Raw genomic sequence first — 57,194 nt, 5'->3', positions numbered from 1 at the left:
CGTCTACTTCAACTTTCACGACAGCGAGAGGGACGAGAACTCGCTCGGCAAGCCAGCACTGGGCAACACGCAGATCATCGGACAGTCGGGCGGTGGCAAGACCGTGCTCGCACTGTTCCTGCTCATGAACCTGAGCAAGTACGGCACGGAGTCGGTTGTCTTCGACAAGGATCGCGGCGCGGAGATTCTTGTGCGCGCGATCGGCGGCCAGTACCTCGCCCTTGAGCGCGGCAAGCAGACTGGCTTCGCACCTTTCAAGATGGAGCCTACCCCTGAGACACTTCTGTTTTGGGGTGACCTGGTCATGTTCTGCACCGCCATCGGTGAACGCGAGCACACGGCCAAGGAAGAGGCGGACATCCGCCAAGCGGTGATGGCAGTAGGCCAATTGCCGCGTGTGCATCGAAGCTTCGCCGCAGTCTTGCAAAACCTGCAGGACACGGACGAGAACAGCCTCGCAGCGCGCTTGCGGAAATGGTGTCGTACAGCGGAGGGCACGCCCGGGCCGTTGGGCTGGGCATTGGACAGCGACGATGACCTGCTCCAGTTCAAGGACGGCGGCTGCTTCGGCTTCGACTACACAGAGCTGCTTGAAGACGATCGCACATGTCCAGCGGTCATGATGTACCTCATGTACCGCGTCGAGCAGCGCATCGACGGCCGTCGTTTCGCGTTCTTCATGGACGAGTACTGGAAGGCGCTGTCGGTCCGTTATTTCGAGGACTTCGCGGAAAACAAGCAGAAGACCATCCGGAAGCAGAACGGCTTCGGCGTCTTCTTGACGCAGAGCCCATCGGACACGCTGGCCAGCGCGATCGCACGCACGTTGATCGAGCAAACGGCAACGTTCATCTTCCTGCCGAACTCAACGGCAGACCGTGACGACTACGTCAACGGCTTTAAGTTGACGGACGCGGAATTCGAAGTCATCACAAAGCTGACAAAGGGCTCGCGCCTTTTCGCCATCAAACAAGGCGATCGTTTCTCGCTCGCGTCACTGGATCTCAACGGCTTCAGCGACGCCCTCCAAGTCCTCTCCGGCACGACAGCCAACGTCGCACGTCTGGAGACGCTTCGCTCGCGTTTGGGCGATGACCCAGGCGCCTGGCTCCAACCATTTCTCAAGGGGGAATCATGAAGTCGGTCCGTAGAAATTCTGCTCGACTTGCGCTCGCGCTCTCGCTCGTAACGGTCGCGTGGGGCGCGTCTGCGCAAATCCCGACGACGGACGTGCTTGTGCTCACGCAACAGATTCAACAGGTGCAGGCCTGGGCGGCGCAGTACAAGCAAATGATCGATCAGATTCAGACGCAAAAGCAGCAGCTGGAGTCGATGACCGGCAGCAGGGGGATGGCCCACCTCGCACCGAACATGCTGCGCCAAGAGCTCCCGAACGATTTCGTGTCGACGTACGACAAGCTGCGCTCGATGGGCGCCGGAGGCGCATCGAGCGCCGCAAAGGCCATCTACGAGTCAGTCAAGACGTTCGACTGCGTTGAAAAATTTCCTTACGACGTGGCCCAACGCCGGAGCTGCGAAGCGTCAGCCATGGCGGTGCCACAGAACATCGCGCTTTTGAATTCGTCCGTCGATTCGGCTAAACAACGGCAAGCTCAGCTCAAGGGTCTTCAGTCCTCGATTGACTCATCCGATGCGAAGGCGGCGGCAGATTTGAACAATCGCCTGACGCTGGAACTTGCGTATTTGCAGAACGAGAAGATGCTGATGGACATGGCTGTCCAGCAGCAGCAACAGCAGCTCGCGCTCACGCAGCAGCGTGCCAAGGAAGAAGGAACCAAGCGGCTGATGACTGGCGTCGGCGGCGGCTCCAATCCTTTCGGGTTGAACTGATGGCCGACTTCCGCGTCATCGCTCCGCTGGCGTCGAAGATCCTCGACGCGACCAACGCATGGTCAGGCATCGCCGGGAAATTGAGCAGCCTGGTGATGGCTCCCATCCTCACCGCCGTCACCATCCTCATCATGTGGCACGGCTTCAACATCGTGCGCGGTGCCGGCGGCAACAACCACATCCTGGATGTCTTCTCTAAGTTCTTGCGGGCTTTCCTGGTTGTTGGCTTAGCGCTATCAGGTGGCGCATATGCCAGCAACATCTTGGGGTTCTTCCACGACCTTCGCGACGGACTCACGACGATGTTCGTGGCCGGCAGCGCCTCGAGCTACGACGCACTCGATAACGCTGTCAAACAGGCGCTTAGCTCTTGGGACCCGACCTGGGCCTGGGCGAGTGAGCACACGCACCTTTGGAGTGGCGACATATCGGGGTTAGTGGCTGTGGCCTGCTGGTTCTTCATGGCGGGAGCAATGCTGATCCTGGCAATCATTTGCGCGATCAACTTGATCGTCATCGATTTCGCCTTGGCCTTGATCTTCGCCCTCGGTCCGATCTTCATCGCATGTTTCGCATTTCAATCGACTGCGCGCTTCACAGACGCCTGGCTCGGGAGCGTGCTGAAGTACACGTTCACAGCCGTGGTCATTGCAGCCGTAGTAGGCATCGCGACAAACATCCTGCAGACCTACGCAAAGGCGCTCGCATCGAGCGCGGGTGCGTTGGACTTCGTCACCGCCGCCTTCGGCGCTGTGGGTGCGTCATTGATTCTTATTGTGCTCACAGGGCGAATACCGCAGATCGCCGGGGACATCGTCGGGGGCATTGGCATCTCTGCTTTTGGCCCCGCGATTGCGTCGGCCCCACTGGCCGCCATGGCCTCTGCCACCCGCTCCGGCGCGAGCGGCGCCGCCAATGCAGTGGCGTACGGTGCTGGTCGCGCCGCACAAACCGGCGTCGGTCAGGCCATTGGACAAGTCGGTTCATCGATAGCTCAGTCGTCGCTCGGAGCCAAGGTCGCAGGCGCATACAAATCCGCCGCGGCTTCGACACGGGGATTCACAGATGCGGTCCGCGGCCGCGGCACAGACGCAGATGGTCGCGTCACAACCGGGCAAGGGATGGGCAACGCATACGGAATTGGACGAAGCGCCGCGGCGCCGGCCAGCACGGCCGACACGGCTGGCATTGGAACGGTCACAGGCTCTCGGCCTGTTGGGCGTCAGCACACACCTGCTTCCAGCTCAACGCCATAAACGAATCTCAGGGAGTTGAAATGTTGAAAACAGCACCGCTGTACGCGGCAGCTTTGGCCTTGTGCGCCTGCACTTCTGCGCCAACTGTGAAATTTCCGACTGGCAGTACGGCGCGCGTCGCCATCAACACCACCGCCAAGTCCTTGCCACCTGGCTACCCATCTTCATCGCAGGCAACGCCGCTCTCGCTGTCTGCAGTCGAGCAGATAGTCGCAAGCCAGAGCAAGAAACAGATCGTCCCGACAGAGCCGCCGCCCGAGCCTATCCAGCTGAAGGTGTACCTTGTCAATGCTTCAGAGCAAACAGTTCTTTCCGTCCTGCGTCGCTGGTCCCGGCTGTCTCGGATCGACTTCACATGGGACAGCGAGGCCGACTACCCGTTGACGGCGCGCATGCGCGCAATAGACGCGCGCGATCTGGAATCAGCGCTTGAGCAAATGCGCCAAGCGCTCGTCGGTGTGCGTCAGCCACTCCTGCTCACAGTCGGAGCGGGCGGCCTGGTCGTACAGGACGGCGAAATCCTCGCACCAGCCCCGGAACCGAATGTTCCCGTCGTCGCCAATGCTGCGACCCAAGCGCAAGCTGTCGATGCTCTGGCGGCGGCAAAGCCCCCCCGAACTGCAATTACCAGCTGGACTGTGGACGAATCGAAAACGTTGCGCGAGGTAATCAGCACATGGGCGGACCTGGCCAACGTCAAGCTGAACTGGGAAAGCACAAGCGATTACCAGGTCGCCGACACGATGCACAGGCAAACGTTCGATGGCTCACTGCGCGAAGCACTCGCCCAGCTCGCAGGCCAATTCAGCGACATCAAAACCCCGCTCGGCATCAAATTTCTAGAGAACGGGGGCATACGTGTCTACGACATGGCGCCATCGCCATGAGCGAACCAATCAAATACAGGGAGTCAAAAGTGACAGCTCAATCAACGAAAGCGTGCGCGGCAGCGGCATTCGTATTTATATGCGGGATTGCAGTCGCACAAGAGATCAGGATAGACGATCAGCCCGACCTGGTCATCGGAAAGTCACTGCCGAAAACAGAACATCTTCGCCGAGCAGCCACCGCAACCGTCGCAGCGGACGAAACGCCTATAGCTTTGCCAGCCACCATCGGAAGCGAATGGGCAGTTGAAATTCGCGACGTGACTCTGGCAAACACGTTTCAACGTTGGGCTACAGCTGCCGGATGGCGTGTGCGTTGGGATGCCGCAAAAAACGTAATGGTCGAGGCACCAGACGTTTTCAAGGGACGTTTTGAAGACGCAGTGACATCGCAACTCGCGTCCCCAGGAATAGCTTACAGCAACTACCCACTGGAAGTCTGCTTTTACCCAAACACGCCGCCACTTGCCCGTATCACTCGCAAGGGCGATCAAACGAAAGAATGCCAATGAACAAAGAATGGACGACCTTGGCGCTGCTCCTTTGCAGTCTTTCCTTGCTATCCGCATGCGCTCCAGCGAAACGGATCAGCGAGAAGAACAACGAAGTACTCGAACAGGCCTCAGCGACAAGCAAAGGCATTCGTCAAACACCAATGGGGATAGAGCCGACCACACCAGGGGCACCGTATCAAATCGATCTTCAGGCGGCCAATGCCGCAAAACAAGCAGTAGCACGCCACGCGTCCAGGCCTTGGATTGGAGCAAAGATGACAGCAGTCCAAAGCGACGAAATGCTGCCGCCAATTTTCACAGAATCGTTCAAGCTGAATTTCGACGACCGACAAACGAATGGACGAGTCCCAATCGCAGTCATTGCAGAAAGACTTACGCGTCTGACAAACGTCCCAGTTCGGATTAAACAGGACGTATACGGATCGAATAGCACGAATGGCCAATCGTCACAGATCGCCAGTACTCCAGCATTCACAGGGGCGCCGATTCCTGGCGTCATCGTTCCACCGCAGGTACTTCAAACCGGCGGGCCAACCACCGCATTCAACACCAAGGCCGCACTTAGTGACTTAAAACTGCCCATTCCAGATGGTGGCACCGACGATAGCTCTTCTCAGAAGCCCCAATTCCGACAAGCGATTACCGATGTTAGCTCCCTAGAAATGCGCTGGGACGGCTCGCTTTCATCGTTCCTTGACCATGTAACAGGCCGGCTAAATCTGAGCTGGTCATACCGTGACGGCGTGGTGGTCATCGAACGCTTCATCAGCGAAAGTTTCGAACTGTCAGCATTCGTCGGGACACAAGACTACAAGATGAGCTTGAACGGAAGCAACTCGGGGCAGGGCGGCGGGTCCGGTAATACTGGCTCTGCATCCTCGGCGCTAGATGTTACGGAAAGCGGCAAGATTTCAGCATTAGAGTCATTGAGAAAATCCATTGAAACAATGGTAAGCGCCTCGGGTGGAAGCGTCGTACTGAGCGAAGGTTCAGGCCGATTTACCGTAACTGCGACCAAGGATGTGATGGGCCGCGTGCGCGAGGTATTGAGGCACGAAGAGGCTGCAATGACGCGGCAGGCACATATTCAAATTGACGTTTACAGCGTTACCACAAACGACAGCGATGAACGCGGCATTGACTGGAATGTCGTCTATCAAAGCCTTTCTAAGTCGTGGGGCGCCGTCATCAGTTCGCCCGCAGCACTGACGGGTAGCTTAGGCGGGTCTGTCGGATATTCAATCCTCAAAGCAGACGACGCGAACGCATCCAGCCGGGGAACGCAAGCACGGTTTGGCAGCTCATCGGCCATGCTGAATTTGCTGAACGAAATATCCAACACGGCCCAATACCGTCCAATCTCCATGATTGCAATGAATCGCCAATGGGCGAGAAAGACCCATTTGAAGACGGATGGATATTTGTCAGAGACCACACCGGCAACCGCCTCTTCTGTGGGATCTGGAGCGCCAGGACTAAAGACAAGCTCAATTGTAACCGGCGACAAGTTTCTGGTTCAGCCCGCAATTCTAGACAATGGAGTGATCCTTCTGAAGTTTGGTGTATCGCTGACGGAATTGTTAAGCCTATTCGACGTCACAACCGGCTCAGGCGCAACACTGCAAAAGGTCCAAACGCCCGTCACCTCGGGCACTGACGATCAAACGACAGTCCGACTGATGCCTGGTGAAGCAATGGTGGTGACCGGCCTATCTCGGCGGCTTGCATCAGGCGACACCCGCAAGTTGACGGAAAACCTGCCATTGTTTGCAGGAGGTAGTCAACGTGCGGGATACAAAAGGGAGGATTTCCTAATCGTTGTTCGCGCAGTGCAAATGAACTGAGTTGAAATAATGAAGTTCAGAATCATCAGCGCCAAAGACGGGACAAATTTCGTTGGAAATTTAAACTGGCAAATCCTGCAGCTGGAAGGTGCGGCATCGAAACAAATGCGAGTACTCGCAAGCGAGCGAAGCGCCACGCATTGCGTTCTGGTGCAGGGGAGCGAAGGCCATAGATACACAGCAGAAGGTAACGTTAAAACCGCGAAACTTCGAAGCATTGGGTTTCTGGCAAATCCCGAATCGCAAAAAGTCGGGAAGAAAACACACTCTTTGGCGGCGGCATTCGCACTATGGGCGTCCGACCATAGTGCGGCACTATTGCACCTCAAAACGGGGGAGGATTCATATTCGGTGATTGGTGTCGTGAACGGTATCCCCGTTCTAGACAAGCTCGAAAAATCACCATCCGAAGCAATTGAAACAGCAAAGCGATTTCTCAACGGAAACAAGGACGTTTCTGTATTTAGCGACGATGCGGTCAGCTTCAAAGATCGCATTGAAGTCGACGATTTATTCGAGTCAATAGCAAGCAACGCCAACAAGAGAACGCTGCTTAAAAAGCCGCCTGCAAATTATCTTGCATGGGCATTGACTACTGGAGTCGCAACAGCAGCAGCATTTGGCTATTACTCGTATAGCGACCACATCAAAGCTCAGAAGCTCAAAGAGGAAATTCTACGCAAATCAGCGGCGGACCCAAAGCGCCTTTATTTTGATTTGCTCAATTCGGCCAGAGCAACGGCCGGGGTCAGTCGTCAGTCGGTGGTCAGCGCTTATTCGGAAGCGCTGAAACTTAATGTCAGAGTGGGCGGCTGGATCATCAAACGAATTGAGTGCGATATTTCTCAAGGCTGCAGAGCAAGCTATCAAAGAGAAACCGGCACATTCGACAGCCTGAAAACATCAAACCTTGAACTAACCCTGATTCAGACACCTGATTTTCGTCTTAACGACGCGGCGATGAGATGGGCGCAGAAATTGGACTTCGAGCCACTGAATCAAGATAACCAGATGATGTTTGGTGAGTTTGCGCAAGGGTTTTCAGCGTCACAAATGCAGGACTGGATTGATGCGAAACTATCAATTCAAGTGTCACCCCCCGTGCTTTGGCCACAAATCCCAGGCGTCGCGACAAATGCTCGCATCCCGCAATCAATCGGCCAAGGAAAGTTTGAAGTCGACTCAATTCAACTTCCGCAAGCACTGGAAGTAATTACAAAAGCCCCCAAGAACATTATTTGGATCGGCTTCCAGATGGATATCGGCGAGCTAAAGCAAGACGCAATGGCACAAGCGAAGATTAAATTAACTGGAAACTACTATGTTCAAAACCAGTAACACAATTAGAGTGCTTCTTTTGGTGGTCTGCGCCGTTTCTGGCTCTTCGCTCATGGCACAAACAATCGGACAGATTGCAGCCCTGCAACGAGCAAAGCAATTAGCCGAACTGGAAAAAGGCGAGAAAGAGGCTGTCGAAGCTACGAAATCGGCCGACGCGCTGATGGCTCCCATAGTCTCGCTTCCGCCGACAAAGCCTAAACCAACGGCAGCACCCGGCATATTTTTGCACGCCATTTACTCCAAGGAAGGAATGTGGATAGCTGAGGTCAGCCAAGGTCAAATGCTGTCGATAGTTTTTCCTGGCATGTTGATTAACGGCTACCGCGCCTCGGCGATCAATCAACAGGGCGTGGAGGTATCCAAGTTGTGCGCCACACGCAACGGTTCGCCGCAGGCAGATCGTGAATGCGGCAAGCGGGTAATTCATTTGGGTGAGGCATTCTGATGTTCAAGCAGCTCCTTGCACCCTCGTCGGTAAGCCTCAATAGGGCTGAGGACATGCACAGCTCATCGCCCAGGGCGCCCATGCGGGCACCGAAACGGGCACCGATTGCCCGCGATCCAGAATCGACCCATGAAGAGCTGGACATTCCAGTCGTGCGAACGCATTTCATGACATATGGCGATGTGACCGCCTTTGAGTGCATTTTCCATAAGGACGCAAAGAATAATTCGGTAATTCCAAAGGAACTTCTATCGTCGGCAGTTATTTTGCAGATTTCTGCGAAAGAACTGATGCTGATTCATTCGAGTATTGACAGGGCATTGCACCAATCAATCTATGGAAATTTAGTCAGCCAGGGATATCACGTACAAATAGCTACTGCAGAGCCTGCAGTTATTGCGGCGATCTATGACGTTGCCAGTGATTCCACTATCAATGATTCCAATCGCTCCAGCAACAAGTACAGAGAGTCGGCCGTCGAATGGATTACGTATGCGGTTGAGAATCGCGCCACTGACATACATATCGAGACACGCGGAAACAATGGGGTCGTCAGAATCCGTGTAGACGGCCAGATGGAATACCTACGTATTGCCGGAGGCGGCATATATCCAGCCAGTCATATTGTTGGTGCAATGAGCACACTCTTCAACAACGATATTCAGACAAAAACAGCGTCCGATTCACACTTTGATCCCGAAAAATTCCTGTACGGCATCATTCCATTCAACGAGATTCCAAACAAGCGAATCAATCTAAGATATCAGTCATTCAAAGGTCATAAAGGGCCAAAGGTCGTTCTCCGCATTTTATTCGATGAAGCAGACGCGCCGACCTTGTCATTTGAACAATTAGGATACGCATCTAGCCAAATTGATATTTGGCATCGCGCGATGCAGAACGCATATGGTGCAATCCTGATTGCTGGCGTTACCAATTCAGGAAAGTCTACAACACAACAGTCATTTATTGAGCTGCATCCGAAATTGGAGCAAATGGCGATCTACACGGCAGAAGAACCCATTGAGAGAGAAATTCGCGGCGCGCATCAAATACACGTGCAGCGCGATCACACGACATTGGATGAGGGCCAGTCAAAGTACCGCGAAATCAATAGCGCCATTGTTCGCGGCGACTTGGATATGGCAATGATCCAAGAAATTAGAGATTACACCACCTCTACGACGTTTCAGCAGATCGTGCAAACCGGCCACATCGGTCTTTCAACCGTGCACGCAAACAGCATCGCCGGCATTATTCCGCGTTTGACGAATCCTGAAATTGGAATGAATCGGCATACATTGACCGATCCCAATATGCTGACGCTGCTTGTTTATCAAGCTTTAGTCCCCGTCACTTGCCCACGCTGCTCAATCTCTACTGTTGAAGCCATCAAGACTATTCCTGACGCTGCAAGACTTTGCGCCAATTTCGAGGCGATAGGGGCAAGCACAGAGAGAATGAAATGGCGTTTCTACGGCCACGACAATAAATGCGAGGCGTGCAACAGGCGCGGAACAGTCGGGCAAACAGTTGTGGCAGAAATGTTCATGCCGACCGTCGATTGGCTGATGGCCATTCGTGAAGGCGATGATCACAAAGCACTTGATATTTTCGCCAGCAACTCTGACCTAGATGTAAATAGCCCTGCAATGGACGGCAAAACTGTTTTCGAGCACGCCATTTACAAATCAATCATCGGCACTATTGATCCATTTCAATGCTCGCAATTTGAGATTTGGGAACGATATCTGAACAAGAAATCAACGATTTCCAAACTGATTGAACAACCGGCAAATTCGCAATGAACGAACTTTGGTTTCTCTGGTGGCGCATCGTGTGGTCGTTTGAACGGTCCGATTTCTATCGTGATTTGGCTGATGCGATGAAACGGCGAGTTTCGATTCGAGACTTTTTGGAGCGGTCAGTTTCCAACGCAACGTTGTTAAAGAAAAAGGAAACTGCTGCTATCGCTTCCAAATTGCTTGTGAAGTTGTCTGACGGCGAAGGAATGACCATTTCTGGACTTTTCAACGGGGTTGCTCCGAAATCTGATCAAGTGCTATTTCGCGCGGTCGATGGAGCTGGATCAAAAACCGCTGCAGCGCTAGAAATGTGCGCTGATTCTGTTGAGTTCCGTCACAAGTCATTGATGGGCATTGCCGAAAAGTTCGCCGTACCTCTGTTTGCCGTGCCAATCGTCGGCGCTCTCAGCGTGATTACTTCTCAGATCATTGCAGGGATTGCAAAGGATACACCTGCGTCGATCTGGATTGGTTTCAATGGTTTTGTTAGAGACCTTGCTGAATTCATTAATGATTCCGGGATACTTTTAGCACTTGGATTCACCTTGCTCACTGCGTTAACTATTTATCTTCTCCCAAATATGCAGGGAAGAGCACGTATTGCATTAGACAAGAGATTGCCCTTTAGCCTATACCGCGATTACAACGCAGCGATGGTCGTCAGCTCGCTTGCAATCCTTATCCATTCTGGTCGAACGATGAAAGAGGCGCTCGAAGACCTGAGAGGTGCCGCAAGCCCATGGTTACGGTGGCAAATCAACAAAATCATATTGTCAATCGAGGTCGATCCAAGCAATTACATGGCTGCATTCTCACTTGGTTTGATGCCCCTCACTGTGCGAACGCGACTCGCAAGCTTGCTTGACTCGAATAGCTCTTTCGTTGACGCTCTTCAATTACTGGGTGGAAAAGAATCCGCATCCCTTCAAAAGCGAATAGTTCTGTCTGCTACAGCGCTGCGCACCATTTTTCTTGGTTTTCTGCTTTCCATAGCTCTAGTTCTCTCTCTTGGGGTCATGACGATTGGCAGTGCACTGTCAAACGCGACTGACCCGTCCAAATTGTTAGCGAAAGGGAGCAATTAGCAAACTGTAGCGCGACTTTTCTTTTTTACGCTTTAAATAATCAGATCTTAAATTCAAACACATTATGAAAAACCAATACATCAGCAATCGCAAGAAAAACTCGGGAAACGCAATTCTGGGCGTCCTCCTGTCTTTGGTTATCACTGCAATTTTGATTGCAGTCGCCTACAACATGTACACCGACAGCCAGCGCAAAGCGCGGGTTGAGGCGGCGACGGGCGAAATCAGCACCATCATTGCGGGAACGCAGAAGCTTTACGGCAATGCAAATCAATATGCCTCTGTAACAACTGATATTGCAGTTCGCTCAGGAATCATTCCGGCGCGTCTGCGGGTCGCAGGTACAAATACCGCACAAAACCGGTACAACGGCAATATTACTTTCCAGCCGCAAACGATCACCTCCACCAGTGATTCCATGCTTGTTTCGTATACCAATGTTCTTCGTGAGGACTGCCAGGATATCGTTTTGTCTGCCGTCCCGTATTCTCGCCGGATCGCAGTTGACTCGACGACTGTCAAGGCGAATGACGCGAACATTGATATATCTGCATTGGCGGGTGCTTGCGATGCGGCCGACCATGTTGCACTCAACATTGTTTTTGGTCGTGGTCAGTAATTGACCTTAGTTCGATCTTGACCATGAAAACAAAGCAATTTCGTTTGCCTCGCCATTCTCAATCGGGCTTCTCGCTGTTAGCTGTGATGCTCGCTCTCGTCGTTGCGGCGTTGATTGGTCAAGCTCAGATCGAAGCCCAGGCATTGCAGAGGAAAGTCACCGAAGGCCGTTTACAAGGTGATGCGCTGCGCATTATCAAGGACGCGGCCAATAACTACGTGATGGAGGCCTACGCGGCGCTGCAGCAAGGACAGCCAGTGACAGTGCGCGGTGTGACGCTTGCCGCAGGCTCAAATCAGGGCCAAGCAATGGCCCCTACGGTCGCAAATCTCATTGACATGGGGTATTTGACCGCAGGGACCAGCACCGTCTCTCGCATCAACTCGGGAAGTTACCGGGTTATTGCCCAGCGTACCCCGCTGGGCTGCGTTGCCTCGGCGTGTGATATCTCCGGCTTGGTCTACATAGACCGGCCAGTTTTGCAGCCTGGGACGAACGAAATTGCAGGCGTTCAGATCGGCTCTTTTATTGAATCGGTGGGTGGGGATGTAGTTGTTTCGCTACCTGCATCACCCGCGAATGTGATTGGCCTGGATGGGGCAACCCGCCCGAATCCCGTCGGGGGCAATCCGGCTGGTGTCGTCGGCGCCCGTGTCGGATTTGGGTCAAGCGGATTCGGCCGATTCCTTGTCATGAATGACCCGCGAAACCCTAATTTCCAAGGTGATGTAAGCGTTAGAAATAATCTCAATATCGGCGGCGACACATCCATTGCTGGCAATGTCGACGTAAACAATTGCGTGAAGCTGCTTAAAGATGGAAACGCCTTCTTCAATTGCTATCAGCCTGACGACAAGCCTTCTGGCTGGACGGGTGGGGTTCGTGCGTTGGACGGCATGTTCAGCGGGACCATCTTAGCCGCGCGCGATCCAAAGGCGTGGAGCTGGAATTCCACAAATCCATGGATCGCGATGAATGCGGCGGGCTCTGAGGCGTTCTTTGCGACCAATGGTCGAGTGGACGCAAATCGCTTTTTGCCAACTGGTCTCTATGCGCCTGGCACTTCGTGCCCAAGTAGCGGCTCAATTGCTAGATCATCTGATACAGCTTCGGGTGGCGTGCTGGTTGTTTGCAGTCTTGATGCGAAGTGGGTGCAGCTCAGCACGATTTCATATACAGGTGGGAGCTGCCCACTGGCCGGACAAGGCGCATTGGACACGTCAGGACGACAACTGTATTGCTTCAATGGTGTATGGAGCAATATGACCGATTTCATTATTACCGCCAACCCTGGAGGCTCGTGTACAACAAACGGCGCGCTTGGCTATGCCTCTCTGACTCCGGGAAATACCACGTCCGCTTTCGTTTGCAAAGCAAATCCAAGCGGCGGCGGGATGCGCTGGTTTGGTATCCAAGATATCACAACCAACCTTGTTTTCGTAACTGCATATGAGGTAGCACACAACACAGTAGTTTACAAACCTACCTGTTCCGTTGGGCCAAATCAAACGGCAACGCCCATTGCCCAATTAATTCCCAAAGTTGAATCCAGCTCCGATGGAGGTTTTGCGCGCTTCGTTGTTGACAACGGCAATAGCTGGACCGTCCAGTTAACTAACGGATCAGGTGCGGCCTTATCTGCTTCACCCTCAGCAAGCGCAATCATGCAGGTTTATTGCTACTACCCTTGATTTATTTTTTACTTACTCACACTATGAATCCACTTACTCCCTTCGTCCGTTCTACCGCCGTTGCCATTGCTGTATCTGCGTTTGTAGCAACGGCTGCATACGCTCAACTTATTCCGGCGAGTTCCGCAGATTCTGGCCGGCGTGCTGTGATTGCAATTGATCAAGCCAGCATTAACAACAATATTCAAAATGCGACAAACATTGGCAATAATGCGAATGCATACGCTGATTACGCATCCCATCAAGCAAACAATGCCCAAAATAGTGCGAACACGGCGCAAAATGGCGTTAACAACCTGAATAATACCGTCTATGGCAGTGGCGGGATGAAAGGCACTTGGGCTACTACGCCAGGTGTTGACGTCGAAACAAATCAAGGCGGCGTGAAAGGCAAAACTTCTGCCATTTCCAGTAACGCCTCCAATCCAGGTGAGACCGGGGCTCTTGGCGGTTGCCTATGGGGCATGGGTGATAATAATTTGAAAATTGGCTCAAGCTCGGCCACCGTCAAATGCCCATCTGGCAGTGGCTGGGCATCTACCGCCACATGGCAACCGGGACAGGACAAATCGCCGAGCGGCACAGGCGGCGGCGGCGGGAGTGGCGGCGGAAGTAGTTGAATTAAATAAACCGCCCTAGGGCGGTTTATTTACATGGGCGTCAGCATCCAATCATGTTCAGGCCATGGATTAACCCAAACGTTTGATTTAAACCCTCGTCTTTCCACATAGCCACCCGTCCCATCTTTTTTGATTATCATTCTCGTATCGTAGCAAGTGCTATACGTCTTCTCAGGATAAAGAATCAATTCTTTCGGGTCTTCCTCAATCTTCACATTCAACAGACCAGTAAGACACGAATCGATCACTTGCCCGGTAAGCCTCAATGTACCGCTATCGCTTCCGGCCCTTTGAACAACCTTAAGCGTATTGATATTGCTTGAGCCACCGCCCGCGTCCAGCGCCCCTGCGGTCGTAGTTTGGCTGAACTTCCAATAACGTGTCGTTTCTCCTGGCGTTGCACACCCGGTCAATACGAATGTAGCCAGTGCGCCCGCAATGATAAATCCCGTGTTTTTGTAGAGTTTCGTGAAATTTTTCATGATAATTTCCTTGACTTGCCGCGTTGAATGCCAGTCTCAAACAATTGAAACCTACTTCAAATTCTAGGCTAATCAGCCTTCTATTTGTGAATTAGTTGTGAATTCGCTCCAAGTGCGTTTCGCAGCACCTGAAAAAGAATTCTCCTTTTGGCGTCATAAACACATACCAGTCGGCCGACTGTCTCGGTTTTCGTATTAAGGTGTGGTTCATCATGCTTTGTGACTCCTTGAAGACGATTTCCGGTTTTTGCGATATCGCATATGAAGGCGGGTTCGGGTCGAGAGTCTGAGCGCGCCCGGATGCCGCAGCGGAGCGCAGCCGCAGGCGCGCACCGAACGGGAGAGGACGCGGCTGTAAGCCTTGCTCAAGCGATCGACCCGGTTCCGCCTATGCGTTGCGCCAGGCACAAAACCCGGATCGGCATTGGAGGTGCAGCGATTCATGGAAACACCTCGACGACCGGGCCGTAGCGCCTGGTTGTTTTGACAATGATTGCAAAGATGGATGCGTGAACCGTTTGCACGGTGAGCGCCATGCATAGAGCACTTTCGCGAAGCGAACACTTGATCCGCTTCGAATTGCCATCCCGCCCAGGTCTTGGGCGGGGTGCTGAACGCACGATGGTGCTCACGCGCGCAGCCTCTGAACCGGGATGACCGGGCGCCCGTAGATCGCGCGCAGTTCGGCGCGTAGCGGCTCACGTTCTTCCCTGGTTGCCAGCCGCAGGCTACGGCCCAACGTCCTTGGCGCCTCGGTGTGCTGGCCGCCGTGCTGATAGGCGCGAACATGGCCAGCGTTGCGCGAGAGCGTTATGAATACCCCCTTGCAGGCGCAGCCGGTCCCCTGATAGCGCGTAGCAAATTCACCGGAAATGGCGCGACCGAAGGGCGCAGCGCCAAAGGCGCGAAGGCGTCAGCCGACTGAAGGAGGGAACGATGGATGCCCAAAGGGGCGAGCCGCTTTGCGGCTCGATGCGCAGCACGACAGCGCGGCCGGCGAGAGCCGGCGACGCCCTGAACCCAAGGCTTTTGGAACGGGCTCGGCCTGGTCTATGAAACCGCGAGCTGCAGAGCTACCGCGCCACGATGACGGCAGGCGTGCGAGGTGGCCACGCATTTGAAAAAAAGGCCGCTGCGAGCCACGAAACGGGGCCTAGAGCCACTGGAAGGGGGAAGGTGTTGGGGAAGGGCACTTGAAACCGCTGCGGCTGGCTTGCATCGCCATTGCGAGCAATGGTGATGGGCGGCGCCGACGCCGCTCAAGCGCTCGTGCGCGCGCACCCGGACGAGGGTGCGTTTCGGATCACGCCAGATCCTGACGGCATCGCCGGCACTGAGCCGCAGGCGGCGGGTCTGGCCTGACTACGGCCACTTCGCGCAGCGAACTCGTGACAGCTTGCGCCGGCCGAAAGGCCGGCGCGTTTCGGCCCCCGCAAAAGACAGCGCGACGGCCAGCGGGGATTTAGAGGACAGTTCGTGCTCCTGCAGCCAGCGCCGCAACGATGGAGTTTCGAGAAGGTCAGGCGGTTCTGACCTCGTTGAGCAGATCGGGGTGACGATCCAGCAGCTTGAACAACTTGACCAGGGCTAGCGGCGGCTTGGTCTTGCCGTTCTCGTATCGCGAGAAAGCATTGATGCCACCGCCGAAGATTTCGGCGGCTTCGCGCTGGTCAAGATCGAGCTTCTTGCGCACGTCCGTGATGAAGCCAGGATCAACGATGGCCGCGTTCACCTGCTTGGAGAAGGCGCGCATCTCGCGCATGACGCGGTTCGATTCCGCCGCGTCCAAAACCGACTCGGCGCAGGCCGGGCAGAAATCGCCCGTCACCGCTGCAATGACGGTGGTTTCACCTTTGTAGGTATAGGGCAGGTCGCGGGTGTCATGGATCAGTTCAGCCGCGCCGCAAACAGGGCATTTCATAGTCATAGTTCCTTGAAAGACACGATCAGCACGTCATCAATGACCGTCAGCTTCAGGTACACGTCGCCCGCCTGCGTGTTTGGGCGGTACACGTCCTGCCATACCGTGTGATCGGCATGGGTGGTCATGCTCTTGTAGAAATCCGCTGGCGTCAGTGCCATCACCACGTCCAGCATGTCGGAGAAGGCAAAACCCAACTCATTTGCGCCAGTACGCGCCGCGTGCGTGGTGCGCACCTTGCCAGCCTGTACCAAGGCTTTGACGACTGACAGCTTGCAGTGCGGGGCTCGTTTCTCCATAGCTGAATTTTAACCTAGTTGGTTGATTTTGGCAAGTTGGTTAGTGCGAATTTTTCGGCGATTCCGGTTTACGCTCGGTCTGCCGTCAGGAAGACCACGGCCGCGCCTGTGCCGGCAAACTCATTCGCGTAGACCGCTGACCATGTGAGAGACCAACCGGGCAGCACGTCGCGCCCCCGCATTGATCCTGGCAGGATAGCGACGATCCGGCCCGCTGGCTTGACGATCCCTGCAGCGGCCTCCAGATGGAGCAGGGCGCGACCGTTCCGAGAACGGCGGATTCATCAGGATTTTGTCGAACATGCGCAGCGCGCCGCCGTCGACATTCATCCATTCGTCAGGTCGGCGCCGTGCGGCCGAAACCACTGAGGTTGTCGCGTTCCATTTCGGCTCTCTACCTCACTGCTTTCGGCTTGGAGCCGATCCGCAGCTTCCGGGCACAACGCCCCGTCAGCGTCGATGAAGTTCAGAGATTCGGATTCGAACATGTTGGGTCCTTCGATGAGAGTTTGAAGCGGAGCGGATGAATTCAAAAAGGGGACTTCCTCTTGGCGTTGAAACGAAGGCCAGTGCATTCAGCGCTGGCTGGTGCGCAGGCTATGGGTGGCCTGGAAGGGCGACGGCAACGCGGGCGAGTCCGTCAGGACCAAGCGCGGATGCGCGCGCCTGGAATGGACATCCCGGTTCCGCCGTAGCGAAAAGCCCCATATCTTTCTCCCTGACTTCGGGGATTTGAAAACTTGGCTTCTAAGGTAATTGATTCAGGTAGAAGTCAGAATTATCTTGCAAATAACCTCCGCCACATTTGTTACACAATTCAATCAGAGAATGCAACCGTTTGTGACTGCCGAGGGGATTAGTTTTCCCAAAAGATAATCCTCCAACTCTTGCATTAATCGCTAATCTCGTTTTAGAATCAGCCATCTTTTCAATGGATCTATTTCACATGTCCGATCTTTCTGATATCAACGCTCAGCTTCAGAAGCATGAAGAAGCTCTGGCAGCACTGCGCAAGCAAGCCGAAGACATACGCAACCAGGAGAAACAAGGCGTGATCGCGGAAGTGATGGCCAAAATTGCGGAGTACGGGTTAGCCGCGTCGGATCTGGGTCTGGCCACTGGAAGCGGTGTCAAGCGTGGCCCCAAGGCGGCGACTTCGAAGTCGAAAGAGAAGGCGCCTGTGCGCTATCGCAGCCCGTCGGGCGAGACGTGGTCTGGAGGCCGCGGTCGCAAGCCAGGTTGGGTCACCAAGGCACTTGCCGATGGCAAGTCCCTAGATCAATTTGCCGTTCAGTAAACTGTGACGGCGCACTCGTCAGAAAGCCCGCTCACGCGGGCTTTTCTGTTTCTGAGCGCTGAGCGGCATAAGAGGAAAATCAATATCCGAACGCACTAAGCACAACACGCATGAACCTATTCGGCACGGGAGAACGCGCCCGGCAGGACAGGAATCTGATGGCTGAACGCTCTGTTGATAGATATAAACGACGTCCCGCCCAAGCGTGGATCAACAAAAGGCGAGCCTAGCGCAAAGCGCATCGGGGAAATCGGAAAGATTCCGGGGGTCACATTCGCAGTCTGAAGGTCCGGGCAGGGGCGGCACCTCCAGTCACGAGGAGTTCACGGCTTCTCACGATATGTTTCGGCACATGCATATCAAGGAACTGCTTGCCAACGCTGCAGCACCGCGTAGATCTCTGAGGCGTAACGATCGCGGAACGTTGGTGTCTTTGAGTGGTAGTTGCCCACGGCAAGCCAGGTGTTGCCGTACGTGCGCATTTGCTTAGACAGATGCCACGCGGCTACGTAGGCATTGACGCAGCCATTCAGAAGATGGCCCGGTGCAATACCGTGGCGAGCCAACTCGGGGAAGTGGATCGAGTTCATCTGTCCAAGGCCGACATCAATTGAGCCGTTCGCGTTGCGTCCAATCGCGGCCGGATTTCCACGCGACTCGTGATAGATGATGGCACGCAGCAGCATGGCGCTGACGCCATGGAACGCAGCAGCTTCCTCCGCACAGGGGACATCAATCGGCGTAGCTGAAGAAGTTCGCACTGGCTTGTAAGGAGTCCCCGATGCATGTGCCGCGAAACAGGCGCATAACAGAATGACCGGGATCAGTGCGCGGCGACCTGAGCGCCAACCGGATATTCCTGTCGTGGTTCGAAGGTCTCGTTCTTCAGCTTGTCGGGTCATTGGTCGTCCTTGTGCAGTTTCGCATGCGAAACCGTAAAGGCAATTCTACAGACAACCTATAATCCAACCTAATCAGAAACCTATAGCTTGGCGCATTGTGCGATCGGGTGGGTTGTCTTCTGTTAGGCAGCGAGGGAGTAGCTCAATGTTCCGCAAGTCCAAGGCATCAAGTCCACCGGATGCCCCTCGATCAAAAGACGCAAGGCGGTTATCGGACCTCAGCTGGGAGGCGAGCATCGTTCTCAACGAGAGAAAGTCGCGCGTGGTTGCTTGGCGCGTGGCGTCTGGTCTGGGTATCGTGTGCCTCGCACAAGCACTAGCTCTCGCGATGGTCGTGCCACTGCACAGCGTCGTTCCGTACATCGTGATGGTGGACAAACTCACTGGCGAAGGCCAAGTGGTTGCGACGGCCCAGGAGTACGTCGCGAACAGCGCGCTCACTGACAAGCATTGGATCAACAATTTTCTGATTTCTCGTGAGCGCTATGTCTACAAGTTCATCCAACACGACTACGACACGGTTCGACGTCTGGCTGGCAACCAGCCTTGGGCAAGCTACTCGGCTCAGTTCGAAGGAGCGGACTCGACGGACAAGCGGTTCAAAGACGATGTTGAGATTCTTCCCACGGTCCTGAGCATCACCCTGGACGGCAACGGCACTGCAACCGTCCGCTACGAGCTGCGTACACGCGACTATCGAAGCAGCACGCCGCCGGTTGTGACCCGCCGCGTAGCAACCCTTCGCTACGAGTACGCTGTTCGCAACCTGACCCTCGAAAAAGAGGCAATTGCAAACCCGCTGGGCTTCACAGTGACGGCATATCAGACTGATGCCGAAATGGGCGGAGACGCTAAGGCGGAACGTCGATGAAGACGCTCCACGCACTGACTCTATGCACCGCCCTCGCAACATCGGGCGCATTCGCGCAGGCATACAGCGCTAGCTACGACGACATCACGCGCGTGCGTCGTGTTGAATACAAGGACAATCTGGTCCTGCGGGCTGTCGGCTACCCCGACCACCCCATCATGCTTGAGCTCGATCCAACTGAACCCATTGCAGATGCCGCCGGCGGGAAGATCGCCAAGTGGGAGATTTCGAAGCTAGGCTCTCGATTCTTCGCGCGGCCGCTCGACGGTGCGCGAGATGCGACTGTGCTGATTGTCACGAAGTCGCGCTCCTATGTTCTCGATCTGGTACCTGGTAGCGCCAAGGGTGCACCGGCCGATTTCGTTTCCAAGATCGTCATGACGTATCCGGTTGAGAAGACACCGGATCTAGCGTTGGAAGCGCAAGTGATGAAGGACGCTGCGACCCCTCTTTCGGAGGCCCTCAAGGGCGTGCGAAACGAGCAGTATTCCATGGAAGTTGTCAGCGAAACGGTCGACATCAAGCCGCGCGAGGTGTTCGACGATGGTCGATTCACCTACTTCAAGTTTCCACAAAATCTGCCAATCCCGGCGATCTTCAAAAGCACGCCTGGTTCAAATGACGAATGGCTCACTAACAGCCATCGCGACAATGACTACGTCGTAGTTCATGGAGTCGGGGCCGCCTGGAACCTGCGCCTCTCCGGCTCTGTAGTCGGCATCTTCAACGATGCGTTCGATGCAACTGGCAACGCTTCGGTGAATGGCACGACGATCAGAGGGCTCCAGCAGGAGCTTCGCAGATGAGCATGCCTTACGAATCACAGGAGCCACAAGCCTATGAGGCTCAGCCTGTACCCGACAGCCCCATAGAGGCAACGCAGCCGTTTCGTGCCGAAGTCAGAAAGCGCAAGCACACCCGGCAGGTGGTGGGAGGTCTGATCCTTGCTCTGGGCCTGATTGGCATCTTGGCACTTGCGGCCGTCATGGTGAAGCAGTATCGGGCCGAGTTCGCGCAGAACCAAGCAGCCAAGGAAAAAGACGCAAGCCGGGAAGTCACGGTGACGCGGAAATCCCGGGACTTCAATGCACAGGATCCGGCGGAAGCACCGGTTGCGGAAACACCCGCCGCACCCGTTGGAAACACAGCACTTCCATCGCGATTCAATTCGCAGCAAGGCGGCCCGCTTCCGAACAGCATGACACTGCCCAACAACCCGGCGCCGCTGCCCTCCTCATACCCTTCGCAGCAGGGGCTGCCTTCTGGAACCGTGCCCGTCGATGCACCGCGCCGCGTTGAAGCTGCGCCCTCGATGATGATGGGCGGTCCTGCCGATGCAGAGGACGCTGCAGCGAAGGCTGAGGCAATGATCGCCAAGAGTTCGGCTCTCACAGTCGAGCGGACTGTACAGGCGATGTCCAAGACGAAGAGCAACGGTAAGCCTGTCAGCGCTTCCGACCAGGCCTCAGCCGCGCAGCTCGGCGATCGCTCATTCCTGCTGGCACGTGGCAGCTGGATCCCTTGCGTACTTGAGACGCAACTGAATTCTTCGGTACCTGGCAATACGAGCTGCGTGGTGCCCGAGGACGTGTATTCGGACGATGGGAAAGCGCTGCTGGTCGAAAAAGGTTCGCGCGTACAAGGTTCGTACGGAAACAGCCTTAAGGTCGGCGATCAACGCATCGCCGTCCAGTGGGCGCGCATCAAGACGACCCGCGGCATCGTCGTTGACGTTGATTCGCCTGCAACCGATGGCGTCGGCACCGCCGGCGCGGGAGGTTATGTCGACAACCATTGGATGGACCGGATCGGTGCTGCAGTGCTGCTCTCGCTCGTCGACGACGCCTTAGCGTACACGGTCGCTGACGCTCAGAACAAGCAGTCTTCCAATGCACAGGGGTCACAGGGAACCAACGTTTTTCTACCCAACAGTTCGATTGGGTCGACGCGGCGCTTGTCCGAGAAGATCCTCGACTCGACGATCAACATTGCCCCGACGCTGTACAAAAACCGGGGCGATCGAGTCATGATTTTCGTCAACCGCGACCTTTGGTTCGACAGCACATACCGTCTGGTGAAGACACCATGAACTCTATGCATGAAGAACCGGTGGTCGGCCTCGGTCGCGACACCGTAGTTCAGAGTTTCCTGGCGCCGTTCAAGGAACTGATCGACGACGACGACATCACTGAGATTGCCGTCAACAAGCCTGGCACCGTCTGGTATGAGAGTCGTTCGAGCTGGTCGAGCACGGCGCATAAAGTCACCGACGAGAAGATCCAACAGTTGGGAAACGCCGTTGCGGTTTTTTCATCCCAGAAATGGGATAAGGGTCACCCACTGCTCAGCGCGGCGCTGCCTGGCGGCGCACGGATCCAGTTTGTCAGAGACCCGGCCGTTGAACACGGCAACACGTCGTTCACGATGCGCAAGCCAATCAAGCTTGCCCGAAGCCTTGACGACTTTTCTGCGGCTGGGCTTTTCAGAGAAATTCGACCGATGCAGGCAAGCCTAATGCCTCACGAGCAGGAGCTGAAAGACCTTCTCGCCGCTCGCAATTACGAGCAGTTCCTGCGTCGCGCTGTGACCGCACGGATGAATATTGTCGTAGCCGGCGCCACCGGCTCAGGCAAGACAACCTTCATGAAAGGCTTGGTGCAAGAAATTCCCCGGAGCGAACGCCTCATCACCATTGAAGACGTACGCGAGCTGTTCGTGCCGCACGAGAACACGGTGCACCTCTTGTACAGCAAAGGAGGGCAGTCGTCGGCGAAGACTGCGCCGAAGGACCTTCTGGAAAGCTGTCTTCGCATGAAGCCCGACCGAATCTTGCTCGCCGAGGTCCGAGGCGATGAATGCCTCTACTTCGTGCGCAACGCGGCATCTGGCCACCCTGGGAGCATGACGAGCTGTCACGCCGGCTCTCCAGCACTCGCATTTGAACAAATGGCCATCATGATTCAAGACTCACCAGGCGGGTCCAACCTCACGTTCGACGTCATCAGAAGACTGTTGACCCTGACGATCGACATCATCATCCAGTTCCAGAACGTGGCCGGAAGGCGCTTCATCAGCGAGATCTACTACGCTCCCGAAAAAAAGCTCGAGGCGGTCACATGAGCAAAGGAAAAGTCCTCGGCCTTGTAGTGCTCGGCTTCATCAGCCTGGTCACGTGCTTGGCGGCCGCAAACTACTTGGCCGGTGTGATCCTTTTTCTCTCGTTCAAAGAAGATCCGTCGATGGCCGATTTCTCGACGTTGCACCAGGCTTGGTCAACGGCGAGCTCGCAGTATGAGAACACGAAAGTCAAAGCCAGCACCGGTGTTGCGCTACTGATTTGCTTAGGCATCCCCGGTTTGATTTTTCACGGCATGATGCGCGGGAAGCGCTTCGCGTTGCACGGCAAGGCCCGTTTCGCGAACGCGACCGATATTGCCAAGGAGCAGCTTGACGGTCCGACCGGAATCATCCTCGGCAAGCACGATGATGGGCGGCTGTTGCGTCTTCCAGGCTACGAATTCACACTGGTGGCAGCACCCACTCGGACAGGGAAGGGGGTTTCTTTCTGCGTCCCGAACCTGCTCACATTCGAGGGCTCAGCCGTCGTGCTCGATATCAAGGGCGAGAACTACAACCTGACCAGCCAGTTCCGGGCCCAGTACCTCGGAAATAGCGTCTTCTACTTCAACCCATTTTCCGAGACCACCTGCCGTTGGAATCCGTTGTCGTATGTCTCGAAGGATCCGAATTTCAGGGTGAATGACTTGATGGCTCTCGCGGTAATCATCTACCCGACCAATCCGAAGGATCCTTTCTGGCCCAACTCGGCGCGCAACGTCTTCATCGGCTTGGCACTCTTGGTTCTTGAGACGCCTTCCCTACCCAAGACGCTCGGTGAGGTGCTTCGTCAAGGATCAGGAAAGGGGCAAGAAATCTCCGACTATCTGCATCACGTCATGAGTGTCCGTGCTTCGAGTGACATGCCGCTCTCAACGCCCTGTACCGATGCGCTCAATCGCTTTCTGAACAACCCCGACAACACGCTCAAGAACATACTTTCTAGCTTCGTCGCGCCGTTGTCGATGTGGGGAAGCGCAGTCATCGACAAGGCAACATCGGCCGACGACTTCGACCTGCGTGATGTTCGCAAGATGAAGATGTCGATCTACACGCACATCCCAGCAAACGAAATCGTCCAGGCCGGCTTCATCCTCAACCTCTTCTTCTCGCAGCTCATCAATGAGAACACGCGTGAGCTTCCTGAGCACAATCCGGATCTGAAGTACCAGGTTCTGATGCTGATGGACGAATGCACCGCGGCTGGAAAAATCGAAATCCTTGCGAAGGGTGTCGGCTACATGGCCGGCTACAACATGCGCCTGGCCATTGTCATTCAGGATCGTACTCAGCTCGAGTCGGTGTATGGGAAGCCCGATGCCAAGAACATCCTGTCCAACATGGGCGCAAAGGTCTTCTACACGCCCAGCGACATCGCCGATGCAAAGGAGTACTCGGCGTTGATCGGCACCGACACCGTCCAATCAAATTCGACCCAGCGCTCCAACGTCGGAGCATTCACACCTGGCAACACGTCGATGAACGAAACAGAATCCCCACACGCACGCCCCCTCATGCTGCCGCAGGAGGTTCTGGCCATGGACAAGCGGCGCGAGCTGATTGTCAGGTCCGGCATCCCCATCATCAACGCCGAGAAAATCATTTACTACGCCGACCCGTTCTTCTACGAGCGATTCACTGCGGTCCCCATGCAAGAAGTCGTCATCAATGGAGAGAAACGCGCGGTGCCGGTTCCATACAAGTTGCCTCGCAAGAACTGGCGTGTCTTCCACCAGGCGCTCGCACGATCCGACTACTACATGCAGGACGATTTCAGCGACCTCTCTCCCACCCTGATGGAGATGGAAGAAAGCTCGTTGCTCGACCAGATCAACAGCAACGCCTCGACCATGGACGAAGCGCAGCTGGATGCGCTCTGCAGTGCGCTGAGTCAGAGGAAAATTCAAGAGTTCGCAGAGCGATTCAGCCTTGGAAGCTAATTTTTAGGTTGTTGTTTAGGTTGTCTTTAGAGTAGTATTCCCTTCGTCGGCTCGCAATGAGCCGGTATCTGCCCCCAACGGGGGTGTCTATACGAAGGGAGTTTCATGATTGATTCGTCCAAGCAGCCACACGGACCGATGCTGCGCGGTGTCAGAGACGACGCCTCGGATGTACAGCCCCTCAGCACGCTTGATACGCGCGCTGAGGCAATCGCAAGCAGCACCGAAACGGCGGTGCCCGAGGCGGCCTCGGAACGCCCCATCGGCCCGTTCTCGCGCATGGAATCAGTCAGTGACGTCTTCATGCGTGCCAATGGGGCCAACGGCTTCGTTGAGGTCCAGCAAGAGGGCCAGATCATCGCTCTATCAGATCTTGCAGCAATCAATGACTGGTCAGAGCATCACGACGCCAGTCCTCTCGATCGAGAACGATTGGTAGCCCTGGGCATTCAGGCCACGCACACCCTCCACGCATCACATCAACAGGAAAAAACCATGGAAGCAGCATCGCAGAACACCCAAGCCACGGCACGACGTATCGGCGAGAACATGCCCAAGCCGGATTGGCAAATGTCGATCGATCTATTGAAGGCCCGCGCACCTGGCGAGCGCGCCTCGGTCTATATCCCGAAGGCCGGCGCCGAATACGGCGGTCAAGTTCTTCTGGTGACTGACACGCACATTGTTCAGCGTGTCGGCAAATCGACCGCGATTGCACATGACCTGAACGCGCTCGAGAACGGACGGCCGCTGTCGGACGCGATCGACGCTGGCCAGATCAAACCCGGCACGCACATGAAATTCCAGTACGGTGACGATCGCGGCACCGGTACTGCAATCCCATTCAATCAGAAGCGGTCGGAAGAGATCAAGGCTGAGATGACAGCGTGGGCGAAAGAGCACATCACGAACGCCAAGGGCAGGGAAACGTTTTTGAAGCACGTCGACGCTGCCACGAAGAACATGGCTCAGTCTGTGTCGAAAGAACGTCCCCAGGCGCCCCAGGGCGCACCGACTCGCGCACCGCAGCGTGATCGATGAGCAGCGCGTCGCTCGGGCAAATCCACCGCAAAGGTGAAAGGAAGACAAACGCCTCGCTCTCGAGCTGGGCGTGAATAAAACAAAAAAAGCCGGCTGATACCGGCTTTTTCAATTTAGTTGACTGCTGCTTCTTGCACGCCTCGAACACGCCGCGCACGCTGGACGTATTCGGTCAGCGACGCACGGAGCTTTTCCGGCTCACGCATGCCGACAAGGCGAAGCATAGGGTTTGTTGCATCGCGAGTTTCAAGGGTGATAGTGCCTATACCCGCTAGACGTTCCAAAAACGTCTGATTCAAATGCACATTCTGAACCCTGAAAACTTCAAGCGAGCCGCTGCTTCGGCCGAACACGCCATAGGCCCACACAATCCGTTGTCCATCTTCGAAACGATAGGAAAGGCAAGCGTAATCCACCCAGGAATACACACCACGAAGGAGCAGCAATATCAGGGGCAGCACGAGCACCATCCAGTGCAACGCCCATGGCAACGCGAAATAGATCGCTGACCATATAGCGCCCATGAATGCCAACTTGATGAAATTTCCGAGGTTCACAGCCTGCGAAGGCTTCACCTGCGCCAGATGCCCAGTGGTGGTGCAATCAGTCTCTGCGACGGACGGAAAGGTGACGACGGCTCGCATTTCAATACCTTTTCAGACAAGGTAGGTTGTCTATTAGATTTCATTATAGGTTGTTTTGAGTGCTTTGACAACATTTTAGGTTGTCGATAACGTTGTTTGTTGTGTTGATATTCGTATTTGAATACCGCAGATTTGGCAGATTCGCAGAGCCTATGCAACGCAGCCCATCCCGCCCCACCCCGTGTTGCCGCAGGCTGAAATCTGCCTTTGTTCGCTGGCAAAGAAGCGGCTTTCAGAGGCGGATGCCCCTGCGCAGCTCTGAAGACTTGTCGCGTAGTCGGGCATCTGTTGCCGCAAGACCTCGATGGACGCTCGAAGCCCCGCCGGTACGAGGCGGCTGCCTGGGTAGTACAGAAAGAGGCCCGGGATGGACGGGTACCAGTCGGTCAGCGCGTCCACGAGCCGCCCGTCGTCCAGCCATACTTGCGCTTCGCGAACGGGCACGTAGGTAATGCCCAGTCCGTCGGCGGCTGCTTCGACCATCAAGCCCGGGTGATCGAGCGTCAGTGAACCCAGCACGCCGACGACCATCGACCGCCCCGGTGCTCGAATGCCCAGCGGTACAGGTTGCCACTGGGCATGCGCACGCGAATGCGGTCGTGACTGCGCAAATCGTCGGGCACCTTGGAGGGGGATCCACATGTGGTGCAAGATCTGAGCGATTCCGCGCACGTCGTTGCGGTCGGTCTTGTAGTGCATGGCATCCATGCGTGTCCTTGGCGCGTCAAACCTCCAGGCTGATGACCTGGAAGCCTGCGGCTTGCAAACCATAGGCAAGGTATTGGCTCAGCGCGCAGGCCTCGAAGCCGACGGACTTCAGCTACGGACGGAAAGCGCGCGGTATGGACGCCCCGCACAAGTGTGTCCGTCAGAGGGAAGGCGCTGCGTCATGCACCCTGCAAAACCCGTTTTTTCCGGGACGCCGGTCTTAAATTCCCGCATAGATTTCGGCCGCCTATTTCGCCCGAGCGGCGGGCTTCTGCGCTGCGTTGCCCGCTCTTTTTACCGCCGCCGCAGAGTCCTGTCAGTAGTTCCTAAACAGCTTCCCGTCGCAGATTCGGCAAGCTGATGTAAGAAAGCGTTGCAATCTAGCCGCCTAAACCTGTCTTCGTGATACTTCCATGGAGCGCAGTACGCGATTGAGATTGGTCGCGCCAGCGCCGAGGAGCACTACTGTGATCAGTTTTTTCCGATGTAGCTGTTCAGTCGGGCGGCTACGCCGAATCGCACGTTCGCCATGGATGAGGTTTCTCTTTCAAGGACGGTCACTCTATAGGTGCTCATCCTGTGGACGCAAACAGCTTGTACCGGAAAAAGATGTGAAACAGGCCATGACCAAAGCCCAGTGACACGACCGGAATAAAAAGGCCGGCATCTCGCACCCGCAAGCGCATCACCGGCGCGAATCTTCATTCGGAGCTGCGAGCGTCAGCGGCCGAGCCGCCCTGTGTTGCCCGCCTGCGTGGCGGCGCGGCAGGCGCGGTAGGGTGTGCCCTGCTCGATATTGGCCCAGCAACCTACCCATGGAATCGTCAGCAAGGTGCGTCGCTCGGGCGTCGAACTGCTCGACGAAGCACGCCAGCCAGTACCAACTGACACTGCGATGGTGCCCGATCGCATCACCCGGTAGTGAATACGCCCGAGCTGGCCCTGTGCGTCCCGCGCTCGACCCGCGCAGGCACGCAGTCGACATCAACCCAAAAGGTGTTCCTACTCAATGCCGGCTGATGAAGGCACCGTGTCACCGCGTTGGCGAACCGTGCACCTGGCGCTTCCCCAGAGCGAGGCAGCCGACAATGACGACGGCTGCCCACCGCCTAAACGCGGGGGCTACGGGCCCGAGATCGAGAACTCAGCGCTATGAGCAAACTGCCAAAGCCTCAGCCCTTACGTCTTTGCCGTGTCAGCCAGCCTTCGAGCGGCATTCCTCCATTGACCACCTTTCGCCTGACCTCGTCGCGTGGTTGCTCCTGCGCCCACCGCCGAGAAGCGTCGGAGAGGGAATTCTCAGACATGATGATCTTGAGACCCGAGCGAGTGCGGAGATCGCGCGTTATCTCGGACCGCACGGAGGCGATCAGATGCTCCAAGCCTGCGTTGAACGGTAACGCGTTCATTGAACGGTACGCCACCTTGAGCGAGCACTTTGTTTGTGAGCGCAGCCATAGCGCCAACTTGCGCGCGGAGAACCCACCCTCACGGGGGTCAGCCCTCCACGCAGCAAAACGGCGCTCATCAATGTCATCCATCTTGGCTCCTGATTTTGATTTCTTCCGGCCTCGCCGGGACGCACAAATATGCGCGATCGGCCAGTATTGCGATCGATTCTTACTAGCAAATGTCAGGCCAATTTCGCGGTGCTCCACCCTGAAGGGAGGCCTGACCATGCTCACCCCAGCCGAAGCCGCCGCTTTTTTATGGGTCTCTCCCGCGGGCCAGATGGATACAAGTTTGGTCGCACTTGACTCGCTGGTGCAACGGCTGCGGCAGGCAGCCTGCCGAATCCTAACTTTCAACCGGTTCCGCAGCCCATTCCGGCCCGTGTGTGGCCACCGCATAGGCTTCGATCATCTTGCTCAGCAGCAAGCCATTCTTGGGCCAGTCCTGGCTGAAAATCGCCCGTGCAACGGACGGCTGCATGAGACCTGCTGCTTTCAGCAAATCCGATGCCGCCAGCGCGTACGGTTGCCGCTCTTCCTTGGGATGTTGGACGGTGTTGATTTGCGCCGATGACATCGGCGCGATCTGTACGCGCAAAGCGAGCCGCGCTGGAGTGTCTGGAGTGAGGGGAGGGAGAGCACGTCAGCACACGGGGTGATTTCAGTCGTAAAATGCATGGAATTTCAATGAAAATCCAGTCATGACTGCCGCAGTCTCATCTCCAGCCACCTCGTTGCGAGGCGCCGTCGCGCATCTTGCCGATGAGCTGCGGGCCGGCCGTGTCTATCGACGTGAAGATCTCGCGCGCCTGTCCACCGCCGTGGATCGGCATCTGCGTGAGCTAGTGGCGACTGGGAAGCTGAAGAAGCTCGCCCAAGGCCTGTACTACGCACCTAAGCATTCCAGCTTTGGTCCTCTGCCTCCTGCTGATGAGCAAGTGGTTGGTGGGTTCCTGAAAGACAAGGACTTCCTGGTGTTCTCTCCCTCGGCCTACAACGCTGTGGGCCTGGGAACGACCCAGCTCTACAACCGTACGGTGGTCTACAACCACAAGCGCCATGGCGTTTTCAAGCTGGGCAACCGGCAGTTCGATTTCCGGGTGAAGCCGCGCTTTCCCAAGAGGCTGACGCCCGAGTTCCTCTATGTGGACCTGCTCAACAATCTGGACGAGTTGGCGGAAGATCGTGATGCGGTTTTGCGCCAAGCGTGCAGCAAGCGGTCCTCGTTCGACCCCGTCCGTTTGCAGCAGGCGGTAGCCAGCTTTGGCAACCTGGCCACGCGCAAGCGCCTGCAGGAGTGGTCGGGTGGCTGATTTTTTGCATGAGCGTCGGGATTTCGACCAACTGCTCTCGGTCGTGGCTGATGAGCGCGGCCTCGATCCCATGCTGGTCGAGAAAGACTACTGGATCATGCATTGCCTCTGGGGTTTGCAGGCCCAGGGCTTCCAGTTTGAGCTGAAGGGCGGCACGTCCTTGTCGAAGGGGTTCGGCGTCATCCACCGCTTCTCCGAAGACATCGATATCCGCATCGAGCCGCCCCATGGCATGGACGTGAAGACCGGCCGCAACCAGGACAAGCCGACGCACGTTGAATCGCGGCGTGCGTACTACAACGAGCTGGCCGCGCGCATCTCCATTCCGGGCATCGACAGCGTAGAGCGCGACACGCAGTTCGACGACGACAAGATGCGCAGTGCAGGCATTCGCCTGGTCTACACGCCTTGCACCGCGGCGCTTGCTGGGGTCAAGGACGGCATTCTGCTGGAACTGGGGTTCGACGACACGGCGCCGAATCGTCCGGTCACGATCTCGTCCTGGGCCCTGGATGCGGCCATGGCCCGAGGGGTGAAGGTGGTCGACAACCGGGCAACGGCCGTGCCCTGCTATGCCCCGACGCACACCTTCGTGGAAAAGCTGCAGACCCTCTCCACCAAGTACCGCAGGTTGGGCGAGATGCAGGTGTTCCCGGCCAACTTCCTTCGTCACTACTACGACGTCTATTGCCTCCTGGGGCTGCAAGAGGTGCAGGACTTCCTGCGCGCGCCCGCCTATCAAGAGCGTAAAGCGCAAAGGTTTCGTACCAGGGATGAGCAGGTCATTGCCCGGAACCAGGCGTTCGTCCTGGGCGATCCTGGTCAGCGCCAGCGATTCGCTCAGGAGTACCGCAAGACCGCTGCGCTCTACTACCAGGGGCAGCCGGATTTCGAGGCGCTGCTCACTCGCATTCACCAGCACATTGCCGCAATGTGAGCCCAATCGCTCAGCAGGCAGCTGTCCGGAGCGGCATGCTGGTTGCTTAGCGTACCCGACCCTAACTTTCAACCGGTTCAGCAGCCCAGTCCGGCCCGTGCGTGGCCACCGCATAGGCTTCGATCATCTTGCTCAGCAGCAAGCCATTCTTGAGCCAGTCCTGGCTGAAAATCGCCCGTGCAACGGACGGCTGCATGAGACCTGCTGCCTTGAGCAAATCCGATGCCGCCAGCGCGTACGGTTGCTGCTCTTCCTTGCTGAGCTTTGTAAAGTCTGCCTTAATCTCTGCACGCCTTCGATCTTTGTACGAGATTGGTGCGACCGGGGGTGTAACGACGGCAAGACGCTCGACAGGCCCTGGTGTCTCAACCGATGGCGGCACTGGTATGTCTATGGCGACGTATTTTTGCGTCTCCGCGATCACGGTGTTGAGGTACGAAAGTTTCGAGCCGATCGGCTCAAGATCCTCACGAGCCATCCGGCTCTCGAGCTTCAGTAGTGCAATCTTCAGCGGCCCCTCACCAATACCGACCCTGAGGAGCTTGGAGATATCTTGCAGTGCGATGCCGCACTTGAGAGACAATTCCGCGATCGATGTGGACACCACTGGGGTGGTGTCGCCCTGCGACTCCGCCTTCCGCCTGACTCGGAACTGCACAAACGCAATTTTTTTGCCTTCGCGCTCTTCAATCAATTCGATCTCAAGATCTGTGAGTTGGCTGATCTCGGCGATTGCATCTTTGAGCTTGTCGTCCTTGAACTTCACCCAAGGCCTGTACTTTGGCGCCTGCGTAATCGGATCGATGGCGGGTTGTTTGTTTGTAAGCGCCCGCACCCACCACAATGGTTCCGATTTATTGGTGAGGCCATCGAAGTTCGAACGATAGCGCGTGCAAATTTCGTAAAGTGCCACGGCTTCGTAGGAGCCGAGCTTTGCGATTTGCCTGATGTTCACTTGCGCGTAGAGCTCAGGATGCTTGAGTGCGTTGTAGAGCGGTGCCGGAAGTCCCCATTTTGCGACAAGGTGCGAATTCGTTGAGCTTCCTGGATTGCCCTCTTTATCAACGTACTCAAGGCGGGCCGCGCTGAGCAGATGCGAGATGTCCCACACGATGCCGCTTTTCTTCGAGTCCGGGGCTTCCCATTCGATGGTCGTCTGCATCATCTCGCGAAAGTACGTCTTGCCGAGCGCACGCAGGTTTGAAGAACCTTGCTGGATCGGCTCCAAGAGGTCGCTCAACCGGGCGCTGTACATGTGACCACCAAGGTCGACGGCGCCGTTCTTGCTGAGTTCGGCGATCTGCTGCTGACTCGTCTGCAGGATGACATTGAAGAGCTTACGGGCCGTCGTCGTGAGCTTTCCGATTTTGGGAATCATCACTAGCGACTGAACGGGCTTCTTCAGCAGCATCGGATCTGTCGACTTCATCTCCAGCACCTTCTCGAATGTTCCAGAAATTCTACGCGATTTTTGGACGATAGAGCCGTGGACGTGGCAGCTTCGGACTGCGGGGTATAGAAAGCTGGATGATCGGCCTTCCGGTGTTCACGTTGGAAAGATCGAGAGCTTTCTCGAAGTAGCGGTCGCGCCTCGCGCTCGCTTATCAGCCGCTCCATGGACCCTCTCCCACCCACCGTGATCGTGCTCGGAGGTCTGTGGATAACTCACTGCCGCCGGCGATAAATAGCTGGATGTTTGTGGGTAGGAACTTGGATGATTAGGGATAGAAAGCCGGATGTTCAGGGATAGAACCCTGGATACTATGTAATCCTAAGCTGTTGATTTTATTATAAAAAATGAGACGATTCTTCCCACAAACTGTATTTAAGACTTCTCTTAAGACTTAGTCTTGAAGACAGGGGGCTGATGGATAGAAAGCCGGAAAACCGAGTCCCAGGAGGACGTTTTCCGCGGCAAACGCCAGGAAACTCACGCATCGAGTGGGACAGTTTTGCTGAATCAACAGTTTGGCAAGTTTCGAGTATTCGGTCGAATTTTATGTTTCGCGAAAACACAACGATTCGCCTAAAATCGCGCAAACAGGATGTCCCATGGCCCCAAAGATCAAAGCACTTCTTCCACACATCGACATCGCAGCGCTTCAGCAAGTTGCCGAAGTGTCCTCATTGGTGATCCAGCAGGCTCGCACGTCGATGCTTGCACCCGAGTCCCGAAAGTCGCCTCCTACGTTCAACTCTGCTCGCCTGGCTGAGCTTTGCGGGCTTGAAACCACGCAAGTGCAATACCTTGCAAAAAAGGGAGAGTTGCCGTCTGGTGAGCAGCCAGGGTCCCCGCGTCGCGAGTGGACCCTGGCTGAGGCACGTACCTGGGTTCGTTCAGTAAAAGCGGAGAGCCTGCGCGATCCGTCGAAGTCGGCGGCCGCAACGATCACTGTCGCCAACTTCAAGGGTGGTGTCAGCAAGACAACGACGGCGGCAGCGCTTGCGCAGGGTCTCAGCCTGCAAGGGCATCGGGTTCTGGTTATCGATACCGATCCACAGGGCTCGTTGACAACCTTGTTCGGCGTGCTGCCTGACACGGAGGTTGAGGCTGATCAGACAATCTTGGCTCTGTGCAGCGGTGAAGAATCGTCCATTATGCCGGCCGTCAGGTCTACCTACTGGGATGGCATTGATCTGGTAGCCGCTGCGCCGGTGCTGTTTAACGCAGAATTTCTTCTGCCGGCTCGCCAAAAGGCAGAAAAGGATTTTGCGTTTTGGCGCGTGCTCGATGCCGGCCTGGAAGAGGCGCGGCGCACTTATGACGTGATCATTATCGATACGCCGCCGTCACTGAGTTACATCACGATCAACGCGCTCATTGCTGCTGATGGCATCGTCATGCCTCTGCCACCGAATGCATTGGATTTCGCATCATCAACGCAGTTCTGGACGCTCTTCACCGAAGTTTGCAGTCAACTCTTTCGGACTCGCGGCGATAACAAGAAATTCAGCTTTGTCGACATCGTTCTCTCACGAGTCGACCGCGCTGATGCCGTGAGCGTGGACGTGCGCGAATGGATTGTCGCGGCGTATGGATCAAAGGTGCTTTCGATTGAGATACCCAAGACGTCGATTGCTGCGACGGCAAGTGCGGGGTTCGGGACCGTTTATGACATGGACGCAAACAGCGCACAGGCGAAGACGCTCAAACGTGCACGCGATGCCTACGACCAACTCGTGGGTCACGTGTCAATGCAGATCGCGGCGATCTACGAAGGCGATATTGAAGCAAGCAAGGCTCTAGAAAGGAAAGGTTAAGCCATGGCAAAAGTTTTGAGCGTGCGCGAGCGCGCAAGTCTTGCAGCGAAGTCCTTCTCAGTTGCTCCCCCTGAGCCGCAAGCCCCTGCGTTGCGCCCGCCGAGTGGGGTTCGATCGGGACCGGCTCACGCAATTCAAGCGATGCACGCGGACGCCGAGACGGCACGAGAGAACGAGCAATTACGCGAAGAATTGAAGGTGTGGGAGAACGCGACACCTGCACGGAAGCTGGATCCGAAGCGTGTGAAGCCGAGCCGTTGGGCAAACCGACATGACGACAGTTTCACTACTCCTGAGTTTGAGACCCTCAAAAACGACATCGCCAGAGCTGGGGCCAACGTCCAACCTATCAAAGTGCGGCCCGTGGGGGAAAGTGGCGAAGAGTTTGAGATTGTCTATGGCCATCGTCGGCACCGCGCCTGTCTGGAGCTGGGCCTGCAAGTTTTCGCCTTGGTGGAGACGCTTTCAGAAGAGCAATTGTTCGTTGAAATGGATCGCGAGAACCGCGAACGTGCGGATCTCCGGCCTTATGAGCAAGGTGAGATGTACCGTCGTGCTCTCGATGATGGTTTGTACCCATCCCTTCGCAGGCTCGCGGATGCACTTGGCGTGGCACACAGCAATGTGTCGCGTGCACTGGCCATTGCGAGATTGCCGAGAGAAATACTCGATGCATTCCCTTCGCCGCTCGAGATTCAGTATCGTTGGTCTGAACCTTTGGGCGATGCGTTAAAGCGGGATTCGGCGGCTGTTCTTGCGTTGGCTGCGAGTCTGCGCGATGAACGTTCCGCCGGGTCGAGCCTAAGTGCTAAGGCTGTGTACGATCGGTTGATAGACGCAAGAAGCAGCACGTCGCGACGCCAAGTGATGGCGGGTGACGTTAAGGCTTTCACTGTCAAAGAGTCGAAGAATGGCGTAGCCATCGAGCTCAAAGCAGTGTCTCCTGCGAAGCTGAAAGCCATAGAGGAATTCATCGTCAAAACGCTGGCCGGCTAAGCTCGGACTTTTCGTGGCTGAAGGGGTGGTGCACCGTGCACCACCCCTTTTTTTAGCCCACGTCGACAGACCTGGAGAAGGAGGGCGTCATGAGCTTCGGAAATCATGTATCTGTGAACTATTGACGAAACAAACGCCGGTCGAGTGGCTTAGAGGGACGGATCAGCGGCAGTGGTGCACGGTGCACCACTCTTCAACTCGGAGACCCGGAGGGATAGCCGAACCCGTAACAATGGGTCTCCAGGGTCCGGAAAAGCGAAGACCGACGCGATCCTGGTCTCGATAGCAAAGTCTTGGATGCTACGAGAACGCCTTCCCAAGCTCGTCCAGCCGCCTGCGGATTGGTGCCCTGCCGTAGATCCCCGTAGTCATCTGGATACTCGCATGCCCCATCTGAGCCTGGATGACGTCCAGCGGCACCTCGCGCGCGATGGCGCGTGTGCCGAACGTGTGACGCAGCCAGTGGGTGGTCGCCCCTGCCAGCTTGGCTCGCTCCGCCATCGGCAGCGCCGAAGCGGCTACAGCCTTCCTGATCCAGCCGCGAACGTGTTCGTAGAGCGCTTGGTAACCTACGCCCGTCATGGCGTCGGCCGTACTCGAAAGCAAGGGTGCAGCGGGAGGCGCCTCTTGAATACTGGCCAGACCGCGGGTTTGCAAGTAGGCCTGCAAGGCATCGAGGGCCTGCCCTGGGATGGCAGCGATGCGGTTCTTCGAGCCCTTGCCGTGAACCTGGATCACCCAACCTTCGGGTTCGAGGCGAATGTCGCCCAGGGTGGCGCCCAGCAGCTCAGCCGACCGCAGACCCACGGACTCCACGAAACGCAGGATAAAGCGGATGCGCGCGCTGGATGCGGTCATCGGTTGGGCGTCGACGAATCGCAGCACCTCGGCCATCGCCGGCTCTGAAAACGCCTTCGTATCCAACAATTTATCCCCCCTGTCGTCACCAGTTTTCTTGTTCACCAGCTGCCAGGGGTTCGCTGCCACGTATTGTGCCGACTGTAGCCAGGTGAAGAGGGCGCCCACGGTGACGATGGCTTGGCGATGGCTCGCGTGTGAAAGCGGCCCCCTGAAAGGCGCCCAGCCGGGTCGACCTGGTGACGCGCGCTCGCGCGAAATCCAGCGAGCGGGCACGTTCTGCAGAAACGCCATATATGCCGTGCAATCGGCCACATCCATCTGCACAAGGGTCCGGTTCCGCTCGTACTGCAGCCACAGCAGGAGCCGCGTGGCCTCGCGTCGATACGCCTTGGCTGTGGCTGCAGAGCCTGCGCGGGCGTCGATCCAGGCGTGCACTGCTGCGGCGTCGTTCGGTGCATCAAGCAGCCGCCCAGCGACCATGGAGGGTGAAGGATGAGTGGAGGTCGAGGCAATGGGCTGGGGCCTGGCGGTGCCCAGCGGATCGGCAAAGAGCGAGGGTGTAGGGCTCAGCGTGAAGACGGGCCGGGAGGGACGCGGCGCCGCTGGCAGCAGCGTGCTCAGATGCTGGGCGATCCGCTCAGCCTTGGCCCGTCCCACGGCGGGCATTGTCCTAAACCACTGCCCGCCGGCGGCGATGCGCGCATTCAGGTCGCCCAAGGACACCATCCCAGCGGCCGTGAGCTTGTGGGCAGTGCGGTCGTCGAACCAGCCCGAGACCAGGTCACCGGGCTGAGGGCTCTCCGCTGCCATCGCCTCAAGGCGATGGAGCAGCGCGAGCTGCCGATCACGAAGCCGCTGGCTGCGCGCAGTTTTTCGGTCGGCGGGAAACGCCTCCTGGTAGAGCTCGAGTACCTCCGCTTCCGAGAATCCATCGAAGCGCCCGTCCGCGAACTCATCCAGGCTCGGCCGGCTCGCGCCAACCTGCTGGATGGACAGGCCAATCAGCCGCCAGGCCTCGCCCCGACGCCGGGCGATGGCCCTGACCGCGTCGACGGTCTGTCGGTGCGCGGCACGTGCTTCGTTGCCGTGCTCGATGCCCAGGTAGCGTGTTGCACAGGACACCAAGTCCAGACCCTCGGCCACGCCGCGAAGGTGGGCGAAATGGTGGGCCCCAAGGCGTCGAACGAAGCGCCGAGAGGTCGGCTTCTCCTCTGTGGCGCCTGTGCGTGATGATGGTCCTGGCATGAAAGGCATGTTTTGACTGTTGGATTTAGACCTAAGATTATGGGAGTAATCTTAGGCCCATATGACCAAGACCGCTGCCTAGAGGTGGTCCGTGCGAGACGGAACGAATAATTGGCGAGCCCGCCGCCGGCACCGCGCGATTTTCGACAGATGCGAGGCGCTCGCTGATCGATAAGGCATCCGCGATCTGGCCATGGATCGCATTCTTTTGCGTGTCGGACCAAGAGCGTCGCACGCCGCGCGTGTGTCTGGGTTTGAGTCGGTGAGGGAGGTCGTTGCTTCGCACTCAACGTTCTCTGCCGCCGGGCGTCCTTCCTCATCCAAACGACTCGGACCGGCGCTCGTGGCGCCGCTATCGCGAGCGGCCGCCGGCGTGCCAGACACGCCTGACCCTGGAAGCCCAGGTATCGACATAGCGTGCAATAAGCGACTGCAGCGTGCTTATGGGTGTTCCTCGGGTTGGGCTTCTCAGTTGATCGGGTGTTTTGTAGCCTTCCAGGCTCTCAAGCCCAATCTGAATGAACGCCGGAACGACACATGAAAGCTTCAGGGCTAACCCATGTCACGCGCTCAACCCGCAGCGATTTCAGACATCTAATGCTGAAGTGCGCCTACGTGGTAGCCCGGATATTCACTGGCACCTTCGGCCATGAACACCTCTTCGTTTGCGGCTAAGGCAGCTATCAACTCCAAGAGCACCGCCATGCCGACGATTACACGATCCATCCCAGCGCAAAGGAGAATGACATGAGCAATATACCCGTGATAGGTTCCGGCGACGGAACCCGCCCCGCCACCAGTGGCGGTGTGGACAACATGGGAGCGGGCGAAAGCTTCACCGGTAAAAAGAACGCAGCCGGCGAAGATGTTTCAGGCCCCGGTCCAGCCGAACGCATGAAGGACAGGCGTAGGAACGTGGAAGCCACGAAGCAGGACGACTCCGCGCCATTCGGCCTGACCGAGGACCTGACGCCACAGTCCAATCGCGAGCCCGTGGTCGGCGAAGCTGCCCCCCTGGATTCCGCGCCAGACGAAGGTGGGCGCGAGGCAGCAATCCGCCGCGCCGCTTACGAAGCCTACCAGCGGCGTGAGCGCGAGGGCGGCGGCGCCGGCAGCGAAGAACAAGACTGGCTGCAGGCCGAACAGGAAATCGACCGGAAGGGGGACGTGTCCACCGCGACCCAAGGAACCTAATATGGCGACGAGCGCATCGTGGGGGGGTAGCGCCACCTGCAACCCAGGGGAAGCGACGAAGAAAGCATGGGCCCCAGCGATTCGCGTGACAGCGGCACCGATGCGATAGGCACGGGCGAGCAATCGGACACCGAGGGAGATCTTGCACGACGTCTTGGACCAAGTGCAGCTGCGCCGCGCCCAGGCCGATGTGAGCAAGCATAGCCTTATGGCCGGTTCGCCGACATTCGCTGCACTTTGTATTGAGTGGAAGTTCGCCACGAGGTCATGGGTCACGAAAACCGCGCCCGCTATGGACGGATGTACGCCAATACGGTCAAGCCGAGTGAGTCGGAAGCATCGTCCATCGAGGAAGTCGTCGCCATGATTCAGGCGGTAGGCGCCGAGTGAGACGTCGAGCGAAGTTGGCGCGGCAAGCTGGTGCGCAACGAGGGCAAGCCGTACGACAGCGTGATGAAAGGCGGGGCCAGATCGGATTTCGGCCGGGTGCCTGGCGTCTACGCGGCGCAAGTCCGATGAGCTACTTCGCGGCGGGGGTAGCGCTTTACTTTTACTCGAGGGCTTTGTTCAGCGCCTCAAGACTAGGTGGGCGCCAGCCGACAGCTTCTCGAGGCTGTTTTTCTCCGCCTCCAATTTACGCATCTGCCGAGCGACGGGAACATCAATGCGGGCGTACTCGGCGTGCTTGATGAAACTGATGATGTGCTCCTCTTAAATCTGCTATTTCTTATATCCGTCGTTCCCCAAGCTTGCGGCCTTCACGGCCATTGCGCTAGTACGGCCGGTAAGGTGCGGGTCGACAGTGCCTGGGAAAGAGCCGGGGGACAAAGGCGATAACAAGCCAGCCGCCAAGTAAAAGTCCTAGCCACAGCCGTTGGACAGCAGCAAGCACATGCATCTCCCCCGCCCCACGCTCAGAGCATGGTCACCCATGGCTTACTGGAGAACCGCAGATTGGATAGATAATAAATCTCGCATCTAAATCGGCTGGAGAGCAAGTCTGATGAATCTTCACCCTCCCGTCAATGATCCTGGAGGTCCATTGGCGCCCGCTGATTGGATGATAACGGTCGGCTGCGAGAGCGTCGGAGCGGCCGTTCACTACTCTGCTGACGTTCGTCGCAGCGGCGCGCAGGTTTGCCGCCTGTCTATCATCGGAGCCGCGTCGGAAGAGGAGGCACGGAGTCGTCTGGCGCTCAAAGCCCGACTCTGGATTGATGAATTCCTGTCACGCCATCGCTCCGAAGACATGAGCGGTGGCGGCCCGCTGCCGTAGCCCTTTGTGGGTTTGGCGCTCTTGGGCTAGAAGCCGAGCTTTTTCGCCATCAGGCAGAGCGAGGTGTAGCTCGCGATCTCGTTGAGCTCGGCCTTCTGAGCTGAGCCGATGGGCGCGACGATGAGGCTTTTTCGACCTAGTCGATCACCGAGGTGGCCTTGTGCCGCGTGTTCAAACCGATGAATACGACGTCGGATCACTCCGACGGAGGTTCCAGGTTTGAACGACGAACCGTCAGAGGCTCGCCAACCTACAACGCCCGACAACCTCAACCGACGGGGGGCATCAAGTCGGCTCGCTAGCGTGACGCACAACCCAGGAGCCCCCATGATTGGTATCGTCATCCCCGCGCACAACGAAGAAGAATTGATCGAGAACTGTGTGGCGCATGCACGAGCGTGCGTGCACCGCCAGGGCTTGTCCGGCGAGCCGGTCGAAGTGGTCGTCGTTGTCGACGCCTGCACGGATGCCACCGCGGTCCTGGCAGCCAAGGCCGGCGCCCTGACTCTGCTGGTGGATGCGCGCAACGTGGGCGTGGCTCGCGCGGCGGGCGCCGAGTTCATGCTCGCGCGCGGAGCGCGCTGGCTTGCGTTCACGGATGCGGACACGCTGGTGTCGCCTGATTGGCTAACGGATCAGCTGGCGCTCGATGCGGATGCCGTGTGTGGCACAGTCGAAGTCAGCGACTGGTCGCCCCACGCGGAGCACGCGCAGCTCCTGTCGCGCCACTTCGCGGAGACTTACCGTGATGCGGATGATCATCGCCACGTGCACGGCGCTAACCTCGGCATCTCAGCTGTGGCATACCTGCGCGCTGGTGGCTTCCAACCCCTCGCCTGCAGCGAGGACGTGGATTTGATCGCCTCTTTGGAGCGTATCGGCGCGAACATCCGCTGGAGCGCCCGCCCGCGCGTGTGCACGAGCGCCCGACGCGTGGCTCGTGCATCAGGTGGCTTCGCGGATGCGCTACTCCATGCGATCGCGCAGCGCCTGCATGGCTTAGCGTCCACCGCCGCTTGAGCCATGGACTGGTTCGATCTTGTTCAGTGGCCTGCCTTCGCTGCCTCGCTCGCCGCCGCTTACCTCGTGGGCTCCAATGACAAGGGGCGCCGCAATACGGGCTTCTGGATTTTCTTGCTGAGCAATGTGCTGTGGGTCGTCTGGGGCGTCCACACGCAAGCCTGGGCGTTGGTCGCGCTGCAGGTGGGCTTGGCTGCGTTGAACGTGCGGGGCCTGTTCAAGACGGAAACTCCCGCATGAGCGACTTGGCGGCCGCAGCCGATCGTGCTATCTCCCAAAGCGGGGCGAACTGAGTACCGGCCAAGTTACCTTTGAACCCAGCCAGACGGGTAGGCCAGCGCCTGCCCCTCTTTAAGGCCTATGCGTACAGGCAGCTGTCACAGACAGCCACAAGGTCGATCATGTCCTTTCCAATATTCCTTGTCGAAGACAACGCAGCGCTTCGCAAAACCATCGGTGATGCAATCCGCGATATTTGTGACGCTGAGGTGGTAGGGACTGCAGAGACCGAAACTCAAGCAGTGGAGTGGCTCAACGGTCATCATGGCGGGTGGCGATTGGCGGTGCTCGACCTGTTTTTGAAGACCGGCACCGGCTTCGGCGTTTTGGCCAAACTGGAGCCGCAACGGGCTGCGGAGCAAGTCATTGTGTTGACAAACTCCGCTACGCAAGAAAACCGGAACAGGTGCATCGCGCTCGGAGCGCTTGCTGTGTACGACAAGACTCAACAGTTCGATGAGTTCCTAGATCATTGCTTGCGCCACCATCAGCAATTTCAATCTTGAGGTCGGGATTCACTTTGGCATGAACCGATGGATAGCTTCACCAATTCGCGAAGCATTAAGTGGACATTCGAATTTCCGTATATTCATGTGTGAGATGCAAGAGTTGCACGCTGGATTGCGTCGGCGTCCAACGGGAGGCCCTGTGAACTGTGGCAGGAGCAACGGTTCGCGCAACCGGCTCCCCTTGTAAAAGCCCCAAGGACCGATCGGCCAGCGGTCATTGTTTCTAGACCAGCATTTGATCTTGGACTCTGGTTTTGGGGTCGGAGGCATGTTTTCAGGGGTTTTCCGTGAGGTGCGCACGAGGATCTGATCGCTGGTGTTTGCCGACGCGTTTCGATTCAATCACTCCGAGACGCGCTTTCAGCGGTAGTTCCCGACCTACAACACGTGTCGCGCGTACGTGCAAAACTTAATACGTCGGCCGCGCGAACCGCGGACATTCGTCGAAAGAGGGGGCAGACCGCTGTGAAGGTGTTTGATGTTATTCAGTGGACGGCACGGGCAGTGCCCATCACCGGTGCTTCCCGACTTCCGTCGAGTGCGCTGATAACACGCCAGTACTGGTCGGCCGAAGGACCATTTGAGACCGGTTCACGAGCGAGACGGTGCAGTGAGCGCACTTTCCGATGTCTTTGCGAGGGAATTTCCGGTTTGGCACATGGTTGTGCGGGGCACGGCGGTCTATTGGTTTCTGCTGGTGGTGTGTAAGCACGCGGCGAATACATATTGACGAGGGCCGCGCATTGGCGGCGAGCGCGAGCAGGTGGTCAGCTGTGCTGCCAGCGATGCGGCAGCAGTTCGTCGATGCGGCTATGCGGCTGTGTTGGAAGGCGCAAGAACACGTCCTTCAGATAGGCATACGGATCGTGGCCATTGAGCTTGGCTGACTGGATCAAGCTCATGATGGCTGCGGCGCGTTGCCCGGCACGAAGGCTCCCAGCGAACAGCCAGTTGCCTCTGCCCACTGCAATCGGCCGGATCTGGTTCTCCACCCAGTTGTTGTCTGCAGGCAAGTTGCCGTCGTCCAGGTAGCGCGTCAGCGCAGCCCAGCGCTTCAGGCTGTAGTTCAATGCTTTGGCTGTCCCTGAACCTTCCGGGACCTTGAGCCGCTGCGCGATCATCCAGGCATGCAGTGCTTCGGCGATCGGCCGACCCCGCGCTTGGCGGATGCGATGCCGTTCATCTGCGTCGAGATCCTTCACCTCACGCTCGATCTCGTAGAGCCGAGCGAAGTACTGGATGCCTGCCTCTGCGACGTGACTCTTGTTGGCTGTGTGCAACTCGACGAACTTGCGCCGGGCGTGGGCCAGGCATCCAGCTTCGACGACGCCTTTGGCCAGCAGGGCCTTGTAGCCCGAGTAGTCGTCGCAAACCAGCGCGCCGCGCCATTCGCCCAGGAAGTCCTGCGCATGCTGGCCGGCCCGGCTGTCAGCGAAGTCGTAGACCACGCCCTTCATGCCTTCGAGGGCGCCTGGTGTGTAGGCCCACAGGTAAGCGCGGTGCGTCTTGCCGGTGCCAGGCTTGAGCATCGCTACCGGCGTCTCGTCGGCATGCAGTACTCGATGAGCAAGGATGAGCGTCTCGATCGAGCGGTGCTTGGCCTCGAGCAAGCTTTGCTGCTCAGTGAAGTCCTTGATTAGCCGGAGAGTCACCTCGCGCAGTTGTTCTGCGTCGAGGCCCTTCAGTTGTTCGGCATCCACCATGAGCAGGTATGGTGCCGCCCGAGCGTGTGAATGTCATCGGCGTTTGCCGCAATTGCACGGCTGCCGTGCGATCACACCACGGTGATAACACCCGCTGCCCCGACGCGCTGCCAGGGCAATCCGAGCACAAGCGCGTCGAGCTGCTCACGCGTCATCGCCATCTGCGTACCCAGGCTCGCGTTGGCCCAGAGGAACCGGCCCTGGTTCAGCCGACGTGCGCACAGCCAGATGCCGATGCCATCGTGTACGAGGACCTTCATGCGGTTGGCCCGTCGGTTGGCGAACAGGCACGATGCCTGCCAACTCTCAGGCAATCAAGATGACTTCGCCGTGCGCTTACCAATGACCCGCACATCCACGAGCGACAGCGCCGTTTTCAGCGTTTGAGTCAGCATCTCGTCCGCCCGCGATGGCTCGGCACTGCCTGATGGATGGTTGTGCACGAAGATGACTGCCGAGCTGTTGAGCTTCATCGCATCCTTGACCACCTCGCGTGGATATACCGATGTCTGGCTGACCGTGCCCTGGAACATCTCCACGTACTCCACGACCCGGTGCTGAGTGTCCAGGTGCAGGACCGCGAACACCTCATGCTCCAACCCTGCCAAGCGAAGTTGGAGGAAGTCCTTGACCATCTGTGGTGACGACAGCGTATCGGTACCACGCACCCGGCTTGCCAGCAGGCATTGAGCAGCCTTCAGGATTTCATATTCGCCTGCCGGACGGTAGCTGCCGGCGGCATCGCGCACCAGCAGTGCCGAAGTGTCAGCATAGGAAGTGGTGAACGAATCGAGAGATGAGAAGAGGTCGTGTGCCATGGTCGGCTCCGTGAATCAGGCGGAATTGCCCGAGACCGGAAGCAGCACGCCGCAGCGCAGTTGTCAGGGTTCGAAGACGGCCGGCAGGACGCAAGGATGCGCAGCAGCCGCCGACCTTGACAGCGAGAACGACGTGCTACGGTGAGAGGGAACAGCAAGCCCGCCCACCTCCAACGTCACCTGTGTTTTTGAACCGCATCGGGAATTGGTCGCACTCAAGCCAGAATCGCAGAACCTTCCGCGACCAGTTCGGCGATGAGATCCGCCATCAGCCTGACACGCGGCGAGCGACGAACATCAGGATGGACGACGCACCAGATTTCCCGCAGAATAGGTCCGTCCACACCCGGCACCTTGACCAGACCATCGTCGGTATGCACAAGAAAACTGGGAAGCATCGCGAGCCCCATCCCGTCCCGGCAAGCGCGATGTATCGCCGCAAGATCATTGCTTTTTAGGATGAAGGGCCTGTCACCGGCCATACGCGCGAGCAACTGCTGATGAGGCACATCGCTCAATGGATTCCCGTAGCCGAGGAAACACCACTCCGCCTCCGCACGCGCTAACCAGGCCGGCGCTGCAAAGACGTGAAAACTCAGTACGCCCAACTTGCGCGCAGCCAGTCCCGGCTCGCTCGGGCGCATGAAACGAAGGGATAGATCGGCTTCGCGGCGATGAAGGTTGGCAGTGCGGACCTCTCCAACGAGATCCAGGTCGATGCCCTTCCATCGGTCAGTGCGTCTGGCCAGTCGTGGCACGAGGAACTGGCTTGCAAACACCGGCGGTGCTGAGATGCGGACCGTTCCCTGAAGGCTGGTCGCCGATGTGGCCGCGCGGCCGAATGCCAGGCCTTCGTGCTCAAGACGCTCCGCTGGCGCAATCAGCGCCGCCCCCTCGCTCGTCAAGGCCCAACTCCGTGGGAGCCGGTCGAACAAACGAACGCCGAAGCTCGCCTCCAGCGCGCCAACGCGCCGCGCGACGGTGGAATGCTCCACTTGCAGCGTGCGCGCGGCACCGGACAGGCTTCCTTCACGAGCAACGGCAAGGAAGAAACGTACGTCGTCCCATGCTGGCAAGGTCCGTGAAGAGGAGGCAGGCGGCGGATCGGGTGATTTGCGCACAGCAAATGCGAGGGATCGGGGATAGGCACCCAGTCTATCCATTCCTAACATCGACAGATTCACCTACCTACAAGGAATCCAACGTGAACTCGGCCTCAAACATCGTTCAATACGGTCCGCCCCTGTCGCTCAACGTTGCGCGGCGAATTGCCGCCGCCGCAGAAGCCGAGGCCCAGCGCAACGGCTGGCCGATGGTGATCGCCATCATGGACAGCGCCGCCAACCTCGTCCTGCTGCACAAGATGGACCATGCCCAGACCGGAAGCGTTGCGATCGCCCAGGCCAAGGCGGAAAGCACCGTGCGGTTCAAGCGCCCGACCAAGATGTTCGAAGAGGCGCTGGCTGTCGGCGGCATCAACCTAAGACTGCTGGCCACGGATCGTGCATGCCCACTCGAAGGCGGCCTGCCGGTGATGATCGATGGTCGTATCGTCGGTGCGATCGGCGTTTCCGGCATGCAATCCACGCAAGACGCGCTGGTCGCAGCCACCGGGGTCCAGACAATCGCCAACGATTGAGCAGTCTTCGAAATTGGTACATCGTGCCAAGTCAACAGCCGTGTGCCGACGATCGAGACGAATGACTGTAGCGGCGCGTCTCATTGAACTTGGTGGTAGTGATCGCAGCACAATATTGAAAATCGCGCGCCGACCTGGCCATTGCGCCGGGCGTGGTGGATGCCATCGCTGACTTCATTGCCACGTCACCCACGCGCTGAAGCATCGGCAAACGGCTGGGTCTTGGGGTCGTTCGCGTGCTCACCTTAGCATGCATGCCCCGGCATTTCTCAAGTGAGACATCGGGGAAATCGCTTCCCGTCCCACTATCAATGCAGATCAGCCGCCGCGCCGCAGCACTTCTTGAACTTCTTGCCGCTGCCACAGGGGCAAGGCTCATTGCGCCCCACCTTGGGTTGCATGGTTTTCGCCACCTCACGTTGATAAATGGCAAGCCGTAGCGGTAACCAGTGCGCATGCATGTCCAGCACTGCCTGTGGGATTTGAAGTGCCAATTCCGCCCTCATGGCCGGCGTTTCGGTGAGCTGGTCCTGATCCGCCGAGAAGTCGCTTTCACCCAGCAGGGCAATCGGTCTGTACCACGCCAGTCCTTGCGGCGTCGTCAGCAGTGACTGCCAGTCATTCCAGCAAAGCTTCACCCCCTCAATGAAGCCGTAGGCCCATGCCTCAGCGTCGTCATACTCCCGCTCGTCGCCTTCGTAAGTCATGGTCGACCAGCAAGGACTGATTTGCGGCGGCTCATCTTCCAGCCCGACGATGATGGTGTTGAAGTAGCGCATGACCAGTCCCAGCATGTGGTTCAACTGTTCGATGGAATCCATCGGCGGCATCATGTCCTTGGTGCCCCATATCTTGGGAAGCCACTGCTTTGGATGGATGGTGGTGGGGCCAACCGCGATGGCGTGCATGAAGCCGTCGGCCATGTCCAACGTCATGACATCGTCGTTGTCGATCTCGTAGAGCAGGAACTGGTCAAGTTCCTCGAACTCGTCGTCGATCAGCGGGCAAATGGGGTCGTCATTGCGGGAGACCGAGGCGATGGAAAGTGTGGATTTTCGCGCACGCCACGGCACGAAGCCCGCGTGCATTCGGTGCCCAGCCGCGCAACATTGAAAATCTCTTGGCCAGCCTGGACAGGGCGGACACACCGAAGGAAGGCAATTCAGCGAACCGACATGTCCGCTGGTACAAATTTTCGGTCAGCACCCCCGATTCACCGGCAGCAGCTCCATTGCGAACCAAGCATGGCGATTTAACAGGTGACGCAAACTGAGAATTCCGATTTAATGAGACTGTCGGGCTTACGGAGCTGGACGGAAACCATCGAATCGCATGTGCAGCCAGTGCATCGGTTTTTCGTTCCGACAGTGAGTTCAAGGACACTAATGAAATGAAGCGCGACTGGGATTTGCTGAGAGAACAACTTCTTGCCATTGAAGAGGACAAGGATTTCAAGACCGTGATTTTGGGCGAGATCGCCGATGAACCTCGCTGGCTTGACGGCCAGCCTGAGGTGGATTACATCCAAATAATGACGAAATATCAGAAGGCTGAGTCTCGTATTTTCGGACATCTGGAGATGCTGGTCGACAACGGTTATGTCGAAGGTTTGTTTCTCAGCAGAAGCGCTGGTGGCAGCAGCTTTTCCTATGGCCTGGCAGATCCACGACTAACTATGGCCGGCCACGACTTGCTCGACACAATGCGATCCGCGCCGTTGTGGGAGAAGATTAAAACGACCGCGAAAACAAAGGGAGTAGAACTTACGTTCGACACCATCAAGGGCCTAGCGGGCTTTGCTCTGAAGTCGTTGTTGAGCGGATGATGGCCGTTAGGACGCAAGGACGCTAAGCAGCCGCATACCTTGAAAACGAGAGCGGCGTGCTACGGTGAAAGGGAACAGCAAGCCCCCCGTCACCTGTGTTTTGAATCCGTTGAGGGCAGCGCAAGCGTCTGGTGAACTCGTCTTGCATAGCCCGACAACCGCAGACTTGACATCCAAAGTCTTCGATCAGTATCGTGACCTCCATGAAGACGACGAAGCTGGTTGAAGTTGATGGCGCAATGCTGGCGGCTGATGTGGAATCCAACAAAGGCGCGGGAGGGGTGCCGATACTGTTCCTGCATGCCAACGTCGCAGACCGGCGAATGTGGGATGGCCAGTGGCAATACTTGGTCACAAGACACCCCGTGGTGAGCTACGACCGACGAGGCTTCGGAGAATCGCGCACGTTGAGGCCAACCTCGTACTCCAACGTGTCCGACCTCTGGGCGGTGATGGATCGGCTGGAATTGGAGCAGGCCGTTCTTGTCGGATGCTCCATGGGAGGGCGGATCGCCATCGATGCGGCGTTGGCGCGCCCCGACAGAGTGGCGAGCCTGGTTCTCGTTTCTCCGGGGGTCAGTGGTGCGCCTGCGCCCGAACACGGCGAACCCGTGAAGGCGCTGATGGATGCCATCGGCGTCGCAGCAGCGCGGGGTGACCTCGATACGAAGAATGAACTTCAGGCACAACTTTGGTTGGACGGACCGTTGAGCCCGCCATGCCGGGTGCAAGGCGAGGCCCGACGACTCTTTCTCGCGATGAACGGGACGGCCCTGCGGGCGGAGAGTCCCGGTGTGGCATCCGAAGAACCATCCGCATGGGACCGCCTGGAGGCGGTCAAACCACCGACCCTGGTGATGTGGGGGGATCTGGACTTGCCGCATTTGCAGCAGAGGTCCGAGCTTCTCGCGCAACGCATTCCGAAAGCCCAAAGCGTTGTCCTACCGGGCACAGCACATCTGCCCGCACTGGAATCGCCCCAACAGTTCCAGAGGGCTCTTGGGCCTTTTTTGGAGAATGGCAAGTAGCTGTCCTGTCGAGCCCAGTGCCCGGCCAACGGAACCGTCACCGCGCAACATTGAAAATCGCTCGGCCAGCCTGGACAGGTTGGACACACCGAAGGCGCAGCGCGTGCGGGTAGCGAATGTTCATGCTGTGTTCTACACCGGCGCCCCGCCTCGACGAACCAAGCTTCGCGCCCAGACAAACGCCGTCGCCATCACGCCGGCCAACGCGGAAGCGCATGACAACATGTGCGAAGTCCTCCCGTAGCCTGCCCACCCCGCAAGGCCAAAGAAACCAAAGATGATCGCGATAGTGACTGTGGCAAGAGTTCGCTGACGGCTCGGGGAGCCGGAGGCCAGTCGGTCCATCGCCGCCGGCATCGTGCGATGAAATAACCACCACATGGCACCCAGTGTCGGAATGCCGAGCACGACCAGAATGGAACTCGGCGATGCTCCGAGTGCCTGCGCGATATGCCCGATGTCGCCGTGGTCGGCGAACGTTCTGATCGGAACATAGGAAAAGAAATTTCCAACCGACATCACGTTGACAGCGAAGGCGAACAAGGCGAGGCCGTCGTGTCTCCTCGCCGCACTTGAGTTCGCGAAGGCAAGCGATAGGAAGTAGGTGAGTCCATTGCCCAGGGCTGGCCCGGCCAGCGCCACGAGGCCCACAGCCCATCCCGCGCCGTGACTGAACATGTTCTGGTAATCGACATACTCGTCAATTCCGCTGAGGAGCAGCAAATTGAGAAGCCCGGCTCCGCCAAAGTGGAGCTGAAGCGGGTTGGGCTTGTAGCCAAGGGCGAACGCGGTAAAGGAATGCGCGTACTCGTGCACGAACACGGCAAGGTGATGCGCGAGAAGAAAACACACGACCCATGTGATGGCCGAAGCGTCCCTCGTTTCCGGTTGATGGCTTGGCAGGACGCTTGAGTTCATCAGTTCAAGATTGGTTGATGCCGGGACCCACATCGTGGCTAGAGTTCAACATCCTGGTATAGCCGATCTGACGAAACGCACCTGACAGGCGCCACATGCAGCCTGAACGCGCGAAATATCGGCCTGGAGAGCCTGGACGGGTACTGCCGGTGCTGCGACCACGGTACCTCTGGAGCATGTCCAACCTGTCCAGACTGGCCGTGCATTTCCGGACCTTGACGTGACGGCGAGCGAGCCGGTCGCTCAATCATTTCACTAGACTCATGCATCATGAAACCACAATTCAGACGAGCAACGGAGGTGGATGTTGCGGCCGTGGGCTTGCTGGTACGCACCGCATATGCGAAGTGGGTTCCGGTCATCGGGCGCGAGCCACTTCCGATGAAGGCCAACTACGAAGCGGCAGTGAGAGCACACCTAGTCGATCTGCTGGAGGTCGACGGCGCACTCGCAGCGGTGCTTGAAATGATTGCCGAGCCGGAATGGTTGCTCATTGAAAACCTCGCTGTCGCGCCGTCTTTCCAGCGCCAAGGTCTTGCAGGTATTCTCCTAGCGCGGGCGGCAGACACGGCTCAGGCTTTGGGACTCAAGGGGCTTCGGCTTTTCACGAACAAGAAGTTTGAGTCGAATGTCGACTTGTACCTGCGACACGGGTTTACTGTTGATCGCGAGGAGCCGTTCATGGGTGGGTTCACGGTTTATATGAGCAAAGCGCTCGTGACTTGATCTCCGATGAGCCCCTGCCCTGGCTCCGCGCGTGCGCTCGTCCGCTTCCTCCCCCGGTCCCCTTCGATTCGCTCCACGGCTGCGCCACCAGCGAGACCCCATGCTGTTGATCCGGTCGACGAGCGTGAAGAGTGTCGGGGACCCGGCCGCCTCGATGCGTTCGGCCAGCGCCGGCGCCAACCATGCGCCTACGGTATCGCCGGGCTTCGGATCTTGCGCGACCAAGCCTTCAAGCCAGCGCAGGGCGTCTAGCTGGCGATTCACGAGTTGCGTCCGCCGTGACATGCGGCGCGTGTTGCCGCCGTACTCGGCCGCGTAAGCCTCTGCCTGCTCGGCCTCCGAGAAATCTTCCATGCCGCGCTCAAGCACAAACGCCTCCAAGGTTGGCAGCTGCGGCTTTTCGAGCTCGGATGCATCGATCAGGACCAGCCGTGCGGTGCTGGCCTTTGCTTCGCGGCGCGCAGCTGCTGCGAACTCAGCACGCATCCACGCGACTGCACTTTTCGCCTTGCGGGCATCAGTGTTCTCTGACTCAAGCCGCAGGTACCGTGTCCAGGCTTTGAGCGGCTCAAGTCTATGCCGGACGCTTCAGTAGCGACTGAGTGTGAGTGCGGCGGTCGATGGCGAACCCTTACGCACAATGGAAAATAAACTAACGGCATTTCGGATTTGTATAATTCTCCATATATTGCAAACGCATAGTAAGCACGGCTTGCCGTTAGTTTATTTACTGGGGTGGCTGAATCCATATCGAGTTGCGGAGAACTCGTAGCACGAGAGTATTTGGCAATGGTTACAAAACCAGCTGAACAAGCTACTTCACTCCGAGGTGAAGACGGTCCAGTCTGGTTCAGTGGGATCGTGAATCTTCAGGTCGAGCCGCATCGTACGCATCAGGACGGTCGGCTCGCAATGGTCGTCACCGACGGTGTGCAATCACCGGAACCGCGAGCCGTCCGCGATGCGGTCGCTGGCCGCACGATCCGTCCAAGTTTCTTAGTCCCAATGCAGCAGGTCCCCAGTGACGCGTGTCCACGGTAAGCAATGGGATGGATGCCCACCTATAACGGCACCGACGTGCCACAGTGGAAATGTCACCAACCATTTGCACCGAAAGGTGCACTACGGCGTTGCTCAGACAGCAGCTGCCGCACGACCTCGCGGCATACCGCCTGGGCCACTATTTTCCTTATGGCGACCTCGCATTGTCACGTCGACTTCTGTCGATCGAACCAAGTCTGTAGGGATACCCTTGATTCTCAACTGGAACTGGTCCTACTCATCAGAAGTTCCACACTTCTATCTTTGAAGCCGTCGGCATTGCGCCGCGCTTTTCCATTCATAGTCTTCAAGTCATCGCCGAACTCGCGATCACGACAACGCTCAATTCTCAAGGAGAGCAGCATGCCTCAAGGTGATAAATCCTCGTATTCGAACAAGCAGAAGCGTCAAGCCCAGCACATCGAAGAGGGATACGAGAAACGAGGGACTTCCAAGCCCGAAGCCGAGCGGCGCGCCTGGGCCACGGTCAACAAGGAAACCGGTGGCGGTCGCAAGAGCGGCTCGGGTCGCGGACACCCAACCAACACCGCCCCCTCGCGTAAGGGAGGCCATATCGGCGGCGCCGCGTCGGCAGGCAGAACGGCAGCACAGCGCTCCACTTCTGCCAAGAAGGCGGTGGCCATACGCAAGCGCAATGCCGAGCATCGGGCTTCTGCACACTGAGGGCGCCCGCAACGACACTGATGGAGTTTCGTAGAGCAGGACCGCGTCCATCCAGGCGTGGGCCAGCCACCGCAGCTTCGTGCACAAGAACGGCGTCGGCGACGAAGGCGACGATGGCAATGAGGACAACACCTGTGCCACCACCTTCAAGGGCCAGAACCGCAGCAATGACACCCATGAATCCAGCACCGACTTCGATGCGCGGCTGTACCGCCAGGGCAAGGCGGCCAAGATCATGATTCATTGAGGCTTGCGAGGCGGCAGCCGAGGACGCGATCAGCATCACGCTTGGCGCGGACGAGGGCGTCACAACGCACACGGAGCAGAACAACTAGGTCGTTGCTCGGCAGTACCCCGATGTCATCGCAGCCAGCGAGCGCTACGCGCTGTCTCAGCGTAAGCTCATCGAGCAAGGCTTCGGCTGGGCCAGGTGATGGTGCGCGAGGTGCGCGGGCAGAAGCGCGCGTGGACACCTGTCCGTATTGGGGCGTACAACCTGACGCGCATGCGTTAGTTCGGGCAAGTCCGCCCGCAGTCTGCGTGAGGCACGAAAAGAAGCTCGAGAAGCTTCGGCAATCAGCAAAAGCGACTCGAAACACCTTCCCCAGCTAACCATGTAAAAAGCAGCTGGCTGAAGGAACGGGCTCGTCCACGCGGGAGTACTTCAGGACCCTGTCAAGGCTGCGATCTGAAGCTCGAGAAGCTGGCCGATCTCGCCACCAGCTCCACGGTCTTGCGAGCGCAGCCTAAGCCCAAAAGTCGGAGATAGTTCCTGCCAAAGTGCCGGACGACGAGGGCGATCACCCCTGGATTTTCGAAGAAACGCAGGTTGGCAAGATAATAAACCTCACATCTAGAAAACGGCTGGCGAGCAAGTCCGATGAATCTTCACCCTCCCGTGAATGACCCTGGAGGTCCATTGGCGCCCGCCGATTGGACGATAACAGTCAGCGCTGAAATCGTAGGCGCGGTCGTTCACTACTTTGCCGACGTTCGTCGCAGTGGCACGCAGGTCTGCCGCCTGTCGATCATCGGCACCGAGTCAGAAGAGGAGGCCCGGAGTCGGCTGGCGCTCAAAGCCCGGCTCTGGATTGACGACTACCTGTCGCGCTCTCGCTCTGGAAACACAGGGTGCGGCCCCTGACAAGCCTTTTGAGGCTCAGCGCTCTTGGATTAGAAGCAGAGTTCTTTCGTCATCAGGCAGAGCGAGTGCAACTGGCAGTCGCGTGCTCGGTCTTCTGAGCCGAGCCAATGAGTGCAGCGTTAAGAGCGAGGCATTCCTCCATCTGGTCAATCAACTAGGACGCTGCCCGCGCATCGGTTCGACTTCATAAGCGTGAGCGATCCCGACCGCCTCTCGATTGCCATGGCGGGCATGCGAACACCACAAGCTCCCAAGTCGGACCAGCTCGTCAGCGGGAGCATGGGTAAGATGAACAGGAGGTCTTACAGAACTGATGGCCGGACACGATACAGATGCCCAGACTTGCATGTACTAGAGCTTCTCCCAATGGGCTAAGTTGTACCGGGACGGGCTGCGCAGGCGCTCAGCTACCTAAGCCACTACGATCCCGATCAGCAGGCGACCTCCTTGCATGGCCTAAGCAGCCTGCAGCTTCGAGGATACCAACAAACTTCAAACTCCCTCGCCTCATATAAATTCGATACAAACTACAGGGTTTTTATAAAAAATATCATATCCCCCGTTCTTCTTGACGCTACGTTGAGACTTATCCGTTTGCAATCCGCTACATGGTAGCGCGCAAATACGACCGTTGCAGAAGGGTGATTTCTGCGCAAAAATCTGCTGCTCCAGGAAAATCCATAGCGATTTTTCATCGCACGCACCTTGCCGACAGTGATTGCTTTGACATACCACTTGGAACTTGCTGAAAACATCCGGCGTGACATTGAAGCAATCGGCCGCATCAGTGCCGTCCCTGCTATGCTCCAGCTCATCTGCGATCAGACCGGCATGGGGTTCGCTGCCATCGCACGCGTCGACGAGGAGAGCTGGACGGCTTGTGCCGTCTTAGATCGGATCAATTTCGGGCTCAAGCCGGGTGATCAACTTGAGGTCAATTCGACGCTCTGTGTCGAAGTGCGCGGCTCCTGTAAGCCTGCGGCGTTCGATCATGCGAGCCGGCACCCGGTCTACTGCGAGCATCCAACGTCGCGGGTGCTCAATATAGAGAGCTATATCTCTGCGCCAATCGTCAAGCGCGATGGTAGCTACTTTGGTAACCTTTGTGCGATCGATCCCGACCCGCACCAGGTGAACAATACCAAGGTTTTGGCGCTGTTTCAGGGCTTTGCGGATCTGATCGCTCATACGCTCGAACTTGTGGACAGGCAGAGCCTGACTGAGTCGGCGCTGCTTGATGCCGAGGCGACCGCGGAGCTTCGCGACCAGTTCATCGCCGTGTTGGGGCACGATCTGCGCAATCCGCTTGCGACCCTGAGCGCGATTGGAGAGATTTTCTCGAGGAAGTCCAGCGACCCAGAGGTCATGCGCGCTGCCCAACGGATTCGGACGACCACTAGGCGCATGGCTGCACTTATCGAAGACGTGATGGATTTCGCGCGTGGTCGGATGGGAAATGGCCTGGGTCTCACATTCGAAAACATTCCTGATCTCGGCGTCGCGCTTGATGACGTTGTTGCCGAGATTCGGGCTGCCCACCCGCATCGCACAATCATCGAGGACATTCGCGTGCTCAGCCCTGTTCATGGTAGCCGTGGACGGCTTCAACAATTACTATCCAATTTGCTCGGAAATGCCGTTGCCCATGGTGAGCCCGACAGTCCGATCGAGGTTGCCGCCTGGACCAAGGACGGGTGGTTCGTCTTGAGCGTAAGGAATGGTGGCGCACCGCTTCCCTCGTCTGCCCTTGACAAAATATTTCAGCCTTACTGGCGACCGGCAGGAAGCAAGGGTCGAGGTGGTCTCGGACTGGGGTTGCACATCTGCTCGCTGATCGTGAAGTCACATGGAGGATCCATGCAAGTGACGTCGACTCCTGAGCATGGAACAGCATTCATCGCTCGTCTCCCTGCTCAGCTTGGTGCGGCCGTCATAGTCTAAGGATGCGCCGATCAATGACCGGTGCCGAGCATGCAAATACAGACGCAGTACGAAAGCGCGGTGTAGCCAGTGAGTTGATAGCGTTGCGGGTTGCGGAGCACGTTTTCGGGTGCGTTGCGCGCCCTTCCAACGCCGCTCAGCGCGCTCAGCCCCCAGACGCCGGCATCAGGTCCTTCGCCAATGCTGCTGCCCTTCACCCTTGAAGTGGCGCCGCCCGCGCCATGCCCCTCACCAACGCTGGCGACGCCTCGTCAAGCCGCAGGACCATCGAGATTGATGTCGGCGGTGTACGAGTTCGACTGCGCGGTACGGTCGACGAAGCCAGCGTGCGCCATGTCCTGCAGACGCTCAAGGCGCTGGAGGCTAATCCCTTCTGCGGTCACGTGTTCGTCTTCCGCGGCCGGCGCGGCGGCCTGCTCAAGATGCTGTGGTTCGACGGACAGGGATTGCCGCTCCTGGCCAAGCGCCTGGAGCGTGACCGCTTCATCTGGCCGCAGGCGCAAGGGGGCAAGGTCTGGCTCACGCCGGCGCAGCTCTCGATGCTGCTCGAAGGCATCGACTGGCGCATGCCGATGCGCACCCATCAATCCGCGCTCGCGGCTTGATCTGCGCTCAAGCATTCGCGTCCTGAACGCGTGGGCCTCGGTCAATTCCGGGCACGTCCGATGGCATAGTAGAGGGCGTGCCGAACGCCAACCACGCGCCCCACACCGTCGACTCGCTGTTGCGTGTGGTAGAAGCCCGTGATACCGAAGTTGCCCTGCTCAAGCTGCTCGTCGACAAGCTCAAGGTGCAGTTACTGCGTCAGGTGCGAGCCCGCTTCGGCGCCTCCAGCGAACAGCTGGACGACCCGCAGATCGCATTGATCGAAGGCTTGCCAGTCCCTGAGCTTGCACCGGTCGCGAAGACGCCCAAGGCGCCAGCGGCCAACGGCGAAGGCGTCGACCGCGGCCTGCCCGCACACTTGCCTCGAGAGAACCATGTGTACCGGCCCGAGGCGTCGCATGCGCGCCACGACGCCGCCGGCCAGGCCTGCGGCCGCAGCGCTTGCGGCGGCCGGCTGCGCCAGATCGGCCAGGACGTCTCCGAGCAACTGGAGTACACGCTCACGCGCCTGGGGTCGTTGACGCGCTACCGCGACGACGGGAGCATCGAGATCGACAACAACGCTGCGGAGCGCGCGCTGCGCGGGGTGAGCCTGGGCCGCAAGAACTTCATGTTCATGGGCTCGGACGCCGGGGGCGAGCGTGCTGCAGCCATCTACAGCCTGGTGGAGACGGCCAAGCTGAACGGGCTCGACCCCGAGGTTTACCTGCGCGATGTGCTCGGTCGCATTGCCGACCATCCGAGATCAACCGCATCGCCGAGTCGCTGCCGTGGAACATCGGTGGTCCGAATGGCCCGCAGCAGCACGCCGAACAGCGGCTGGCCGCCTGAGGGCCTCGTGCCCGGACGCCTGCAACCGGACAACGCAAAGAGGACGACGCAGTGAACCCGCAAGACACCGACCCGAAGCTGATCGATGCGCTCAACCGGGCGAGCAGTCTGGAGCTGTTCCAGCTGAGCACCATCATCGAACGGATGCTGGCCGATTCCAGACGCATCCTCGCCGTGCGCGCGAACATGAACCTCGGCCAGACGGTGCGCCTCCTCGACTGGCGCGACGGTCAGATGCGTACCGGCAAGGTGGTCGCCATGAAGGACACGCAGGTCACCTTGCACGAGGAAGCCATGCGGCGTGAATGGAAGCTGCCCTACGGCGCCGTCGAACCATCAGGTCCTGCAAGCCCACCTGCAGCGGCATCTGCGCGCACAGCTCCACCACAGAACTTGCCCTCACGAGGCGACTTCCGATGCGGCGAGAAGGTCTCGTTCGACGACAAGTACCTCCAGCGTCAGATGGGCATCGTCGTGCGCATCAACCAGCGCACCGCTACGGTCGACACTGGCAACGGGTATTCATGGCGAGTGCCGTTCCACATGTTGCGACAGGTCTTCGACATCTGAGCGTTCGGCCTTTGTCAAGAGGGCCATGAGCTGACGCTTACATGGAGTCAACCGTATGATCCTTGAATGGGCAAGAAAGTCAGAAGGCAAACCTGAGAGGCCTCAGCGTGCTGCGGCACGCCCGTTCTGCTCGGTGGACTTGAAGACGCTGACGGTATGCGAGAGCACATCCGCCTGCGTCTGCAATGCGACGGCCG

General features: G+C 57.7%; 52 protein-coding genes and 5 pseudogenes (1 of these 57 running past the window's edge). 39 read left to right on the top strand and 18 right to left on the bottom strand.

What is annotated here, in order from left to right:
* The 13 genes from J2W36_RS23270 to J2W36_RS23210 all read left to right on the top strand — a co-directional run.
* Window positions 1-1,138, top strand: the 3' end of a protein-coding gene (locus J2W36_RS23270) for a VirB4 family type IV secretion/conjugal transfer ATPase (protein ID WP_307692159.1). Its footprint begins 1,262 nt before the window's first position; 1,138 of the gene's 2,400 nt are visible here — the last part of the coding sequence; its start codon lies off the left edge, out of view; it ends in the stop codon at window positions 1,136-1,138.
* Entirely contained in the window at window positions 1,135-1,851 is a 717-nt protein-coding gene (locus tag J2W36_RS23265) for a type IV secretion system protein (RefSeq protein WP_307692158.1), read from the top strand. The genes J2W36_RS23270 and J2W36_RS23265 overlap by 4 nt, the downstream gene beginning before the upstream one ends.
* Complete coding sequence (locus J2W36_RS23260; protein WP_307692156.1) at window positions 1,851-3,107, top strand: type IV secretion system protein; 1,257 nt, start codon at window positions 1,851-1,853, stop codon at window positions 3,105-3,107. Before J2W36_RS23265 ends, J2W36_RS23260 begins: the two co-directional genes overlap by 1 nt.
* Window positions 3,108-3,127: 20 nt before the next feature.
* Window positions 3,128-3,994: a TcpQ domain-containing protein gene (locus tag J2W36_RS23255; RefSeq protein WP_307692155.1), complete on the top strand. Its 867-nt coding sequence runs from the start codon at window positions 3,128-3,130 to the stop codon at window positions 3,992-3,994.
* A complete protein-coding gene (locus tag J2W36_RS23250) occupies window positions 3,991-4,506 on the top strand; it encodes a TcpQ domain-containing protein (RefSeq protein WP_307692154.1) in 516 nt (171 codons plus the stop codon). Before J2W36_RS23255 ends, J2W36_RS23250 begins: the two co-directional genes overlap by 4 nt.
* The gene (locus J2W36_RS23245) at window positions 4,503-6,353 is read left to right on the top strand and encodes a hypothetical protein (protein WP_307692153.1); all 1,851 of its coding nucleotides are present in this window, start codon (window positions 4,503-4,505) and stop codon (window positions 6,351-6,353) included. The genes J2W36_RS23250 and J2W36_RS23245 overlap by 4 nt, the downstream gene beginning before the upstream one ends.
* Before the next feature lie 9 nt (window positions 6,354-6,362).
* Window positions 6,363-7,691: a type IV pilus inner membrane component PilO gene (locus tag J2W36_RS23240; RefSeq protein WP_307692152.1), complete on the top strand. Its 1,329-nt coding sequence runs from the start codon at window positions 6,363-6,365 to the stop codon at window positions 7,689-7,691.
* Window positions 7,675-8,139 carry a hypothetical protein gene (locus tag J2W36_RS23235; protein ID WP_307692151.1) on the top strand — a complete coding sequence of 155 codons (465 nt, stop codon included), beginning with the start codon at window positions 7,675-7,677 and terminating at the stop codon, window positions 8,137-8,139. The genes J2W36_RS23240 and J2W36_RS23235 overlap by 17 nt, the downstream gene beginning before the upstream one ends.
* The gene (locus J2W36_RS23230; RefSeq protein ID WP_307692150.1) at window positions 8,139-9,947 is read left to right on the top strand and encodes a GspE/PulE family protein; all 1,809 of its coding nucleotides are present in this window, start codon (window positions 8,139-8,141) and stop codon (window positions 9,945-9,947) included. The genes J2W36_RS23235 and J2W36_RS23230 overlap by 1 nt, the downstream gene beginning before the upstream one ends.
* The gene (locus J2W36_RS23225; protein ID WP_307692149.1) at window positions 9,944-11,029 is read left to right on the top strand and encodes a type II secretion system F family protein; all 1,086 of its coding nucleotides are present in this window, start codon (window positions 9,944-9,946) and stop codon (window positions 11,027-11,029) included. Before J2W36_RS23230 ends, J2W36_RS23225 begins: the two co-directional genes overlap by 4 nt.
* 64 nt (window positions 11,030-11,093) lie before the next feature.
* A complete protein-coding gene (locus J2W36_RS23220) occupies window positions 11,094-11,648 on the top strand; it encodes a type 4 pilus major pilin (RefSeq protein ID WP_307692148.1) in 555 nt (184 codons plus the stop codon).
* 23 nt (window positions 11,649-11,671) lie between these two features.
* Window positions 11,672-13,339, top strand: a complete 1,668-nt coding sequence (locus tag J2W36_RS23215) for a type IV pilus modification PilV family protein (RefSeq protein WP_307692147.1) — start codon at window positions 11,672-11,674, stop codon at window positions 13,337-13,339.
* Between the two features lie 23 nt (window positions 13,340-13,362).
* Window positions 13,363-13,959 (top strand): hypothetical protein, encoded by a 597-nt coding sequence (locus J2W36_RS23210; RefSeq protein WP_307692146.1) that lies wholly within the window; start codon window positions 13,363-13,365, stop codon window positions 13,957-13,959.
* A gap of 29 nt (window positions 13,960-13,988) precedes the next feature.
* Here the strand turns inward: J2W36_RS23210 and J2W36_RS23205 are convergent, their stop codons facing one another.
* The 3 genes from J2W36_RS23205 to J2W36_RS23195 form a co-directional block, all read right to left on the bottom strand.
* Window positions 13,989-14,441: a hypothetical protein gene (locus J2W36_RS23205; RefSeq protein ID WP_307692145.1), complete on the bottom strand. Its 453-nt coding sequence runs from the start codon at window positions 14,439-14,441 to the stop codon at window positions 13,989-13,991.
* Between the two features lie 1,519 nt (window positions 14,442-15,960).
* A complete protein-coding gene (locus J2W36_RS23200; RefSeq protein ID WP_307692144.1) occupies window positions 15,961-16,362 on the bottom strand; it encodes a type II toxin-antitoxin system MqsA family antitoxin in 402 nt (133 codons plus the stop codon).
* Between the two features lie 2 nt (window positions 16,363-16,364).
* A complete protein-coding gene (locus tag J2W36_RS23195) occupies window positions 16,365-16,661 on the bottom strand; it encodes a type II toxin-antitoxin system MqsR family toxin (RefSeq protein WP_307692143.1) in 297 nt (98 codons plus the stop codon).
* 946 nt (window positions 16,662-17,607) lie between these two features.
* On the opposite strand from J2W36_RS23195, the gene J2W36_RS23190 reads away from it, so the two are divergent.
* Complete coding sequence (locus J2W36_RS23190) at window positions 17,608-17,958, top strand: H-NS histone family protein (protein WP_307692142.1); 351 nt, start codon at window positions 17,608-17,610, stop codon at window positions 17,956-17,958.
* A gap of 359 nt (window positions 17,959-18,317) precedes the next feature.
* Here the strand turns inward: J2W36_RS23190 and J2W36_RS23185 are convergent, their stop codons facing one another.
* Entirely contained in the window at window positions 18,318-18,860 is a 543-nt protein-coding gene (locus tag J2W36_RS23185; RefSeq protein ID WP_307692141.1) for a lytic transglycosylase domain-containing protein, read from the bottom strand.
* A gap of 145 nt (window positions 18,861-19,005) precedes the next feature.
* Between J2W36_RS23185 and J2W36_RS23180 the strand changes: the two genes are divergently transcribed.
* From J2W36_RS23180 to J2W36_RS23155, 6 genes are all read left to right on the top strand, one after another.
* Window positions 19,006-19,731 (top strand): VirB8 family type IV secretion system protein, encoded by a 726-nt coding sequence (locus tag J2W36_RS23180; protein ID WP_307692140.1) that lies wholly within the window; start codon window positions 19,006-19,008, stop codon window positions 19,729-19,731.
* Window positions 19,728-20,537, top strand: coding sequence for a TrbG/VirB9 family P-type conjugative transfer protein (locus J2W36_RS23175; RefSeq protein WP_307692139.1), 810 nt, complete (start codon window positions 19,728-19,730; stop codon window positions 20,535-20,537). The genes J2W36_RS23180 and J2W36_RS23175 overlap by 4 nt, the downstream gene beginning before the upstream one ends.
* On the top strand, window positions 20,534-21,820 hold the full coding sequence (gene virB10 / locus J2W36_RS23170) for a type IV secretion system protein VirB10 (protein ID WP_307692138.1): 1,287 nt from the start codon (window positions 20,534-20,536) through the stop codon (window positions 21,818-21,820). The genes J2W36_RS23175 and virB10 overlap by 4 nt, the downstream gene beginning before the upstream one ends.
* Window positions 21,817-22,851, top strand: coding sequence for a P-type DNA transfer ATPase VirB11 (virB11, locus tag J2W36_RS23165; RefSeq protein ID WP_307692137.1), 1,035 nt, complete (start codon window positions 21,817-21,819; stop codon window positions 22,849-22,851). Before virB10 ends, virB11 begins: the two co-directional genes overlap by 4 nt.
* A complete protein-coding gene (locus tag J2W36_RS23160; RefSeq protein ID WP_307692136.1) occupies window positions 22,848-24,788 on the top strand; it encodes a type IV secretory system conjugative DNA transfer family protein in 1,941 nt (646 codons plus the stop codon). The genes virB11 and J2W36_RS23160 overlap by 4 nt, the downstream gene beginning before the upstream one ends.
* A gap of 105 nt (window positions 24,789-24,893) precedes the next feature.
* Window positions 24,894-25,829 (top strand): KfrB domain-containing protein, encoded by a 936-nt coding sequence (locus tag J2W36_RS23155; RefSeq protein ID WP_307692135.1) that lies wholly within the window; start codon window positions 24,894-24,896, stop codon window positions 25,827-25,829.
* Window positions 25,830-25,942: 113 nt separating this feature from the next.
* Here the strand turns inward: J2W36_RS23155 and J2W36_RS23150 are convergent, their stop codons facing one another.
* From J2W36_RS23150 to J2W36_RS23135, 4 genes are all read right to left on the bottom strand, one after another.
* Complete coding sequence (locus J2W36_RS23150) at window positions 25,943-26,473, bottom strand: PH domain-containing protein (protein WP_307692134.1); 531 nt, start codon at window positions 26,471-26,473, stop codon at window positions 25,943-25,945.
* 150 nt (window positions 26,474-26,623) lie between these two features.
* A complete protein-coding gene (locus tag J2W36_RS23145) occupies window positions 26,624-27,181 on the bottom strand; it encodes a LysR substrate-binding domain-containing protein (protein ID WP_307692133.1) in 558 nt (185 codons plus the stop codon).
* Between the two features lie 1,172 nt (window positions 27,182-28,353).
* Entirely contained in the window at window positions 28,354-28,722 is a 369-nt protein-coding gene (locus tag J2W36_RS23140; RefSeq protein ID WP_307692132.1) for a hypothetical protein, read from the bottom strand.
* A gap of 256 nt (window positions 28,723-28,978) precedes the next feature.
* Window positions 28,979-29,209 (bottom strand): hypothetical protein, encoded by a 231-nt coding sequence (locus J2W36_RS23135; RefSeq protein WP_307692131.1) that lies wholly within the window; start codon window positions 29,207-29,209, stop codon window positions 28,979-28,981.
* A 124-nt stretch (window positions 29,210-29,333) separates the two neighbouring features.
* Between J2W36_RS23135 and J2W36_RS23130 the strand changes: the two genes are divergently transcribed.
* Both J2W36_RS23130 and J2W36_RS23125 read left to right on the top strand, forming a co-directional pair.
* Window positions 29,334-29,945 carry a hypothetical protein gene (locus J2W36_RS23130; RefSeq protein ID WP_307692130.1) on the top strand — a complete coding sequence of 204 codons (612 nt, stop codon included), beginning with the start codon at window positions 29,334-29,336 and terminating at the stop codon, window positions 29,943-29,945.
* On the top strand, window positions 29,938-30,882 hold the full coding sequence (locus J2W36_RS23125; RefSeq protein ID WP_307692129.1) for a nucleotidyl transferase AbiEii/AbiGii toxin family protein: 945 nt from the start codon (window positions 29,938-29,940) through the stop codon (window positions 30,880-30,882). Before J2W36_RS23130 ends, J2W36_RS23125 begins: the two co-directional genes overlap by 8 nt.
* Before the next feature lie 61 nt (window positions 30,883-30,943).
* Here the strand turns inward: J2W36_RS23125 and J2W36_RS23120 are convergent, their stop codons facing one another.
* A complete protein-coding gene (locus J2W36_RS23120; protein ID WP_307692128.1) occupies window positions 30,944-32,293 on the bottom strand; it encodes a replication initiation protein in 1,350 nt (449 codons plus the stop codon).
* Between the two features lie 641 nt (window positions 32,294-32,934).
* Between J2W36_RS23120 and J2W36_RS23115 the strand changes: the two genes are divergently transcribed.
* Both J2W36_RS23115 and J2W36_RS23110 read left to right on the top strand, forming a co-directional pair.
* Window positions 32,935-34,143: a ParA family protein gene (locus J2W36_RS23115; protein ID WP_307692127.1), complete on the top strand. Its 1,209-nt coding sequence runs from the start codon at window positions 32,935-32,937 to the stop codon at window positions 34,141-34,143.
* A gap of 3 nt (window positions 34,144-34,146) precedes the next feature.
* The gene (locus tag J2W36_RS23110; RefSeq protein WP_307692126.1) at window positions 34,147-35,139 is read left to right on the top strand and encodes a ParB/RepB/Spo0J family partition protein; all 993 of its coding nucleotides are present in this window, start codon (window positions 34,147-34,149) and stop codon (window positions 35,137-35,139) included.
* Window positions 35,140-35,439: 300 nt separating this feature from the next.
* Here J2W36_RS23110 and J2W36_RS23105 read toward each other — a convergent pair whose 3' ends face one another.
* On the bottom strand, window positions 35,440-37,143 hold the full coding sequence (locus J2W36_RS23105; RefSeq protein ID WP_307692125.1) for a tyrosine-type recombinase/integrase: 1,704 nt from the start codon (window positions 37,141-37,143) through the stop codon (window positions 35,440-35,442).
* A 229-nt stretch (window positions 37,144-37,372) separates the two neighbouring features.
* Window positions 37,373-37,495: pseudogene (locus J2W36_RS23100) on the bottom strand (IS30 family transposase); the annotation flags it as partial.
* A gap of 497 nt (window positions 37,496-37,992) precedes the next feature.
* Between J2W36_RS23100 and J2W36_RS23095 the strand changes: the two are divergent.
* The 4 genes from J2W36_RS23095 (at window position 37,993) to J2W36_RS23080 (ending at window position 41,520) form a co-directional block, all read left to right on the top strand.
* The gene (locus J2W36_RS23095; protein ID WP_307692124.1) at window positions 37,993-38,439 is read left to right on the top strand and encodes a DUF2934 domain-containing protein; all 447 of its coding nucleotides are present in this window, start codon (window positions 37,993-37,995) and stop codon (window positions 38,437-38,439) included.
* 1,603 nt (window positions 38,440-40,042) lie between these two features.
* Complete coding sequence (locus J2W36_RS23090; RefSeq protein WP_307692123.1) at window positions 40,043-40,735, top strand: glycosyltransferase family 2 protein; 693 nt, start codon at window positions 40,043-40,045, stop codon at window positions 40,733-40,735.
* Window positions 40,736-40,738: 3 nt separating this feature from the next.
* Entirely contained in the window at window positions 40,739-40,975 is a 237-nt protein-coding gene (locus J2W36_RS23085) for a hypothetical protein (protein WP_307692122.1), read from the top strand.
* A gap of 161 nt (window positions 40,976-41,136) precedes the next feature.
* Complete coding sequence (locus J2W36_RS23080) at window positions 41,137-41,520, top strand: response regulator (protein WP_307692121.1); 384 nt, start codon at window positions 41,137-41,139, stop codon at window positions 41,518-41,520.
* 770 nt (window positions 41,521-42,290) lie between these two features.
* Here J2W36_RS23080 and tnpC read toward each other — a convergent pair.
* The 4 genes from tnpC to J2W36_RS23060 form a co-directional block, all read right to left on the bottom strand.
* Window positions 42,291-43,226 (bottom strand): IS66 family transposase, encoded by a 936-nt coding sequence (gene tnpC / locus J2W36_RS23075; protein ID WP_370869375.1) that lies wholly within the window; start codon window positions 43,224-43,226, stop codon window positions 42,291-42,293.
* A 71-nt stretch (window positions 43,227-43,297) separates the two neighbouring features.
* The gene (gene tnpB, locus J2W36_RS23070; protein ID WP_307692120.1) at window positions 43,298-43,540 is read right to left on the bottom strand and encodes an IS66 family insertion sequence element accessory protein TnpB; all 243 of its coding nucleotides are present in this window, start codon (window positions 43,538-43,540) and stop codon (window positions 43,298-43,300) included.
* Entirely contained in the window at window positions 43,541-44,044 is a 504-nt protein-coding gene (locus J2W36_RS23065; RefSeq protein WP_307692119.1) for a JAB domain-containing protein, read from the bottom strand.
* 215 nt (window positions 44,045-44,259) lie between these two features.
* Complete coding sequence (locus J2W36_RS23060) at window positions 44,260-45,120, bottom strand: LysR family transcriptional regulator (RefSeq protein ID WP_307692118.1); 861 nt, start codon at window positions 45,118-45,120, stop codon at window positions 44,260-44,262.
* Here J2W36_RS23060 and J2W36_RS23055 point away from each other — a divergent pair.
* Window positions 45,111-45,683, top strand: coding sequence for a GlcG/HbpS family heme-binding protein (locus J2W36_RS23055; protein ID WP_307692117.1), 573 nt, complete (start codon window positions 45,111-45,113; stop codon window positions 45,681-45,683). The two genes, J2W36_RS23060 and J2W36_RS23055, sit on opposite strands and share 10 nt — an antisense overlap.
* 308 nt (window positions 45,684-45,991) lie before the next feature.
* Here the strand turns inward: J2W36_RS23055 and J2W36_RS23050 are convergent, their stop codons facing one another.
* A complete protein-coding gene (locus J2W36_RS23050) occupies window positions 45,992-46,771 on the bottom strand; it encodes a UPF0149 family protein (RefSeq protein WP_307692116.1) in 780 nt (259 codons plus the stop codon).
* Window positions 46,772-47,073: 302 nt separating this feature from the next.
* Between J2W36_RS23050 and J2W36_RS23045 the strand changes: the two genes are divergently transcribed.
* Both J2W36_RS23045 and J2W36_RS23040 read left to right on the top strand, forming a co-directional pair.
* Window positions 47,074-47,508: a DUF2513 domain-containing protein gene (locus J2W36_RS23045; protein ID WP_307692115.1), complete on the top strand. Its 435-nt coding sequence runs from the start codon at window positions 47,074-47,076 to the stop codon at window positions 47,506-47,508.
* A 203-nt stretch (window positions 47,509-47,711) separates the two neighbouring features.
* The gene (locus tag J2W36_RS23040) at window positions 47,712-48,536 is read left to right on the top strand and encodes an alpha/beta fold hydrolase (protein WP_307692114.1); all 825 of its coding nucleotides are present in this window, start codon (window positions 47,712-47,714) and stop codon (window positions 48,534-48,536) included.
* A gap of 132 nt (window positions 48,537-48,668) precedes the next feature.
* Here the strand turns inward: J2W36_RS23040 and J2W36_RS23035 are convergent, their stop codons facing one another.
* A complete protein-coding gene (locus J2W36_RS23035) occupies window positions 48,669-49,454 on the bottom strand; it encodes a hypothetical protein (protein WP_307692113.1) in 786 nt (261 codons plus the stop codon).
* Window positions 49,455-49,724: 270 nt separating this feature from the next.
* Here J2W36_RS23035 and J2W36_RS23030 point away from each other — a divergent pair, with 270 nt between their 5' ends.
* The gene (locus J2W36_RS23030; RefSeq protein ID WP_307692112.1) at window positions 49,725-50,180 is read left to right on the top strand and encodes a GNAT family N-acetyltransferase; all 456 of its coding nucleotides are present in this window, start codon (window positions 49,725-49,727) and stop codon (window positions 50,178-50,180) included.
* Between the two features lie 93 nt (window positions 50,181-50,273).
* Here J2W36_RS23030 and J2W36_RS26595 read toward each other — a convergent pair.
* A pseudogene (locus J2W36_RS26595) lies at window positions 50,274-50,465 on the bottom strand (phage integrase family protein); the annotation flags it as partial.
* 1,119 nt (window positions 50,466-51,584) lie between these two features.
* Here J2W36_RS26595 and J2W36_RS23025 point away from each other — a divergent pair.
* The 7 genes and pseudogenes from J2W36_RS23025 to J2W36_RS22995 all read left to right on the top strand — a co-directional run bounded on the left by J2W36_RS23025 (window position 51,585) and on the right by J2W36_RS22995 (window position 56,997).
* Window positions 51,585-51,905: a plasmid stabilization protein gene (locus J2W36_RS23025; protein WP_307692111.1), complete on the top strand. Its 321-nt coding sequence runs from the start codon at window positions 51,585-51,587 to the stop codon at window positions 51,903-51,905.
* A gap of 49 nt (window positions 51,906-51,954) precedes the next feature.
* Window positions 51,955-52,419, top strand: a pseudogene (locus J2W36_RS23020) (IS5/IS1182 family transposase); the annotation flags it as partial.
* 1,365 nt (window positions 52,420-53,784) lie between these two features.
* Complete coding sequence (locus J2W36_RS23015; RefSeq protein WP_307692110.1) at window positions 53,785-54,990, top strand: GAF domain-containing sensor histidine kinase; 1,206 nt, start codon at window positions 53,785-53,787, stop codon at window positions 54,988-54,990.
* Window positions 54,991-55,211: 221 nt separating this feature from the next.
* Window positions 55,212-55,595, top strand: a complete 384-nt coding sequence (gene tnpB, locus J2W36_RS23010) for an IS66 family insertion sequence element accessory protein TnpB (RefSeq protein WP_307692109.1) — start codon at window positions 55,212-55,214, stop codon at window positions 55,593-55,595.
* A gap of 77 nt (window positions 55,596-55,672) precedes the next feature.
* Window positions 55,673-55,954, top strand: a pseudogene (locus J2W36_RS23005) (transposase domain-containing protein); the annotation flags it as partial.
* Between the two features lie 147 nt (window positions 55,955-56,101).
* Window positions 56,102-56,427, top strand: a pseudogene (locus J2W36_RS23000) (transposase domain-containing protein); the annotation flags it as partial.
* Window positions 56,428-56,478: 51 nt separating this feature from the next.
* Entirely contained in the window at window positions 56,479-56,997 is a 519-nt protein-coding gene (locus tag J2W36_RS22995; protein ID WP_307692108.1) for a hypothetical protein, read from the top strand.
* Window positions 56,998-57,194 lie beyond the last annotated feature (197 nt).

The sequence above is a fragment of the Variovorax ginsengisoli genome (assembly GCF_030811835.1).
In the GTDB taxonomy this organism is placed as follows: Bacteria; Pseudomonadota; Gammaproteobacteria; order Burkholderiales; family Burkholderiaceae_C; genus Variovorax; species Variovorax ginsengisoli_C.
The sequence above is the reverse complement of the archived record's forward strand: the minus strand, read 5'-3'. Positions and strand labels throughout refer to the sequence as shown.

Bases quoted from the DNA above. Each gene is read 5' to 3' on its own strand.
- virB10 (WP_307692138.1), top strand. From the start codon at position 20,534: ATGAGCATGCCTTACGAATCACAGGAGCCACAAGCCTATGAGGCTCAG.
- tnpB (WP_307692109.1), top strand. From the start codon at position 55,212: ATGCCCCTCACCAACGCTGGCGACGCCTCGTCAAGCCGCAGGACCATC.
- J2W36_RS23025 (WP_307692111.1), top strand. From the start codon at position 51,585: ATGCCTCAAGGTGATAAATCCTCGTATTCGAACAAGCAGAAGCGTCAA.
- J2W36_RS23205 (WP_307692145.1), bottom strand. From the start codon at position 14,441: ATGAAAAATTTCACGAAACTCTACAAAAACACGGGATTTATCATTGCG.
- J2W36_RS23080 (WP_307692121.1), top strand. From the start codon at position 41,137: ATGTCCTTTCCAATATTCCTTGTCGAAGACAACGCAGCGCTTCGCAAA.
- J2W36_RS23045 (WP_307692115.1), top strand. From the start codon at position 47,074: ATGAAGCGCGACTGGGATTTGCTGAGAGAACAACTTCTTGCCATTGAA.
- J2W36_RS23235 (WP_307692151.1), top strand. From the start codon at position 7,675: ATGTTCAAAACCAGTAACACAATTAGAGTGCTTCTTTTGGTGGTCTGC.
- J2W36_RS23120 (WP_307692128.1), bottom strand. From the start codon at position 32,293: ATGCTGCTGAAGAAGCCCGTTCAGTCGCTAGTGATGATTCCCAAAATC.
- virB11 (WP_307692137.1), top strand. From the start codon at position 21,817: ATGAACTCTATGCATGAAGAACCGGTGGTCGGCCTCGGTCGCGACACC.
- J2W36_RS23250 (WP_307692154.1), top strand. From the start codon at position 3,991: ATGAGCGAACCAATCAAATACAGGGAGTCAAAAGTGACAGCTCAATCA.
- J2W36_RS23035 (WP_307692113.1), bottom strand. From the start codon at position 49,454: ATGAACTCAAGCGTCCTGCCAAGCCATCAACCGGAAACGAGGGACGCT.
- J2W36_RS23195 (WP_307692143.1), bottom strand. From the start codon at position 16,661: ATGGAGAAACGAGCCCCGCACTGCAAGCTGTCAGTCGTCAAAGCCTTG.
- J2W36_RS23190 (WP_307692142.1), top strand. From the start codon at position 17,608: ATGTCCGATCTTTCTGATATCAACGCTCAGCTTCAGAAGCATGAAGAA.
- J2W36_RS23150 (WP_307692134.1), bottom strand. From the start codon at position 26,473: ATGCGAGCCGTCGTCACCTTTCCGTCCGTCGCAGAGACTGATTGCACC.
- J2W36_RS23220 (WP_307692148.1), top strand. From the start codon at position 11,094: ATGAAAAACCAATACATCAGCAATCGCAAGAAAAACTCGGGAAACGCA.
- J2W36_RS23225 (WP_307692149.1), top strand. From the start codon at position 9,944: ATGAACGAACTTTGGTTTCTCTGGTGGCGCATCGTGTGGTCGTTTGAA.
- J2W36_RS23200 (WP_307692144.1), bottom strand. From the start codon at position 16,362: ATGAAATGCCCTGTTTGCGGCGCGGCTGAACTGATCCATGACACCCGC.
- tnpC (WP_370869375.1), bottom strand. From the start codon at position 43,226: ATGGTGGATGCCGAACAACTGAAGGGCCTCGACGCAGAACAACTGCGC.
- J2W36_RS23245 (WP_307692153.1), top strand. From the start codon at position 4,503: ATGAACAAAGAATGGACGACCTTGGCGCTGCTCCTTTGCAGTCTTTCC.
- J2W36_RS23240 (WP_307692152.1), top strand. From the start codon at position 6,363: ATGAAGTTCAGAATCATCAGCGCCAAAGACGGGACAAATTTCGTTGGA.
- J2W36_RS23155 (WP_307692135.1), top strand. From the start codon at position 24,894: ATGATTGATTCGTCCAAGCAGCCACACGGACCGATGCTGCGCGGTGTC.
- J2W36_RS23265 (WP_307692158.1), top strand. From the start codon at position 1,135: ATGAAGTCGGTCCGTAGAAATTCTGCTCGACTTGCGCTCGCGCTCTCG.
- J2W36_RS23145 (WP_307692133.1), bottom strand. From the start codon at position 27,181: ATGGATGCCATGCACTACAAGACCGACCGCAACGACGTGCGCGGAATC.
- J2W36_RS23185 (WP_307692141.1), bottom strand. From the start codon at position 18,860: ATGACCCGACAAGCTGAAGAACGAGACCTTCGAACCACGACAGGAATA.
- J2W36_RS23130 (WP_307692130.1), top strand. From the start codon at position 29,334: ATGACTGCCGCAGTCTCATCTCCAGCCACCTCGTTGCGAGGCGCCGTC.
- J2W36_RS23215 (WP_307692147.1), top strand. From the start codon at position 11,672: ATGAAAACAAAGCAATTTCGTTTGCCTCGCCATTCTCAATCGGGCTTC.
- J2W36_RS23030 (WP_307692112.1), top strand. From the start codon at position 49,725: ATGAAACCACAATTCAGACGAGCAACGGAGGTGGATGTTGCGGCCGTG.
- J2W36_RS23065 (WP_307692119.1), bottom strand. From the start codon at position 44,044: ATGGCACACGACCTCTTCTCATCTCTCGATTCGTTCACCACTTCCTAT.
- J2W36_RS23050 (WP_307692116.1), bottom strand. From the start codon at position 46,771: ATGCACGCGGGCTTCGTGCCGTGGCGTGCGCGAAAATCCACACTTTCC.
- J2W36_RS23180 (WP_307692140.1), top strand. From the start codon at position 19,006: ATGTTCCGCAAGTCCAAGGCATCAAGTCCACCGGATGCCCCTCGATCA.
- J2W36_RS23085 (WP_307692122.1), top strand. From the start codon at position 40,739: ATGGACTGGTTCGATCTTGTTCAGTGGCCTGCCTTCGCTGCCTCGCTC.
- J2W36_RS23115 (WP_307692127.1), top strand. From the start codon at position 32,935: ATGGCCCCAAAGATCAAAGCACTTCTTCCACACATCGACATCGCAGCG.
- J2W36_RS23255 (WP_307692155.1), top strand. From the start codon at position 3,128: ATGTTGAAAACAGCACCGCTGTACGCGGCAGCTTTGGCCTTGTGCGCC.
- J2W36_RS23260 (WP_307692156.1), top strand. From the start codon at position 1,851: ATGGCCGACTTCCGCGTCATCGCTCCGCTGGCGTCGAAGATCCTCGAC.
- J2W36_RS23110 (WP_307692126.1), top strand. From the start codon at position 34,147: ATGGCAAAAGTTTTGAGCGTGCGCGAGCGCGCAAGTCTTGCAGCGAAG.
- J2W36_RS23095 (WP_307692124.1), top strand. From the start codon at position 37,993: ATGAGCAATATACCCGTGATAGGTTCCGGCGACGGAACCCGCCCCGCC.
- J2W36_RS23055 (WP_307692117.1), top strand. From the start codon at position 45,111: ATGCTGGCAAGGTCCGTGAAGAGGAGGCAGGCGGCGGATCGGGTGATT.
- J2W36_RS23230 (WP_307692150.1), top strand. From the start codon at position 8,139: ATGTTCAAGCAGCTCCTTGCACCCTCGTCGGTAAGCCTCAATAGGGCT.
- J2W36_RS23040 (WP_307692114.1), top strand. From the start codon at position 47,712: ATGAAGACGACGAAGCTGGTTGAAGTTGATGGCGCAATGCTGGCGGCT.
- J2W36_RS23090 (WP_307692123.1), top strand. From the start codon at position 40,043: ATGATTGGTATCGTCATCCCCGCGCACAACGAAGAAGAATTGATCGAG.
- J2W36_RS23140 (WP_307692132.1), bottom strand. From the start codon at position 28,722: ATGGATGACATTGATGAGCGCCGTTTTGCTGCGTGGAGGGCTGACCCC.
- J2W36_RS23175 (WP_307692139.1), top strand. From the start codon at position 19,728: ATGAAGACGCTCCACGCACTGACTCTATGCACCGCCCTCGCAACATCG.
- J2W36_RS23160 (WP_307692136.1), top strand. From the start codon at position 22,848: ATGAGCAAAGGAAAAGTCCTCGGCCTTGTAGTGCTCGGCTTCATCAGC.
- J2W36_RS23210 (WP_307692146.1), top strand. From the start codon at position 13,363: ATGAATCCACTTACTCCCTTCGTCCGTTCTACCGCCGTTGCCATTGCT.
- J2W36_RS23135 (WP_307692131.1), bottom strand. From the start codon at position 29,209: ATGTCATCGGCGCAAATCAACACCGTCCAACATCCCAAGGAAGAGCGG.